Annotated in this window: 31 protein-coding genes (2 of these 31 running past the window's edge); 24 read left to right on the top strand and 7 right to left on the bottom strand. The window is 62.3% G+C overall.

Annotated elements, in window-relative coordinates; translation table 11 throughout:
- Both ACODTZ_RS01125 and ACODTZ_RS01120 read left to right on the top strand, forming a co-directional pair.
- Positions 1-909, top strand: partial view of a peptidase domain-containing ABC transporter gene (locus tag ACODTZ_RS01125; RefSeq protein ID WP_111560748.1) — the final stretch only. It extends 1,227 nt beyond the left edge of the window; the window shows 909 of its 2,136 coding nt (coding positions 1,228-2,136); its start codon lies beyond the left edge, outside the window; its stop codon occupies positions 907-909.
- Positions 906-2,309, top strand: coding sequence for an HlyD family type I secretion periplasmic adaptor subunit (locus ACODTZ_RS01120; protein ID WP_112981411.1), 1,404 nt, complete (start codon positions 906-908; stop codon positions 2,307-2,309). The genes ACODTZ_RS01125 and ACODTZ_RS01120 overlap by 4 nt, the downstream gene beginning before the upstream one ends.
- Before the next feature lie 164 nt (positions 2,310-2,473).
- Here ACODTZ_RS01120 and ACODTZ_RS01115 read toward each other — a convergent pair whose 3' ends face one another.
- Together ACODTZ_RS01115 and ACODTZ_RS01110 are read right to left on the bottom strand one after the other, a co-directional pair.
- Positions 2,474-3,385, bottom strand: a complete 912-nt coding sequence (locus ACODTZ_RS01115; protein WP_489023136.1) for a hypothetical protein — start codon at positions 3,383-3,385, stop codon at positions 2,474-2,476.
- 68 nt (positions 3,386-3,453) lie between these two features.
- Entirely contained in the window at positions 3,454-4,938 is a 1,485-nt protein-coding gene (locus ACODTZ_RS01110) for a hypothetical protein (RefSeq protein WP_489023134.1), read from the bottom strand.
- A gap of 261 nt (positions 4,939-5,199) precedes the next feature.
- Here ACODTZ_RS01110 and ACODTZ_RS01105 point away from each other — a divergent pair, with 261 nt between their 5' ends.
- Complete coding sequence (locus ACODTZ_RS01105) at positions 5,200-6,594, top strand: O-antigen ligase family protein (RefSeq protein ID WP_489023133.1); 1,395 nt, start codon at positions 5,200-5,202, stop codon at positions 6,592-6,594.
- A gap of 87 nt (positions 6,595-6,681) precedes the next feature.
- Here the strand turns inward: ACODTZ_RS01105 and ACODTZ_RS01100 are convergent, their stop codons facing one another.
- Positions 6,682-7,791 (bottom strand): glycosyltransferase family 2 protein, encoded by a 1,110-nt coding sequence (locus ACODTZ_RS01100; protein ID WP_489024752.1) that lies wholly within the window; start codon positions 7,789-7,791, stop codon positions 6,682-6,684.
- A 230-nt stretch (positions 7,792-8,021) separates the two neighbouring features.
- On the opposite strand from ACODTZ_RS01100, the gene ACODTZ_RS01095 reads away from it, so the two are divergent.
- From ACODTZ_RS01095 to kdpC, 5 genes are all read left to right on the top strand, one after another.
- The gene (locus ACODTZ_RS01095) at positions 8,022-9,089 is read left to right on the top strand and encodes a glycosyltransferase (RefSeq protein WP_489023132.1); all 1,068 of its coding nucleotides are present in this window, start codon (positions 8,022-8,024) and stop codon (positions 9,087-9,089) included.
- 380 nt (positions 9,090-9,469) lie between these two features.
- A complete protein-coding gene (locus ACODTZ_RS01090; RefSeq protein ID WP_047504674.1) occupies positions 9,470-9,559 on the top strand; it encodes a K(+)-transporting ATPase subunit F in 90 nt (29 codons plus the stop codon).
- A 31-nt stretch (positions 9,560-9,590) separates the two neighbouring features.
- A complete protein-coding gene (gene kdpA, locus ACODTZ_RS01085; protein WP_489023130.1) occupies positions 9,591-11,294 on the top strand; it encodes a potassium-transporting ATPase subunit KdpA in 1,704 nt (567 codons plus the stop codon).
- A 213-nt stretch (positions 11,295-11,507) separates the two neighbouring features.
- A complete protein-coding gene (kdpB, locus tag ACODTZ_RS01080; RefSeq protein WP_047504679.1) occupies positions 11,508-13,595 on the top strand; it encodes a potassium-transporting ATPase subunit KdpB in 2,088 nt (695 codons plus the stop codon).
- Between the two features lie 55 nt (positions 13,596-13,650).
- Positions 13,651-14,220, top strand: coding sequence for a potassium-transporting ATPase subunit KdpC (gene kdpC, locus ACODTZ_RS01075; RefSeq protein ID WP_047504682.1), 570 nt, complete (start codon positions 13,651-13,653; stop codon positions 14,218-14,220).
- A 145-nt stretch (positions 14,221-14,365) separates the two neighbouring features.
- Here kdpC and ACODTZ_RS01070 read toward each other — a convergent pair whose 3' ends face one another.
- Positions 14,366-15,661, bottom strand: a complete 1,296-nt coding sequence (locus ACODTZ_RS01070) for a rhamnosyltransferase WsaF family glycosyltransferase (RefSeq protein ID WP_489023128.1) — start codon at positions 15,659-15,661, stop codon at positions 14,366-14,368.
- A gap of 303 nt (positions 15,662-15,964) precedes the next feature.
- Here ACODTZ_RS01070 and ACODTZ_RS01065 point away from each other — a divergent pair, with 303 nt between their 5' ends.
- From ACODTZ_RS01065 to ACODTZ_RS01030, 8 genes are all read left to right on the top strand, one after another.
- On the top strand, positions 15,965-16,471 hold the full coding sequence (locus tag ACODTZ_RS01065) for an acyltransferase (protein WP_209235813.1): 507 nt from the start codon (positions 15,965-15,967) through the stop codon (positions 16,469-16,471).
- Positions 16,468-17,505: a Gfo/Idh/MocA family protein gene (locus ACODTZ_RS01060; RefSeq protein WP_047504687.1), complete on the top strand. Its 1,038-nt coding sequence runs from the start codon at positions 16,468-16,470 to the stop codon at positions 17,503-17,505. Before ACODTZ_RS01065 ends, ACODTZ_RS01060 begins: the two co-directional genes overlap by 4 nt.
- The gene (locus ACODTZ_RS01055; protein ID WP_489023125.1) at positions 17,502-18,608 is read left to right on the top strand and encodes a DegT/DnrJ/EryC1/StrS family aminotransferase; all 1,107 of its coding nucleotides are present in this window, start codon (positions 17,502-17,504) and stop codon (positions 18,606-18,608) included. The genes ACODTZ_RS01060 and ACODTZ_RS01055 overlap by 4 nt, the downstream gene beginning before the upstream one ends.
- Positions 18,598-19,308: a DapH/DapD/GlmU-related protein gene (locus tag ACODTZ_RS01050; protein ID WP_047504692.1), complete on the top strand. Its 711-nt coding sequence runs from the start codon at positions 18,598-18,600 to the stop codon at positions 19,306-19,308. Before ACODTZ_RS01055 ends, ACODTZ_RS01050 begins: the two co-directional genes overlap by 11 nt.
- A gap of 2 nt (positions 19,309-19,310) precedes the next feature.
- Entirely contained in the window at positions 19,311-20,285 is a 975-nt protein-coding gene (locus tag ACODTZ_RS01045; RefSeq protein ID WP_112436620.1) for an NAD-dependent epimerase/dehydratase family protein, read from the top strand.
- The gene (locus tag ACODTZ_RS01040) at positions 20,282-21,463 is read left to right on the top strand and encodes a DegT/DnrJ/EryC1/StrS family aminotransferase (protein WP_489023122.1); all 1,182 of its coding nucleotides are present in this window, start codon (positions 20,282-20,284) and stop codon (positions 21,461-21,463) included. The genes ACODTZ_RS01045 and ACODTZ_RS01040 overlap by 4 nt, the downstream gene beginning before the upstream one ends.
- Before the next feature lie 321 nt (positions 21,464-21,784).
- Complete coding sequence (locus ACODTZ_RS01035; protein ID WP_489023120.1) at positions 21,785-22,684, top strand: Hint domain-containing protein; 900 nt, start codon at positions 21,785-21,787, stop codon at positions 22,682-22,684.
- 287 nt (positions 22,685-22,971) lie between these two features.
- Complete coding sequence (locus ACODTZ_RS01030; protein ID WP_489023119.1) at positions 22,972-25,266, top strand: FdhF/YdeP family oxidoreductase; 2,295 nt, start codon at positions 22,972-22,974, stop codon at positions 25,264-25,266.
- Between the two features lie 53 nt (positions 25,267-25,319).
- Here the strand turns inward: ACODTZ_RS01030 and aptA are convergent, their stop codons facing one another.
- Positions 25,320-26,654: an omega-aminotransferase AptA gene (gene aptA / locus ACODTZ_RS01025; RefSeq protein ID WP_489023117.1), complete on the bottom strand. Its 1,335-nt coding sequence runs from the start codon at positions 26,652-26,654 to the stop codon at positions 25,320-25,322.
- A 149-nt stretch (positions 26,655-26,803) separates the two neighbouring features.
- On the opposite strand from aptA, the gene ACODTZ_RS01020 reads away from it, so the two are divergent.
- The 8 genes from ACODTZ_RS01020 (at position 26,804) to ACODTZ_RS00985 (ending at position 33,054) form a co-directional block, all read left to right on the top strand.
- Positions 26,804-27,352, top strand: a complete 549-nt coding sequence (locus ACODTZ_RS01020; protein ID WP_489023115.1) for a cupin domain-containing protein — start codon at positions 26,804-26,806, stop codon at positions 27,350-27,352.
- A gap of 186 nt (positions 27,353-27,538) precedes the next feature.
- Positions 27,539-28,186: a response regulator transcription factor gene (locus ACODTZ_RS01015; protein WP_489023113.1), complete on the top strand. Its 648-nt coding sequence runs from the start codon at positions 27,539-27,541 to the stop codon at positions 28,184-28,186.
- 142 nt (positions 28,187-28,328) lie between these two features.
- On the top strand, positions 28,329-29,471 hold the full coding sequence (locus ACODTZ_RS01010) for a M24 family metallopeptidase (RefSeq protein WP_489023111.1): 1,143 nt from the start codon (positions 28,329-28,331) through the stop codon (positions 29,469-29,471).
- Between the two features lie 168 nt (positions 29,472-29,639).
- Positions 29,640-30,665, top strand: coding sequence for a hydroxyacid dehydrogenase (locus ACODTZ_RS01005; protein ID WP_489023110.1), 1,026 nt, complete (start codon positions 29,640-29,642; stop codon positions 30,663-30,665).
- A gap of 367 nt (positions 30,666-31,032) precedes the next feature.
- Positions 31,033-32,019 carry a Gfo/Idh/MocA family protein gene (locus ACODTZ_RS01000; RefSeq protein ID WP_489023109.1) on the top strand — a complete coding sequence of 329 codons (987 nt, stop codon included), beginning with the start codon at positions 31,033-31,035 and terminating at the stop codon, positions 32,017-32,019.
- Between the two features lie 49 nt (positions 32,020-32,068).
- Positions 32,069-32,392: a helix-turn-helix domain-containing protein gene (locus ACODTZ_RS00995; RefSeq protein WP_209235804.1), complete on the top strand. Its 324-nt coding sequence runs from the start codon at positions 32,069-32,071 to the stop codon at positions 32,390-32,392.
- A gap of 16 nt (positions 32,393-32,408) precedes the next feature.
- Positions 32,409-32,756 carry a CAP-Gly domain-containing protein gene (locus ACODTZ_RS00990; RefSeq protein WP_112436629.1) on the top strand — a complete coding sequence of 116 codons (348 nt, stop codon included), beginning with the start codon at positions 32,409-32,411 and terminating at the stop codon, positions 32,754-32,756.
- Positions 32,757-32,814: 58 nt separating this feature from the next.
- Complete coding sequence (locus ACODTZ_RS00985) at positions 32,815-33,054, top strand: hypothetical protein (protein WP_113177349.1); 240 nt, start codon at positions 32,815-32,817, stop codon at positions 33,052-33,054.
- A gap of 229 nt (positions 33,055-33,283) precedes the next feature.
- Here ACODTZ_RS00985 and ACODTZ_RS00980 read toward each other — a convergent pair whose 3' ends face one another.
- Together ACODTZ_RS00980 and ACODTZ_RS00975 are read right to left on the bottom strand one after the other, a co-directional pair.
- Positions 33,284-35,176 (bottom strand): diguanylate cyclase, encoded by a 1,893-nt coding sequence (locus ACODTZ_RS00980; RefSeq protein WP_489023107.1) that lies wholly within the window; start codon positions 35,174-35,176, stop codon positions 33,284-33,286.
- Positions 35,177-35,336: 160 nt separating this feature from the next.
- Positions 35,337-57,671: the 3' portion of an Ig-like domain-containing protein gene (locus ACODTZ_RS00975; protein ID WP_489023105.1), read on the bottom strand. Its footprint extends 2,853 nt past the window's final position; 22,335 of the gene's 25,188 nt are visible here — the last part of the coding sequence; the start codon falls outside the window, past its right edge — the gene reads right to left on this strand; it ends in the stop codon at positions 35,337-35,339.

Below are 57,671 nucleotides of genomic sequence, written 5' to 3'. Positions count from 1 at the left end.
GCACTCGTCGCCTTCAACATGCTGGCCGGCCGCGTCTCCGGACCGCTGGTGCAGATCGTCACCATGGTGCATGAGTACCAGGAAGTCGCGCTCTCCGTTCGCATGCTCGGAGAGATCATGAACCAGCGTCCGGAACAGTTCGGCCGCGGCCGCGGCATCCGTCCGCAGCTTCGCGGTCGCATCGATTTCGACAAGGTCACCTTCCGCTATGCGCCGGATGGCGCGCCGGCGCTCGACGACGTCACCTTCAGCATTCCGGAGGGGTCCGTTTTCGGCGTCGTCGGCAAGAGCGGTTCCGGCAAGACGACGATCACCCGGCTGATCCAGGGGCTGTATCAAAGCCAGCAAGGCCTGGTGCGCGTCGATGGCTATGACAGCCGCGAGATCGACCTCGTGCATCTGAGAACCAGCATCGGCGTCGTGCTGCAGGATAACTTCTTGTTCAAAGGCACCGTTCGCGAAAACATCGCGGCCGCAAAGCCGGATGCCAGCATCGAGGAGATCGTCGAAGTCGCGCGCATCGCCGGCGCCGAGGAGTTCATCGAGCGCCTGCCGCGCGGCTTCGAGACGATACTCGAGGAGAATGCATCCAACCTCTCCGGCGGACAAAAGCAGCGGTTGGCCATCGCGCGCGCCCTGATCACCGATCCCAAGCTGCTGATCTTCGATGAGGCGACCAGCGCCCTCGACCCCGACAGCGAAGCGATCATCCGGCAGAATCTCAGCCAGATCGCGGCCGGACGGACGGTGATCATCGTCTCGCATCGGCTCTCCACGCTTGTCGACGCCGACGCCATTCTCGTGGTCGAACGCGGCAAGATCGCCGATATCGGCCGCCACGATCAGCTGGTCACGCGCTGCATGACCTATCGTCACCTTTGGTCGCAGCAGATGAGGCAGGTAGCATGAACGCGCACGCTGGAAAGCCAAACCTTCCCGTTCCCGTCGGACCACACGACAATCAGCTAGCCTCGCGCGGCGGGTTCTCGCCCGTCATCTCCGAGTTCCAATCGGATGCCGTCGAACTCGAGGAGCGAGCTCCGCCACGTGTCGCACGCATGACGCTCTACTGCGTCACCGCGTTGATCCTCTCGGCGATCGTATGGGCCTCGGTCTCGTCGATCGACGAAGTGGTGATTGCACCCGGCAAGCTCGTGACCACGCAGCCGACGATCGTCGTCCAGCCGCTCGAAACCTCGATCGTTAGAACGATCAACGTGAAGGCCGGCGATCTCGTGCATACCGGCCAGACGCTCGCAACGCTGGACGCGACCTTCAGCCAGGCGGACGTGGATCAATTGACCGCGAAATTCGCCGCGCTCGACGCTCAGGTGAAGCGCATCGAAGCGGAACTCTCCGGCGTCGATTACTCGTCCATCGCCGGCGCCACGCAAAACGAAATCTTGCAGGCACAGCTCTTCGGGCAGCGCCGCGCGTTCTACACGGCGCAGCTCCAGAACTTCCAGCAGCAGCTCGCAGGCCAGGCCTCGACGATTGCCGCAAGCAAGGCGCAACAGGCCGTTCTGGTCGACCGCCGCGAAAACCTTTCGCGGATCGAGGCCACCCGCGAGCGTCTCTATGACCGCGAAAGCGGATCGCTGATCACGCTGCTCGCCTCCCGCGACGCCCGGCTCGATGTCGAGGCAAGCCTGTCGATGGTCAAGGGTCGCGCCGATGAAGCCGAGCACGCCTATGCGAAGCTCGAAGCCGACCGCCAAGCCTTCATCGAGGACTTCCGTCGCGCCTCGATGGAGCAGCTCGTCGATCTCAGAAGCCAGCGCGACACCGCTGGCGAAGAGCTGAAGAAGATGGAACTGCGCCGCAACATGGTCGTCTTGACCGCGCCGGCGGATGCCGTGGTGCTCGATCTCGCCCAGCGCTCCGTTGGCTCCGTCGTCAAGGAAGCCGAGCCGATCGTGACGCTGGTTCCCCTGAACGTCCCGCTCGAAGCCGAGGTCTCCGTCAATTCGCGCGACATCGGCCGGATCGAAACGGACACGAAGGCACGCATCAAGTTCGACGCCTATCCGTTCCAGAAGTACGGCACGGCATCAGGCACCGTCCGAACGATCAGCCGCGACACCTTCACCCCAACCCAACAAGACGCCGCCGCCACCCAATCCAACCAGCCCTTCTTCAAAGCCCGCGTCCTGCTCGCCGACAAGAGCCTTGGAACAGACAAGGACCCTGTGCGGCTTCTTCCGGGCATGGCGGTCTCGGCCGAGATCATGGTCGGACAGCGGACGGTGATCTCGTATTTCCTGTATCCGCTGCTGAAGGGCTTGGACACCGCGATCCGGGAGCCTTGATTGAGCATGGGCTCCTTGCTCCGGGGGGACCGCTACGGGCAGACACTCACCTAAGCATAAAAATGCGACCCCATTCGCTTCGAAGGCGAGATGGGGTCGCATTGCAATGAAATTCGTCGAAAGCTGATTTGGAGGGCTGGCTTGGTAAGCGGCGCCCAAGGCGTCTAGCGGGCCTCTAGCACCTTACCATCATCCCATACATTGCCGCTCCAGACATTTCCTTCGCCACCCGCGCTGAAAGAGGTTGTGGGGCCGTAGGCCGCGCACTTTCCATTCTTCCCGCGCTGCCAAACGTTATCCGTCACAACGATGAAGGTCGGGTTGGTGCCGAACGGTTTTCCCGGATTGTATCCGAATGACGTACAAAAGCCTCCAGGCGTCTCGAGGAAGAGGTTTCGTTCGAAGGTGAAGCGGCTTAGCTCTGAAAAATCGCCATAAATCTGAGCGTCGCCAGAACATCCCCCACCATCGACATCTTCGACGTCGCAGCCAATGGTGTTGTGTCGAAGCGTCACGTCGCCGCCGCCATTGGACAGAAACCCTCCAAGGTGCTGTGGCTGCCCCGGCTGGAGATACTGGCCGTGCAGCCAGGAGTCCTCGACCAGGCAGTTGGGTGTACACTGAATACTCGATTGGCCACCCCTGACCTCGGAACGACGGACCGTTACATACGAGAAGCCAATCGCCGGTCCCATCCATTTGCCGCCGTCAACCAGACTGTCTTCGATCGTCAGCGATGCGCCCGTCATATCGACATCGACATGCATGGTTTTGCTGCGCGTGATCCGAACTGCCGCGGCTTTGATGATCAAAGGGCATTCGACGATCTTTGCATCGATCACGGTATTGGGCTCGGTAATCTCGCATGGACCATCGTATGGGGTAAGCACCGTACCTTTTGGTACGCCGGTGTTATCGGGGCCTGGAAACGTGCTCAGATCGACAGGCACCGGCTCGGCCGCTCGCGCGGGCTCCACACCTATCGACAGACCAACCATAAGCGGAACAATGGTGGCTAAGATCGTCGCCCCTCGCACACTCGCGCACGCCGGCCTGCCATGTTTTTCCATTGTCATGTGACACCGCTCCATCGCGAAAATAGTCTGACTTTACGGGAATTGCTATCTCGGCGTCAGCGCACGCGTCATGTGTGCGCCATCCTTGATTTCCAGGTGCCGACAATCTGCATGATCTTCCGCGACGCGCGTTTCGGGTTCCTGATCGCTTCTTTCGCGGGGCGCAATATGTCCCGGTAGTTTCCGTACTTGTTGACGGGAATTTCCGATATTTCCTGCCAGAGAGATGCGATCGCCTTCGAATATATAGTGCCCTTGCGTCGCACTTCGGGCGGCAGGGACAGCATATCCGTGTAGTTCTCCCTCGAGATCATCGGGTGGATCTCGCAATGCCTTGGCTTGACATAGGAATCGCAGAAGCCCCATGCGCTCATCCGAAGTTCGAGGTAGGCGAGATCCAGAATAAAGAAGCTGTCGAAGTGCGATATGGGCGCAAGCCATTCCTCCACCGCGCTCACGACATCAGCGCTTGGCGGTAGCTTGAGCCGGTTGACCAATCCCTTGGCGTCTATGACCGTGTTGTGCTCCGCATTGAGCCACAGAAAGCCGCGCCCGACCTCTCCGCCCAACCCGCCGATGAAATATTGCCCCTCAAGCGGCTTCACGCTCGGATGCATCTTCACATTGTTTCCACCTACGCAATGGCCGGCCCTCAGACGCCATAGGTCAGCCTCGGCCGAAGTCGCCTCCCGATAAGGGAGAACCTTGTGCTGGAGGCCGACCAGCCGCGCCAGTCGCGTCGCGCAGGCGACATCGATGTCTGCGGTCGGCGCGGCAACGGTTACGAAGGACAGGTCACGAATCATGTCGCGCGAGCATGCCAGCAGGAGACGGGAATCATTGCCAGCGGTAAGCGCAACACTCGTTTTTCCGGCCTTTGCCAGGATCGCCGTCGTTTCGCTGATCCGCTTGCAGATCCGCAGGCAGGCGGCCGTCGGGTCTTTCGCGGTCTCGATCGCGGCCAGCGGCCAATGCCGATTTACGGTCCAGTTCTCCAAATCAAGATAATGATTGCAGAGCAGACGCGAGATTCCCTCATGCGCGGTCAGCCCGGCGGTAAACCAGCCGGCATTGTCGACATCGAGCGTTTTGTAGAGTTTGCCGCGGAACCGCGCTTCATATGAAGCAGGATCGAGGAGAGCCGCGGCCGTGGCACCTGCAAGCTTTCGTTCCCGGTCGTAGACAACCGAGAGCGTGCCGTTTGCATCCAGATAGATGCGGTGCGCGTCGCAGGCGCTCACTACGAACAGGAAGCTGCCCGCCAAACGATAGATGTCGCGCTCGATCACGGCATCGAGATGCTGGCGGTTCTCCAGGGCGCTGCCAAGCGAATACCGATCGTCGATGATCATACCGCGCTCAAGATCGATGGCGGTTCCGAGCAGCAAACCGACCTCTCGACCTGTCGCATCCGCGACCCGAACTACCCGGGTCTGCTTGGCAATGTTGAGGAAGACGCCGTCCAGTTGCCACTGCCGCCAGCCCTGCGGGCACGGCTGAAAGGCGGTCGAGATGATAAACTGTCCATCAAGCTTGTCATATCCGGGCGGCATCGGCGATTTCCTTGCTCAGGATTGCACGGCCGGCTAGGCCAGCGGCTTCAAACCTACAATCGGAAGATTATCCGATATATTTAAAGTCTGTAAGCAGGTCATTATTCGTCTATTTGGACGAGGCAAAAGTATATCGTAAGGATTAGTCGCGATCGGGCGTCACTTTGGTTATTGTTGCCGTCGGCCACATCACTCAAATCGATCTGGCGCCGAACAACGATGGACCAGCGTTAATCTCGCGGGCCCGATCCGGATAGAGCGATGTCTAGGTACAGATCAGCCAGTATGCGGCAACCTCACGGTTTCGAAGCGGGAAATGACGTCGCAACGGATCAGCCGCCGGTTGCGGAGCGACGTGAACGCGGCAATGAGCGACAAGGCCTGAGCGCAACAAGCCATCTGCCCGTCGCCGTCAAGCTGTTTCTAATCGGGCTGCTTATCCCCTGGATCATACCGCTGGGGCCGCTGAATCTCTCTGTCTATCGCATCGTGCTGCTGTTCACACTGCTGCCAAGCGTTGCAATGCTGGCGCAGGGCAAAGTCGGTCCAGTCAGGCCGGCGGATGTTGGCCTCCTGCTGTACAGCGTCTGGCTGACAATAGCGCTCGGCGTGGCACACGGATTGGGTGTGGCAGCCCAATCGGGCGGGATGATGCTTGTCGATGGAATGGGCGCCTATCTGCTGGCGCGTTGCTACATCCGCAACATCGACGAATTTCGCGGCATGATCGTCTTCGTCGTAAAGCTACTCGCATGCTTGGCGCCGTTCGCCCTGTACGAGTGGTTGACGGGCCAGAAGCCTCTGCTCGTTTCATTCGGCATGATATTTCCAACTGTCGAGATAACGAAAATGGTTCCGCGCATGGGCCTCTGGCGTGTGCAGGGGCCTTTCAGCCATTCCATCCTGTTTGGCGTGTTTTGCGGCAGCATGTTTGCGCTTACCGCTCTTGCGTCAAGTGACAAGCCGTCCACACGCCGGCTCCTGGCGTGCCTTGTTTGCGGAACCGCGATCATGTCGATGTCGTCGGCTCCGATCGCCGGTATTTTCTGCCAGTTGGCCCTGCTCGCCTGGGACAAGGTGCTCGGCACCTTTCAAGCGAGATGGAAGCTGCTGTGGGGGTTTGCTCTCGCCGGCTACCTCGTGATCGAGTTCGGATCCAACCAGACACCGATTCAGTTCTACATCTCACACTTCACCTTTGATCAGCAGACGGGCTGGTACCGCATCTGGATCTGGAATTATGGCTCCGCTTCCGTAGACAACAATCCGATATTTGGCATTGGCATGGGCGACTGGGTGCGGCCAAGCTGGATGGGCAGCGAGAGCGTCGACAATTTCTGGCTTCTTACGGCCATGCGATATGGGCTTCCGGCCTTCATATTGCTCTCATTGTCTTTGCTATCCTTGTGGGGGGTGATCGCGCTGCGAAAAGGCCTCGACCAACGCCACAATGCATGCCGCACAGCCTATCTTATCTGCATGGCCACCTTTGTGTTCGTCGGCTCGACAGTTCACTTCTGGGGTGCCACCTATGCCTGGCTTTTCTTCCTCGCCGGTGCAGGCGTGTGGCTGCTGGATACCAAGTCCACCGCCAGCAGCAACGAGCCAAAAGCGCGGTCGCCACGCGGCCGTATCGTTCGCCAGCCACGACTATAGGCCGGCCGCACAGCCTTCGTTGAGAGCGGGCACCCGCGAACTTAAGCCAAAGGATGAGACTTCATCCGAGAGACCGGGCTCGGCCTCTTACCATTCGCCCGTCCGGCGCCATTTCCAACGGGAGTATCGGCTCTTCAAACCGCGAACGAGGCGCTCGAGGATGAATCGCGGGTGCCGTCTGACTTTGTCGGCGCCCATCTCCATGCGCCGTTCCAGGCCATCCCAACCGGAAATGTCTTTCGTATCTCCGACCAAAGAACGCGCCAAATCCCGGAAGTTTGACACCTTACTCGCGCTCGGATGACCGCGATCATAAAGGCGCGTTGCCAGCTCAACCGCCTGGGCGGCCATCGCGGCCTTGGCGTGTCGGTGAAATTGCACGGACTGATCCATCTCGCCAACGCTCCCGCCAAAAAGCGCCTCGAATGCGTCGCGTCGCTCGGTCAGGTCGCGGAGATCGTCAACCTTCGTCGCTGAAAGGCTGTTGGGATGCTCCCGATGCCACGCCTGATCCGCGCCTCGGATATAGGCAACATCACAGAAGGCAGCCACTCGAAACCACATCTCCATGTCATGCGTGTGCGGCAAGGGCAGTTGGCCGCCCACGAGGTCCACAACCGACTTGCGCATGAGAACCTCAGGCGAGGTGATCACATTGAACGCTGATTTGCAGCGGGCCTCGAGCCATTCCTTTCCGGGCCATATCGTCCATGCTCGCGCTCGGGCCCGATGTTTAGGAGTGGCGGCGCTGAAATGAACTGGCCGCCCATAGACAAGCCCAACGCTGGGAAATCGCTGCATGACGGCAATCGCGCGTCGAAGCGATCCCGGCGTCAGCAGATCGTCGGCATCGAGGCGGACAAGGAACTCCCCGCGTGCAAGTGCAAGCCCGTCGTTGAAGGTTTTCACAGGCCCGGCATTGTCACGATGGGCGAGGACAGTAATCCGGGAATCGGATGCCGCGAGCTCATTCGCAACCGATAGGCTGGCGTCGGTCGACTTGTCGTCCACGATGATGACATCGACGATCGCGCCCTCTTGCGACAAAGCACTGCGGACGGCGTCGGGAAGAAAGCGCGCATAATTATAGCAGGGAATGACGACACTCACCGTCGCTTCCTTGACCTCGCTTTGGGGCCTGACTGTCAGTTTGTGGGCCACAGTCGTTGCCTCAGCCCGTTTCACGGCCTTTGTCATGCGATCCGAAATGTCATTCCCGAGTGCAAGGCAGATGGATCTCGTCACGTCGATTTCGCTTCCGTTTAAACGCATAGCCGAAAATAAATAAAGTTGAGTTGAAAATAAACGAGATCGTTTTGATAGCCGATAAGGCGCTCCTATACCTCAAAAGACCACTGCATTACCTATTGATTCCAACAGAACATTAGATAATTTTTCCAGTAACTATCAGATCGACGAGTAAAGACATGGTCACGGTACAAGTAACAATCCCATGTTACAATTACGGAAAATACCTGGAAGAATGCGTGGAAAGCGTTCTCAGCCAGGCGGATGTCAATGTCGAGGTATTGATTATCGATGATTGCTCGCCCGACAACACGCCCGAGGTCTGCCGGAAGCTGAGCCAGGACAGCCGTGTGAGGGTCATTCGCCACGAGGTGAACAAGGGGCATATCGCAACCTACAACGAGGGCATATCCCAGATCACTGGCGATTACTTTGTCTTGCTGTCGGCCGATGATCTTTTGACGCCTGGCGCCTTGTCACGCGCTACAGCATTGATGGAAGCAAACCCGAACATTGGAATGACGTACGGTCAGGCGATCTCGTTCAACTCCCAGCAACGCCCCGATGCCCGGACACTTCAGACAGGGACATCGATCTGGCCGGGGGCAAAATGGATACGGCAGGTCTGTGAGTCGGGTAAGAACTTTCTCGTCTGTCCGGAGGCGGTTGTTCGCGCGAGCATCCAGAAGAGAATCGGCGGCTACGATCCGACACTTCCGCATTCTGGCGACATGGAAATGTGGATGCGCATCGCTTCGATCTCCGATATCGGGCGTGTGAACGGTACCGACCAGGCCTACTACCGGACACATGCGCAAAGCATGCAGCGGACGATCCACGCGGGATTCCTGTTCGATCTGATCGGCCGGCGCGAGGCCATGCGATCGACCTTCGAAAAAGAAGGGGCGGACTTGGCGGAGCGCGATGAGCTGCATACTCTTGGCAAACGTGCGCTTGCATTCACCGCAATCCAGCACGCACGCAACCTGTGTGAATTCCCGGTCGCCGATGACGCCAGCCCGACGGAGTACCGCGAGTTCGCCGTAGCACTCTATCCGAATGTGGTTCGAACGCGTCGATACCGCGCGCTCATGGCCGCTCAGGCACCGCATCGCGGTCCCTTGCAAAAGTCATTGTCCCACTACGAGGGCCGGTTGCGCAGGTTCGCGGAAACCGAGATCTTCAACCGCGTTGAATACCATTGGTCCCGCAGGACAGGCGTATATTTCCCGCGTTGTTACCTTTGACGCGCTGTCCGCTGCGCCGCGGACAGACTTGATGACGAGCCACCGCTGTCTTTTTCCAATTCATACGCTCCAGCCGGCAGGCCCGTTCCGGTCGCGGATCATCGCGCCGGCGTCTTGGAGACGGGAATCTTTATAGCTTTTTTATTTATGGCGTCGGGCTTCAATCTCGATCGTTTATGCGGATCGGCCGCATAACAGTACCGCGGAACATCGTCTTCCGTCGGCACGAGGTCCCATGTGGCTCTCGCCGTTTCAAAACAGCTGGAAGGAAATGTGACCGATGATGGACATCGTTCTGATCGGCACCGCCGTGATCTTTTTCGCGCTCTGCTTCGCCTACGTCAAGGCATGCGACACGCTCTGAACCGAGGATCTTCGCCATGATTGTCGACTACATCCTAAGCGGTGCGGTGACGGTATTTCTGACCGTTTATCTCACCTACGCCCTCATTCGCCCGGAGCGCTTCTGACGAAAGCCGCCCGCACTGAAAGTTTCGTCTCATGACCCTCATTGGATGGTTACAAATCCTGCTGTATTGCGGGATCATCATTGCGCTCGTCAAACCACTCGGTGGCTACATGACCCGTGTCTTCACAGGCGAGCGCACGTTCCTTTCTCCAGTCCTCGCCCCCGTTGAGCGGGGACTTTATCGCATCGCGGGCACCAGCGAGCGCGAAGAGCAACATTGGACGTCCTACGCATTTGCCCTGCTGATGTTCAATCTGCTTGGGACGTTCGTTCTCTACCTTCTGCTGCGTTTCCAAGGTATTTTGCCCCTTAATCCGGCGGGCATGCCAGCCGTTGGGTCGGAACTCTCCTTCAACACCGCCACAAGCTTTGTCTCAAACACCAATTGGCAGAATTACGGCGGCGAGAGCACCATGTCCTACCTGACCCAGATGATGGGTCTTACCGTGCAGAACTTCGTTTCGGCGGCCACAGGCATGGCGATTGCCGTCGCGCTGATCCGCGCCTTTGCGCGTGCTTCGGGCAGGGCGATCGGCAATTTCTGGGTCGATATGACCCGCGCCACGCTCTACGTCCTGCTGCCGGTCTGCATCGTTCTGACGCTAGTGTATGTCTATCTCGGTGTCCCGCAGACGCTTGGCGCCTATGTCAACGCAACCACTCTCGAAGGTGCCTCACAGACGATCGCGGTGGGGCCTGTCGCTTCACAGCTGGCTATCAAGATGCTCGGCACCAACGGCGGCGGATTCTTCAACGCCAACTCAGCCCACCCGTTCGAGAATCCGGATAATTTTTCGAACATGCTGCAGATGGTTTCGATCTTCGCAATCGGCGCCGCGTTTACGAATGTCTTCGGCCGCATGGTTGGCAATCAGCGCCAGGGTTGGGCCATTCTCGCCGCCATGGGGCTCCTCTTCCTCGTCGGCGTCGGCGTGACCTATTGGGCGGAAACCGCGGGAAATCCGCTCATGCACGCCTTCGGCCTGGGTGGCGGCAACATGGAAGGCAAAGAGGTGCGTTTCGGCATCGCCATGTCCTCGCTTTTCGCGGTTATCACAACGGCAGCGTCCTGTGGCGCGGTCAACGCCATGCACGGCAGCTTCACGGCTCTTGGTGGTCTCATCCCGCTGATCAACATGCAGCTTGGTGAGGTGATTGTCGGCGGCGTCGGTGCCGGCTTCTATGGCATCGTCCTGTTCATCATCGTCGCCGTCTTTGTTGCGGGCCTCATGGTTGGCCGCACGCCGGAATATCTCGGCAAGAAGATCGAGGCGAAGGAAATGAAAATGGCCGTGCTCGCCATCCTATGCCTGCCGCTGGCCATGCTCGTATTCACCGCGATCTCCAGCGTGCTGCCGTCCGCGGTCGCATCAGTCGGAACCGCCGGGCCGCATGGCTTCTCCGAGATCCTCTATGCCTATACGTCGGCTGCGGCAAACAACGGCTCGGCATTTGGCGGGCTCACCGGAAACACGCCCTGGTACAATATCACGCTCGGCCTGGGCATGCTGATGGGCCGCTTCCTGGTCATCATCCCGGCTCTGGCAATCGCGGGGTCGCTGATCTCCAAGAAAACCGTGCCGGCATCGGCGGGAACATTCCCGACAGACGGCCCCCTCTTCGTCGGCATGCTCGTCGGTACGATCATCATCGTTGGTGGCCTGACCTTCCTCCCTGCCCTGGCGCTTGGGCCAGTCGTCGAGCACCTGACAATGATTTCCGGGAAAACCTTCTAGGGCCACCCCATGATCCTGCGTCACGAGCGACGAAAATCAGCATCACGCCACGGAAGCCCGGGGCGTGAGCGACCGCCGGAGACAAGAGGAACCGACATCATCCTCATCATGATGGCGTCCGTTCTGGTGCTCGCCTGCACGCTCAAAATTCTCGTTGGCTGATCGGCAGCGTCCGATCCCATTGTTCTCCTATCGAAAGCTGGAGTCTCTCTTATGAGCCAGTCAAAATCCGCGAGTATTCTGGATACTCGCATCCTCGTTCCAGCCGTGGGCGCCTCCTTCAGGAAGCTCGATCCACGCACGCTTGCGCGCAATCCGGTGATGTTCGTCGTCGCCACGGTCTCCGTTTTGACGACCACACTCTTTCTCCGCGACCTGGTTCTGGGGCGCGGCAATCTCGGCTTTTCGTTCCAGATCAACCTGTGGCTCTGGTTCACCGTGCTCTTTGCCAACTTCGCCGAGGCGGTCGCGGAAGGCCGCGGCAAGGCGCAGGCGGATTCCCTGAGACGGTCCCGAACGGAAACGCAGGCCAAGCTCTTGGCCGACGGCAGCCGTACCAGCTACAAGATGGTTCCGGGCACCAGCCTGAAGGTCGGCGATATCGTCCTGGTTGAGGCCGGCGACATCATACCGTCCGATGGCGAAGTGATCGAAGGCGTGGCCTCCGTGAACGAGGCAGCAATTACGGGCGAGTCCGCTCCCGTTATCCGCGAATCCGGCGGCGACCGATCGGCCGTTACCGGCGGCACGCAGGTTCTCTCCGACGAAATTCGCGTGCGTATCACGGCAGCATCCGGCTCGACCTTCATCGACCGTATGATCGCGCTGGTCGAAGGCGCGCAGCGACAGAAGACACCGAACGAGATCGCGCTCAACATCCTGCTCGCCGGCATGACGCTGATCTTCGTGCTTGCTACGGCAACGATCCCGAGCTTTGCCGCCTACGCCGGCGGCTCGATACCAATCATTGTACTCGTCGCGCTGTTCGTGACGCTGATCCCGACGACCATAGGCGCGCTGCTTTCTGCGATCGGAATTGCGGGCATGGACCGTCTGGTGCGCTTCAACGTGCTTGCCATGTCCGGCCGCGCCGTGGAGGCGGCGGGAGATATCGACACGCTCCTTCTCGACAAGACGGGCACGATCACGCTTGGCAACCGACAGGCAACCGCCTTCCATCCCGTACGTGGCATCAGCGAACAGGAACTTGCCGATGCCGCACAGCTTGCCTCGCTTGCCGATGAGACACCGGAAGGTCGCTCGATCGTGGTACTCGCCAAGGAGAAATATGCGATCCGTGGCCGCGACATGAGCAGCTTGAAGGCAACGTTCGTGCCGTTCACCGCGCAGACCCGTATGAGTGGCGTCGATCTCGACGGATCGTCCATCCGCAAGGGTGCGGTCGATTCCATGCTCGCCTATGTCAGCAGCTACCCTGCTTCCGCCGCAGGCAGTGCCGCCGTTGCGCTGCACATCGACGATGCCGCCGCGCGCGAACTCAAGACGATCGCCGACGAAGTGGCAAAAAGCGGTGGAACACCGCTCGCCGTTGCCCGTGACGGCCGGCTGCTGGGCATTGTTCAGCTGAAGGACATCGTCAAGGGCGGCATCCGCGAGCGTTTCGCCGAATTGCGCCGTATGGGTATCCGTACGGTGATGATAACTGGTGACAACCCGCTGACCGCTGCGGCTATTGCCGCGGAAGCCGGCGTCGACGACTTTCTGGCTCAGGCCACCCCAGAGATGAAGCTGGCGCTGATGCGCGAGGAACAGGCGAAGGGCAAACTGGTCGCCATGTGCGGCGACGGCACCAATGACGCGCCCGCGCTTGCCCAGGCTGACGTCGGGGTCGCGATGAATACCGGCACAGTCGCCGCTCGAGAGGCCGGCAACATGGTCGATCTCGATAGCGACCCGACGAAACTCATCGAGATCGTGGAAATCGGCAAGCAGCTGCTGATGACACGCGGCGCGCTGACGACCTTCTCGATCGCCAACGACATTGCGAAATACTTTGCGATCATTCCCGCGATGTTCCTGACATTCTACCCGCAGCTCGGCGTCTTGAACATCATGGGGTTGTCGACCCCGCAAAGCGCGATCCTGTCGGCGATCATCTTCAACGCCCTGATCATCATCGCGTTGATTCCATTGTCGCTGAAAGGCGTGCGCTATCGCCCGATCGGCGCCGGCGCGCTGCTCTCGCGCAATCTTCTCATCTACGGTCTCGGCGGCATCATCGTACCGTTCATCGGCATCAAGGCAATCGACGTGATCGTCGCGGCGCTCGGCCTGGCGTAGCGCCCGGACCGAACGTCGACCTTCCCAACCATTGACCTACCAGGAGTTCACGACAATGTTGAACCAACTTCGCCCCGCAATCGTCCTGATCGTCGCGACCACCGCGATTACCGGCCTTGTCTACCCGCTTGCGATGACCGGCGCGGCTCAAGCCCTCTTCCCGGCGCAGGCCAACGGCAGTCTGCTTGAAAAGAACGGCACGGTCGTGGGCTCTAGGCTGATCGGGCAAGCCTTCACCAGCGACCGGTATTTTCATGGGCGCCCCTCGGCGGCTGGCGATGGCTATAATGCCTCCGCCTCCAGCGGCTCCAACCTTGGACCGACCAGCCAGAAGCTTATCGATCGCGTGAAAGCCGACTACGATGCCGCGAAAGCGACCAATCCCGACGCACAGGTTCCCGTCGATCTCGTCACCGCATCCGGCAGCGGGCTCGACCCGCATATCTCGCCGGAGGCCGCCTATTTCCAGGTAGGGCGCGTAGCCAAGGCTCGAGGCCTCGACGAGCCGAGGGTGAAGCGCATCGTCGATGCCGCCATCCAGACGCGCGAGATCGGCCTTCTGGGCGAACCCACCGTAAACGTGCTGGAACTCAACATGGCTCTGGACGCAACAACAGTTCAGTAAAGCACGTGTACTTCTACCGTATCATGGTCGAATTCTCGGCATCGACCAGCAACAACAGCGCCGGCACAATTGCAAAACATGGGATTGGGCGGATTGCCCAATCCATCATCACAGGCTCAATGGTGCCGTATGCCGATCTTCAAGATCACCGCGTCTCGACATTAAGTGCTCGACGAAATGCCTCGTCTACGGCCTCGCCTGCCACATCCCAGGACGTCGAATGAACGCTCTCCGCCGCCTGCCGCGACGCTGACCCGAAATCCGGCATCGTCACGACCGCATGCAATGCATCCGCAAGAGCATGCGGCGAAAGCGGCGCATAGCGAACATGGGCGTTATCGAGTACGATCCGGTTGTGATCGGCATCATTGACAACGGGAATGCACCCGCAGGCGAGCATTTCGTGCGGAACAAGCGAAACGTTTGTAAGCGACAACGTCAGGCCCGCGAAGCAACTGTTATAGATATCGCCGAGTTTGTCAGGAGAGACGAGCCCGTGATTGGTGTACTTGAAGGGGAGTACGCCAAGATCCTCACCGAAGAGGTGAAGCTCAATATTGGGGCAACGTCTGGCGAAGAGTTCGAGCGCGAGCAGGCCCAGTTCGACAGCGCGACGCGGCGTACCGGCGCGCGCGTAAAAAGCCACTCCGTTCCGCTTCGAAGATGGGTTGAAGCGGTAGCGACTGGTGTCGCAGCCAAAGGGAAACCAGTCCGAAGCCATGCCAAAGTCGTCAGCCAGCTTCTCGGTTAGCCAGCGACCCGCCGTAATCCCGTGAAAGCCCATCCGATAGGTGCTTTCCGCAAGCACGCTATTGGTCCCCACGGGATAGAATGAGGGCTCGTAATCCTGGACGAAATAGAAGCGCTTTCCGGCTGTCTTCATGTTGAACATGGCATATGCAGACGGCCAATGGGTCGCCACGACGGCATGCGCGTCTTTTACATCAGGGCCAAACTTGTCAATCTCGCACGTAACGCCGTAACTCGAACGCGCAATACTTTCATAGTATTTCTGGTCCCCACCATAGGGATCGTAGAAATAGACGCGATTGTCATACCCTATGCGTTGAAGATAGTTCACCATGCGAAATATTGTCGTATGACCGCCCGACCCAGGCCCGGCGGGCCCGACGATCCAATTGATTGTGATCGGCGCGCCATCTTCAACCGCCGGAACGGCGAATGTCGCCGGTCGGGTGAAGTCAGCGTTCAACACATCCTCGGGGAAGACATGCCAGGTAAAGCCTTTAGGCTTTATCCAGTCGGACAGCTTTGATCTCGCGCGCATGGCCAAGGTGCTCCAGCCGTCGCGCAACATGATGTGACCGATTTGCCGTCCTCGGCGATCAAGCTGGAGGCCAATGCCTTTCAACGTTGCAACCGTGCGCGTCGACAGGCCATTGGACCTGCTGTTTGCCCCTACCAGAATTTTCGTCAGCAAAAGCTCCACCCTCTCGTATGCGGGCGCTGCGCATGGCTGCCCATTCATCGCGAAACACGGCAACCGTATTTGCAGAGGCGCCATATTGTTCGCAAATATAGCTGCCGAAATTACTTTCGCAACTCAGTATGACGAGGCAATATTTCTAAAATAAATACGCCTTTCGATTAGCCGTATACCGCATTTTGATTCCTTTACTCTCCCGGTGAAAAGCTTTCTCTTGAGTAACGAAAGTCATCGGCCCGCGCTGTTTGTCGTGAGTTAAAGCCGGCGTTGTATTGAGTGGAGTGAGGACATCAGAGCATGATTGCTTCGAGTGTAAAGCTGGGTGACGACGTCGTCATTCATCACCCGGATCTTGTAAATCTCTATGGCTGCTCGATTGGCACCGGTACCCGTGTCGGCACCTTCGTCGAGATCCAGAAAAACGCCGTCATCGGTGAAAACTGCAAGATCTCCAGCCACTCTTTCGTTTGCGAGGGCGTGACGATCGAGGATGGGGTGTTCATCGGCCATGGCGTCATGTTCACCAATGATCTTCAGCCGAGGGCTGTCAATCTCGATGGTTCCCTTCAGTCGGACGCCGATTGGGCGGTCGTCCCCACGCTTGTGAAACGTTACGCCTCGATCGGCAGCAACGCGACCATCGTCGCCGGCATCACGATCGGCGAAGGCGCGCAGATCGGCGCCGGCGCGGTCGTGACCAAGGATGTTCCGGCATACGCAATTGCAGCAGGCGTTCCCGCGCGGGTCATTGGCCGCGCCAAGGACGCTCCAGTCGAAATTCTGTCATCTGGGAGGGCACGATGATCGGTATTGCCGTCGTCGGTTATGGCTATTGGGGACCCAATCTGGTCCGAAATTTCGCGGAAACGCCAGGCGCACAGCTCTTGTGGGTCTGCGATCTTAAAAAGGACCGGTTGGGCGCCGTGCAGATGCGCTATCCGACCGTCCAGATCACCGATGATTTCGACGAGGTCCTGCGCGATCCCCGCGTCGACGCGATCGCGATCGCCACACCCGTGTTCGCCCATTACAAGCTCGCCATGCAGGCTATGATGGCCGGCAAACATGTGTTCGTTGAAAAGCCGATGGCTTCGACCTCGGAAGAGGCGCGGCGCATGGTGGAAGAAGCCAACCGCCGGGGTCTGATCCTCGCGGTCGATCACACCTTCATCCACACCGGCGCCGTGCGCAAGATGCGGGAGATTATCGAGACCGGTCTCGGCGACGTCTATTATTACGACTCCGTGCGCGTCAATCTCGGCCTCTTCCAGCACGACGTGAGCGTTGTCTGGGATCTGGCGGTTCACGACCTCTCGATCATGGACTATGTGCTGCCGGAAAAGCCGGTCGCGGTGTCGGCCACCGGCATGGGACATGTGGCCGGCGAGCCCGAGAATATCGCGTATCTGACGCTGTTTTTCGAAAGTAAGCTGATCGCCCATATTCACGTAAACTGGCTGGCGCCGGTGAAGGTTCGCCGCACGCTGATCGGCGGCAGCAACAAGATGATCGTCTATGACGATCTCGAGCCCAGCGAAAAGATCAAGGTCTACGACAAGGGCATCACGCTGAACGGCAATGCCGAGCAGAACGGCGACAAGGTGTACGAGATGCGCGTCGGCTACCGCACCGGCGACATGTATGCACCGCAGCTCGACATGACGGAAGCCCTCGGCCGCGAACTGAAGCAGTTCGTCGACTGCGTCGCCAACAACACGCAGCCGCTCGCCGATGGCCACGCCGGCCTGCGCGTGGTGCGCATCCTCGAAGCCGCGACGCAATCGCTCGCCCAGCGCGGCCGTGTGATCGAACTCGAACAGGCAAGGCTGATAGCATGATCCCGTTGCTCGACCTGAAGGCTCAATACGCGTCGATCAAGGACGATGTCGATGCCGCGGTTCTCCGCGTGCTTGCCTCCGGCCACTATGTGCTCGGCGAGGAAGTCGCGCGCTTCGAAGAGGAATTCGCCCGCTATTGCGACACGAAGCACGCGATCGCCGTCAACACCGGCACCAGCGCCCTGCACCTGTCTCTGCTCGCAGCCGGCGTCGGGCCTGAGGACGAGGTCGTCACGGTATCCCTGACCTTCGTCGCGACGACGGCGGCCATCTGCTACACGGGCGCCCGGCCGGTTTTCGTCGATGTGGAGCCTGTAACGCTCACCATGGACCCTGCGAAGCTGGAAGCGGCGATCACCCGGAAGACGAAGGCGATCGTTCCGGTTCATCTCTACGGCCAGATGGCCGATATGGACGCCATTCAGGCGATCGCCGACAAATACGGCCTGCCCGTCATCGAGGATGCATGCCAGGCGCATGGCGCAGAATACAAGGGCAGACGCGCCGGCAGCATCGGCCTTTCCGGCAGCTTCAGCTTCTATCCGGGCAAGAACCTCGGCGCCTGCGGCGAAGGCGGCATCATCGTCACCAATGACGACGAGCAGGCCAAGGCGATGCGCATGCTGCGCGATTGGGGCCAGGAGAAGCGCTATCACCACGTGATGAAGGGCTACAACTACCGTATGGACGAGATTCAGGGCGCGATCCTCAGGATCAAGCTTAGGCATCTCGAAGACTGGACCGAAGCCCGCCGCACGCGCGCCGCGCGATATTCGGCGCTGCTCGCCGGATCGAGAAGCGTCCAAGCGCCGGTTGCCGCAAGCGACCGCCGCCATGTCTATCACGTCTACGCGGTGCGCACCCCTGATCGCGATCACCTGCAGCAGGCGTTGCGCGACGAAGGTATCCATACAGGTTTGCACTATCCCGTGCCGGTTCACCTACAGGAAGCGCATGCCGATCTCGGCTATCAGGTCGGCGATTTCCCGGTTTCGGAGGCGGCGGCGCGCGAAGTGCTTTCGCTGCCGATCTATCCGGAGCTGACGATGCGCCAGGTCGAAGAGGTCGTTGCCGCGGTGGAGCAGGACGCCTATGTCAGCTGACCCAGCCCCCCTCGTCAGGCTTGTCCAATCGGTACACGGCCTGAAGGAAAACGCTACTGATCCGCTCTATCAGAGCGAGCTTGCCAAAGAACTGCGCCAGACCTATGGGCTGGCGGGGCTCGTGGAACTCTACGCGCGCTTCGCCAATGGTGATGGCTTCGTCGACGCGTTCATGCGCAAGGTGATCTGGAACAGCTTCACGCGCTCCTGCGGCTCGGGCCTGCAGGTCGGCAGCGGCGTCGGATTCAAGCATCCGGAAACCTTCGAAATCGGCAACGGTGTCTTTATCGGCGCCCAGGCCTATATCCAGGGCCGTTTCGATGGAACTTGCAAGATCGGCGACAATACGTGGATCGGCCCGCAGGCCTATTTCGACGCCCGCAATCTCATTCTTGAGGAATGCGTCGGCTGGGGGCCGGGCGCCAAGGTTCTTGGCTCCAGCCATACGGCACTTCCGGTCGATGTGCCGATCATCCGCACCGATCTTGAAATCAAGCCGGTGCGCATCGGCGCCTGGGCCGATATCGGCACCAACGCCACCATCCTGCCGGGCGTTACCGTCGGCAAGGGCGCGATTGTAGGCGCCGGCGCGGTGGTCGTGGCGGATGTGGAGCCGTTCTCGGTCGTTGCTGGCGTGCCGGCGAAATTCATCCGGTGGCGCGAAGACTCCGATCCCTCAACTGTAAAAAGCGTGGAGTAGTCATGAAGAACCAGCGAATTCTGATCACCGGCGGCGCGGGCCTCATTGGCTCGCATATCGCGGACCTCGTTGCGCTGGAAGAGCCCCGCGAGATCGTCATCATCGACAACTTCGGGCGTGGCCGCCGGGAAAATCTGGCCGAGGCGATCAAGGCAGCACCCGTCACGATCATCGAGGGCGATATCCGCGACCGCAAGCTGCTGAAGGAAACATTCGCCGGTATCGACACCGTGTTCCATCAGGCGGCCATCCGCATCACGCAATGCGCCGAAGAGCCGCGTCTGGCCTTCGATGTTCTGGCCGGCGGCACCTTCGATGTGCTCGAGGCGGCCGTGGAGGCAAAGGTTTCCAAGGTTGTCGCGGCATCGTCCGCCTCCGTGCTCGGCCTTGCCGAGAGCTTCCCGACCACCGAGGATCACCACCCCTATAACAACCGCACGATCTACGGTGCCGCCAAGGCCTTCAACGAGGGGCTGCTCAGAAGTTTCGCCGAGATGTACGGGCTGCGCTACGTCGCGCTTCGCTACTTCAACGTTTACGGGCCGCGCATGGATGTGCATGGCGTCTATACCGAGGTGCTGATCCGCTGGATGGAGCGCATCGCCAATGGCCTGCCGCCCATCATTCATGGTGATGGCCTGTCCACCATGGACTTCGTGCATGTCCACGATATCGCACGGGTGAACCTGCTTGCTGCGAAATCTGATGTGACCGACGAAGTGTTCAATGTGGCGAGCGGCGAAGAAACCAGCCTGCGCGATCTCGCGGAACTGCTGATGAAGGTCATGGGCGCGTCGATGGACGTGCAGTACGGGCCGGCGCGCAAGGTCAATGCCGTTCCCCGTCGCCTTGCTTCGACGGTGAAGGCCGAGAGCATGCTCGGCTTCAAATCCGAAATCAGCATGGAAGAAGGCCTGCGCGATCTCGTCGCCTGGTGGCGGCATGAGAAGATGCTGAGCACCGGAGAAGCGGCATGAGTCAAATTCCTGTCGCAAAACCTGTTCTCGACGGACAGGAAGTCGAGGCGGTTCGCCGCGTCATCCTGTCGGGCTGGGTCACGCAGGGCCCTGAGGTCGCCGCCTTCGAACGCGAGTTCGCAGATTTCGTCGGCGCCTCGCATGCCTGCGCGGTCTCCAACTGCACGACGGCGCTGCACCTGGCACTCCTTGCCGTCGGCGTCGAAGCCGGCGACGAGGTCATCACCGTCAGCCATTCCTTTATCGCGACCGCGAATGCGATCCGCTATTGCAACGCGACGCCTGTTTTCGTCGACATCGAGACCGATGGGTTCAATATCGACCCCGAGCTGATCGAGGCGGCGATCACGCCGCGCACGAAGGCGATCATCTGCGTGCACCAACTCGGCATGCCGTGCGATTTGAGCCGCATCGTCGCGATCGCGGAGCGGCATTCGATCCCCGTTATCGAGGACGCTGCCTGCGCAACGGGCAGCGAGATCCTGTGGAAGGGGCGCTGGGAGAAGATCGGCAAGCCGCATGGCGATATCGCCTGCTTCTCCTTCCACCCGCGCAAGGTGGTGACCACGGGCGACGGCGGCATGCTGACGACCGCGAACCCGGAGTATGACCGCAAGTTCCGCCTCTGGCGCCAGCACAGCATGAGCGTCACCGACAGCGTGCGCCATGGTTCCAAACAGGTTATCTACGAAAGCTACCCGGAAGTCGGTTTCAACTACCGGATGACGGACATGCAGGCCGCGGTCGGCCGAGAGCAGCTGAAACGGCTGCCTGACATCGTCGCCAAGCGGCGTGCGTTGGCGGCCGGCTACACGCAGGCGCTCGAAAAGCTGGACGGTATGCGCGCTCCCTTCGAGCCGGATTGGGCACGGAGCAACTGGCAGAGCTATTGCATGACACTGCCTGATCATCTTGACCAGCAGGAGTTCATGCAGGGGCTGCTCGATCAGGGCATTTCGACGCGACGTGGAATCATGAACAGCCATCTTGAGCCGGCCTACGCGGCAGAGACTTCGCACCGGGTCTCGGGCGATCTGCAGAACAGCGTCAACGCCCAGAACCGGACGGTCATTCTGCCGCTGTTCGTGCAGATGACCGACGCCGAACTCGGCGAGGTCGCGGACGCCATCGCGGGCAGCCTGGCGTCTTCCACACCCGCGATCGCCAAGGCCGGCTGACCGCCACCCTGGACATGGGAACGGCGAGGCAGCGGCGCAGCGCCATGCCTTACGCTCAAGGCGTTCCCGATGTGGCAGGAATCCCGAAACACAATCAATCGAGGCAGAAGAGCGCCCAACGGCAGGAACGGCCGCCAGCAAAATATCTCTTATAGGTTGTCCATATCGGGACATTCGCGCGACTTTCCGCACGCTATGTTACCTACCGCTATTTGAGTAGCTGTGAACCTATTCGGCTGAGTTTATCGCGGATGAAGTTGGTGTACGATGGTTAACAGCAATCAGGAATAGATAGGTGTAACCCAAAAGACGGAGAGCATTATGTCATCGATGGACCCGGAAGAAACACCCTCTAACCGCGCACGCCGACATTTTCTCGGTGTTGCGGCGGCTACCAGCGCAAGAGTTGCCGGAATCGCTGTTGCGACCATGGCAATCGCCTCTTCGCCCGCGAAAGCAATGGGACGTAATTGGGGCGGCGGTCGCGGCGGCGGACATGGCGGTGGAGGTTATTCCGGCGGCGGCGGTGGTGGTGGCCATTCCGGCGGCGGACACTCGGGTGGTGGTGACGGCGGGGCGAAGTGCCTGCTGCGCGGCACCTTGATTGCAACACCATCGGGCGAAGTCGCGATCGAGGATCTGCGCCTTGGCGATCTCGTCGAAACGATCTCGGGCGAAGCCAAGCCAATCCGCTGGATCGGCCGCCAAACGTTTCGTAAGAGCGTCGCGTCCTGGCACCCGACCGTCATGCCGGTGCGCATCTCGAAGGGCGCGCTTGATGACGGAATGCCGAGCCAGGATCTCTACATCTCTGCCGGCCACGCGCTTTATGTCGATGGCGCTCTCGTCCGCGTCAAGGATCTGATCAACGGCAGCTCGATTGTCTTGGCCCTGCCGGATGGCAGGGAAACGGTCGAATACTATAACGTGCTGCTCGACAGCCATGACGTAGTGATCGCCGATGGCACGCCGGTAGAGACATTCCAGCTTCGCGGCAGCGACTACGAGAGCTTCGATAATTTTGTCGAACTCGAAAAGCTCTATCCGGTCGAGCGCCGGCCCCGCATGGCGCCTTACGCGCCTGTGGTCGGCGAAGAAAGCGGACGGCAGCATCTGAAAGCTCTGCTGTTGCTCAGCGTTTCGCCTATCGTTCCGCTGCGTGATCCGTTCAAGACCGTTTCGCGGCGCATTTCGAGCCGCGCTGGCGAACTGGTGGGCTGATAGCAGCCGGCTGACAACTCATGCTCTTCATTGCGGATTGGCGCGGTCCTGCGCCAATCCGTTTTTATGTGATCACACATTATTAGCGGCTTGGCGCTCGCTCGGCTGGGACCAACAGGTACCGGCCGCTTTTGTATGGCATTCTCATGCCTCAGCGATCAGCGAGGAGCATCTTGCGGCGTCGGACACCGCTTATAGCGCTATGGCAACATCCTATGCTTGGGTATAGTGCAGTGCGGCATCGACAGGTGTTATGCTGGCTGGACCGAGTGTGGAGAAACAGGAATATGGCGAAGAAGCGCCCCGAGGGAATTGAGAAATACGACGCACCGGCCGGCGGATGGGGCGCCTTGCGCGCGGTCGCCAAGACGCTTGCCCACCAACAGGTCGTCGCTCAAGGAACGGCAACGCTCCTGAAGGCCAACAAGCCCGAGGGCTTCGATTGTCCCGGTTGCGCGTGGCCGGATCCCAAGCACACCTCGTCCTTCGAGTTCTGCGAAAACGGCGCCAAGGCCATCACATGGGAATCCACCGCAAAGCGTGTCGACCCGAGCTTTTTCGCAGAGCATACGGTGTCTGAATTGTGGGAATGGACCGACCACGAGCTCGAGGACGAAGGCCGCCTGACGCATCCTATGATCTACAACGCCGAGACCGATCGCTACGAGGTGATCGAATGGGACGATGCCTTCGCGCGCATCGGCGCCGAGCTCAACCGGCTGGACGACCCGCATCACGCGGAGTTTTATACATCCGGGCGCGCGTCCAACGAGGCCGCTTTTCTCTATCAGCTACTGGTGCGCGCTTATGGCACCAACAATTTTCCCGACTGCTCGAACATGTGCCACGAGGCAACCAGCGTCGGCCTGCCGAAGTCGATCGGCGTCGGCAAGGGCACGGTTCTCCTTGAGGATTTCGACCACACGGATGCGATCTTCAGCTTCGGCCACAATCCGGGCACCAACCATCCGCGCATGATGGCGACGCTGCATGAGGCGTCGCGGCGCGGCGTGCCGATCATCGTCTTCAATCCGCTGAAGGAGCGCGCGCTCGAGAAATTCGCCTCGCCGCAGGACCCCGTCGAAATGGCGACGCTGTCGTCGACGCGGATTGCCTCGGCCTATCATCAGGTCCGCACCGGCGGTGATCTCGCGGCACTCAAGGGCTTGATGAAGTGCGTATTCGAGATCGATGATGCCGATCTCGCCGCCGGCGGCCCCGGTGTCCTCGACCGCGCCTTCATCGCCGAGCACACGACCGGCCTCGAGGCGCTGCGCGAGGATATCGACTACACCAGCTGGGACAGCATCGTCACCGTATCCGGCTTGACGCGGGAGGCGCTGAAGAGTGCTGCCGAGGTCTACGTGAAGGCCAAGAGCGTCATCCTTTGCTACGGCATGGGCATCACCCAGCACAGCAACGGCACGGGTAATGTGCAGCAACTCGCCAATCTGTTGATGCTGCGCGGCAATATCGGCCGCCCCGGCGCCGGCATCTGCCCGCTGCGCGGTCATTCCAACGTTCAGGGCGACCGGACGGTCGGCATCACCGAGATCCCGAACAAGGCGCTGATCGACGGAATGGAGCGGGCCTTTGGCTTCCGCCCGACCGACCTGAAGGGACACAACGCGATCGAATCCGTCGAAGCGATCATGGAGGGCACCTCGAAGGCGCTGATCTGCCTCGGCGGCAATCTGGCGGTCGCCATGTCCGACACCGAGGTCACCTTCGAAGCCATGCGCAAGCTGGACCTCGCGGTACACATCACCACCAAGCTCAACCGCTCGCATCTGCTGATCGCCAAGACCTCGATCATTCTTCCGTGTCTTGGCCGCACCGATCTCGACACCCAGGCGACGGGTCCGCAATCGGTGACCGTCGAGGATTCCATGTCGATGGTGCATGCGTCGCGCGGCTTCCTGAACCCGCCGAGCGAGATGCTGAAATCCGAACCCGCCATCGTCGCCGGCATTGCGAAAACGACGCTTGGGGATCGCTATGGCATCGATTGGGATGGCATGGTCGCCGATTACGACAGGATCCGCGACAAGATCGAAATCGTCTTTCCCGATTTCTTCGACTTCAACAAGCGTGTGCGGGTTCGCGGCGGCTTCCGGCTGGACGTGCCGGCCTCCGAGCGTCGCTGGAAGACGGAGAGCGGCAAGGCGAATTTCCTCATCGGCCGTGGCCTGCATGAGGACCCGCTGGTGAAGAACCCTGACGCACTCGTGCTGACAACGCTGCGCAGCCACGACCAGTACAACACCACGATCTACGGCATGGACGATCGCTACCGCGGCGTTTTCGGCCGCCGCGACGTCATTTTCATGAACAAGGATGATCTGGCGAAACGCGGATTGGCGGATGGCGACATCATCAATGTCGTCTCCCTGCCGTCGGCGGACGGAAAGTCGCGCAGCGCGCACGGCCTGACCGCGATCGAGTACAATATCCCGAAAGGATCGATCGCCGGCTATTACCCTGAGATGAACGCGCTGATCGCGCTCTCGGCCTACGACCGTACTTCGGGCACACCAGCCTACAAGGGCGTCCCGGTGACGGTCATTGGCGCGACCGCGTAGCAGTCACGATGTGTGTTTCGGGCCTCGTCAAAACGAGGCCCGAAACGAATTGATCAGGCTGCGCGCTTCAGCGCGTCGCCGATAATCGAGACGATCGTCTCGATCTGATCCTTTTCGATGATCAACGGCGGCGAGAGCGCGATGGTGTCGCCGGTGACGCGGATTAGCAGCCCCTTCTTGAAGCAATCAACGAAGACGTCATAGGCGCGGGCGCCGATCGCACCCTCGCGCGACGAGAGCTCGATGGCGCCGACCAGGCCGAGGTTGCGGATGTCGACGACGTTCGGCAGGCCCTTCAGCGAGTGAAGCGCTTCCTGCCAGGTTTCCGTGAGACCGGCGCCGCGCGTCAGCAGGCCTTCTTCTTCGTAGACCTCAAGCGTGGCGATGCCGGCGGCGCTGGCAACCGGGTGACCGGAATAGGTGTAGCCATGGAAGAGCTCGATGGCATTCTCAGGGCCGGTCATCATCGCGTCATAGACCTTGCGGCTTGCAAACACCGCGCCCATCGGGATCGCGCCGTTGGTCAGACCCTTGGCCGTGGTGACGAGATCGGGCACGACGCCGAAGTAATCGGTCGCGAATGGCGTACCGAGACGGCCAAAGCCGGTGATGACTTCGTCGAAGATCAGCAGGATGCCGTATTTGTCGGCGATCGCACGCAGGCGGTCGAGATAGCCCTTGGGCGGCAGGATAACGCCGGCGGAGCCGGACATCGGCTCGACGATGACAGCCGCGATGGTTTCGGCGCCATGCAGCGCGACCAGACGTTCCAGATCTTCGGCAAGCTCGATGCCATGGGCCGGGAGGCCCTTGCTGAAGGCATTGCGCTCGACGTCCAGCGTATGGCGCATGTGATCGGCCGGGATCTGCGGGAAGACGCGGCGGTTGTTGACGAGACCGCCAACGGAGATGCCGCCGAAGCCGACGCCGTGATAGCCCTTCTCACGACCGATGATGCGGGTGCGGGTGCCCTGCCCGATGGCGCGCTGATAGGCGATGGCAATCTTCAGCGCGGTATCGACGGATTCAGAACCGGAACCGGTGAAGAATACGCGATCAAGCTGCGCGCTCGGACCACCGGGGGCGATCTTGACAAGGCGCTCGGCGAAATCGAAAGCAATCTGATGGCCCATCTGGAAGGTGGGGGCGAAATCCATGGTCATCAGCTGACGCTCGACCGCCTCGGCGATCCGCTTGCGGCCGTGGCCGGCATTCACGCACCAAAGACCGGCGGTACCATCCAGCACCTTATTACCGTCGACATCGGTATAATACATGCCTTCTGCCGAGGCGAGCAGACGCGGGGCCGCCTTGAACTGGCGGTTGGCCGTGAACGGCATCCAGAAGTTATCGAGCGACGGGCTGTTTGCTTTGCTGATCTGGTCCATGAGGTCTCTCCGGAATGGTGATGATGAAGTGATCGGCCAATTCAGATTCTCGAACAAGCCCTTTTCTCGCTGTTTTCAACCCCTTGAAAATCATGGCTTCCCAAATCGAATGTTGTTATATTTCGAACACTCGAAACCTTGGAAACACCATGTCCGTCGATATCGGCCAGCGCCTGCGCCATTTGCGCACGCTTTATAATCTTTCGCAACGCGAACTGGCGAAGCGGGCGGGCGTCACCAACTCCACCATTTCGCTGATCGAATCCAATTCATCCAACCCATCGGTGGGCGCCTTGAAGCGCATTCTCGATGGAATCCCGATTGGCCTGGCCGAGTTCTTCGCCTTCGAACCGCAGAAATCGCGCAAGGCGTTTTACGCTGCCGAGGAGCTGGTCGAGATCGGCAAGGGGCCGATTTCCTATCGGCAGATCGGCGAGAGCCTGTTCGGTCGACAGCTGCAGATCCTCAAGGAATGCTACCAGCCGGGCGCCGACACCGGCAAGGTCATGCTGGTTCATGAAGGCGAGGAAGGCGGCATCGTGCTTTCGGGCCGCATGGAGGTGACTGTCGAAGACGAGCGCCGCATCCTGGGCCCCGGCGACGCCTATTATTTCGAGAGCCGGCGCCCGCATCGCTTTCGCTGCGTCGGACCGGTCCCATGCGAGGTGATCAGCGCCTGCACGCCACCGACATTCTGAGGGCGCGCCACCCCAGGGCCACGCCCCGAGCCCCCAAACCTAAGTATAGTGTGGCCGATCTTCATGTCTGGCTATGGTTGCTTCGCTGCAAAGATGCGGGCACAACGTGCAGGGACGAGCACGCCCGCATTTTAAGCGACAGGATGAGGGAGGCTCCGCGAAATGACCCAGCTCTGGAGACATACCGTGAGTGACACGCGACGAGCGACCGTGGTGCAGCCTGTATCCCCCATGGTGCTGATCGTCGACGACGACATTTCCGTGCGCGAGGCGCTTGTCGATCTCTTTCAGTCGGTCCGGATCGATGTGTCCGCTTTCGACAGCCCCGCAGCGCTTCTTGCCGGCGCGGATCTGAAGCGACCCGGATGCATCTTGCTCGACGTTCGTCTCCCGGGGCTAAGCGGCCTCGATTTCCAGGGGCAGCTGGAGCGCATGGGAAGCAAGCTCCCGATCGTGTTCATGAGCGGTTTCGGCGACATTCCAATGAGCGTGCGGGCGATGAAGGCCGGCGCGGTGGATTTTCTCGTCAAGCCGTTTCGCGATCAGGATCTGCTCGATGCCGTCTCCACGGCGATCGAGCGCGACGCGGTGCAACGCCGCGACAATGCCGAGGGCGATGCCGTGGTCACCCTGGCCGAGACGCTGACCCCACGCGAGCGCGAGGTGATGATGGCGGTCAGCAAGGGGCTGATGAACAAGCAGATCGCCTATGATCTCGGGATCAGCGAGATCACCGTCAAGCTCCATCGCGGCAACGTCATGCGCAAGATGGAGGTTCGCTCGGTCGCCGACCTCGTGCGCAAGGTCGAGCTTCTGGCCACGCGCCAGCCGTAACAACTGACATCGACAGCCCGCTTCCGGTTGACTTGACGGCTGGAGCAGGACTAGCTGCGCGCGATCAAGCCGCGACTTGATTGCTGACATGGCGGTGCAGGTGCGCCGGCAAGCCAGCAGATCGATATCAAGAGGAATAGCCATGTCGGCCACCGCCCGCCCCGCCCCGATTTCCGAAACCGAACGCCGCGAGCGGCTTTCGACGCTGCGCAACCGCATGGGTGCCGCCGGCGTGGACGCCGTGCTCCTCGGCTCGACGGAGAGCCTGCGCTATTTCACCGGCCTTGTCTGGCACCAGAGCGAGCGGCTGGTCGGCGCGCTGATCACTCAGGCGGACCTCTTCTACATCGTGCCTGGCTTCGAGCGCAGCCGCGTGGACAGCCTGCCGAAACTCGACGGCGCGATCGTGACCTGGGAGGAAGACGAAAACAGCGCCGAGACCGTGGCCGGCCTGCTCACGGCGAAGGCCCGCGTTGCGCTCGACGACGCCTTGCCACTGTTCGTCTACCACGCGCTTGCCAAAGCACTCGGCGCGGAACGTCTTGTCGATGGCGCCCGCCTGATCCGCGATATCCGCCTGCGCAAGTCCGTGGCCGAAATCGGCATCATCCAGTACGCGATGAACCTGACGCTGGAAGTTCACCGCCGCGCGCATGCCTTTATCAAGCCCGGCGTCCTGGCTTCGGATGTCGTGCGCTATATCGACGAACAGCACCGCGCGCTTGGTGCTGCGGGCGGATCGAGCTTCTGCATCGTCTCCTTCGGCGAAGCGACCTCGCTGCCGCATGGCGCTGACGGCGAGCAGACCTATGCGGCCGGCGATGTCATTCTGGTCGACACCGGATGCCGTATCGACGGCTATCATTCCGATCTGACGCGCACCTATGTTCTGGACGAGCCGGATGCGGATTTTGCCCGCGCCTGGGCGATCGAGCGCGAGGCGCAGCAGGCCGTTTTCGACGCGGCCAAGCTCGGCGCCGCCTGCTCGAGCCTGGATGACGCGGCCCGCGCGGTTATGGTTCGCCATGGCCTTGGGCCTGATTACGCGCTGCCCGGTCTGCCGCACAGGGCCGGCCACGGTCTCGGCCTGGAAATCCACGAGGAGCCCTATATCGTGCGCGGCAACCAGATGGCGCTTGAGACTGGCATGTGCTTCTCGAACGAACCGATGATCGTTTTCCCCGGCCGTTACGGAATCCGTCTCGAAGATCATATCCACATGACCGAGACAGGCGCGGCATGGTTCACGCAGCCGGGCAAGAGCCCGACCGAACCGTTTGCGTGAGATGCACGACATCGCCTGACTGAGCTGTCGGGCGCCGGACAGAATGGAAACGAGAGGCCGCTGCCCGCACAGCGGCCTCTCGTCGTTTTACGATGACCGGCCGGCAGCCCCCTGTTCCAAGCGGCATTTGCTGATAAGTCTTGCTCCCAGGGAATGGAGGAGGACGTGATGAGCCGCAATATTGTTCTAGTGGACCCTTTGCCACGAACGCTCGATCTGATCATGAAGCCGGATGTTCGCCGCCGGCTGGAAAATCTCGGTGAGCTGGTGATTTCCGAAGATCGGCAGATGCCGGCTGAGCAGGTCGACGCATTGCTTCCCGAGACGGTGCTGATCTTCGGGCAGACGGACATGCCGCGCGAGCGGTTGGACCGGGCGCCGAAGCTGAAGGCGATCGTCAACGTCGAATCCAATTTCATGCCGAATATCGACTACCAAGCCTGCGTGGAACGCGGCATCTGGGTGATCACCCCGGCATCGGCCTTCGCATCGCCCGTGGCTGAGGCAGCGCTCGGCATGGCGCTCGATCTTGCCCGCGGCATTACCCGGGCCGACCGCGACTTCCGTGCGGGAACCGAACAATATGGGCTGGCCGGCAACGACGGCGTCTTCCGCTTCGCGGGCGCGCCGGTCGGGATCATCGGCTTCGGCGATCTCGGCAGGCAGTTGCGTGATCTGATCCGCCCGTTCAAGAACATGGTGCGCGTGTTCGACCCATGGCTACCCAAAGAGATCATCGAGCGGCTGGATTGCATGCCATCGAGCCTGGACGAGACATTGAGCGAGAGCCAGGTGGTTTTCGTCTTCGCCAGCGTGACCAGCGAGAACGAGGGCTTCATCGGCCGTCGCGAGTTTCAGCTGATGAAGCCGGGCGCCGCCTTTCTGCTGATGAGCCGCGCGGCGGTGGTCGATTTTCCCGCGATGCTGGAAGCGGTGAAATCCGGCCACATCATCGCCGCGACCGACGTCTTTCCGGAAGAGCCCGCCGCGGCTGACGACCCCGTGCGCGAGTTGCCGGGCTTGCTGCTCTCGGCGCACCGTACCGGCGGCACGCGCGATGCCTTCTACGAACTCGGCACGATGGCCGTCGCCGATGCCGAACTCATCATGAAAGGCCTGCCGCCGCAGCTTTGCCGGCGCGCTGATCCGGCAACGGCGAGCCGCTTGCGCTCGAAGCCTGTGTCGGTGTCCTGAGATAGTCTTGGGATAGAGCAGAAAATAAAAAAGCCTGTCGCGGGAGGAGGTGCGACAGGCTTTTTAAAACAAATGAACAGCAGCTGGGAGGAGGAGTGCTACTGTTCGCGCAAGTCCCTCTGGGAGGAGGAGTGAGGCACTTGCAAGGTCGAAGCTCTGCGGGAGGAGGATGCATCGCTTCGATGGATATGTATATACACACCCCCGCGCCTAAACGGTAGGCAAGTTTGCGCAGGGCAGCCATGCGCCATGCGCTTGGCGCGGAGCTCTCAAGATGGCAGTCGGAGCACGAAGCCCCTGTACTGATCGACCGATCCGGCTATAGAACCAGCTGTCACGCGGAAATGCTGGTGAAAGGCGACACGGAATGCTGCGCTGGGGAATTCTCGGAACGAGCTTCATCTCAAACACGGTGGCAGAGGCCATCAATGGCAGCGACGGATCGGTGATCGGTGCGGTCTTCGGTCGCGATCCCGAGCGCCTCGCAGCCTTTGCCGGCCGCTACGGTATCTCGGTCAGGCATTCGAACATTGATGCGATCGTCGACGATCCCGATATCGACGTGATCTACGTTGGTCTACCCAACAACGTGCACCACGACGCCGTCATCAAGGCGGCGGCGCGCGGCAAGCCGGTGCTGTCGGAGAAATCGCTGACCACGACGATGGAAGAGGCGCATGCGCTTGCCGCCGCTGTCGAGCAGGCCGATATCTTCTTTCTCGAAGGGCTGATGTATCTCAGCCATCCCGTGATCGCCGAGCTCGGCAATATCATCCGGTCCGGCCGTCTCGGCACCATACGCTCGATCTCGGGCGCCTATGCCGCGGATATCTGGCGGGTCGTCAATCCCGCGGGCGGCGGAACGCTCTATAATCTCGGCTGCTACCCGGCCTCGCTGATGCACTACGTCATTCAGACGGCCTTCGGCGCCGACGCCTTCGCGGATCGCGTGATCTCGGGACATGGCAACCGGTCGAGCCACGACGGCAACATCTGTGACGCGGCGCTCACCGCCCGCTTCGGCTCGGGCGTTTTGGCGACGCTGCAATCGACGGACAGCTACGGCATGGCGTTCGATTTCACGGTGCGCGGCGACCGCGCCTCGGTCCGCTTCCTCACCAATCCGTGGCTGCCCGTTGCCGGCGACAATCTGCTGGAGATTGAGGAATACGGCCTGCCGATAGAGCGCATCGTCGTCCCGTCGGACCACGACGCCTTCGGCCATCAGGTTCGCCTCGTGGAAGACTGCCTGCGGAAGGGGCTGAAGCAGGCGCCGCGCCCCTCGCCGCGCCTTTCCGATTCGATCGAGATCATGCAGCTATTGACGGAGTGGGAGCGATGCTGCCAGGCCTAAGCGGTGGGCCGGCTTGAGAAAGAGATCGATCCGGTTATATAAAATCATCATGATAACGTCAGCACAGATACGTGGCGCCCGCGCGATGCTCGGCCTCCAGCAAGCCGAATTGGCCGACGCCGCCGGCATCTCCGTAGCGGATCTCGACCATATCGAGCGCGGGGCCGAAAGCGCTGACAGCACGCGTCTCGCCGTCAGGCAGGCGCTCGAAGCCTCAGGCATCATCTTCGAATCGGACGGAGAATTGATATCAGGCGGGCCGGGCGTGCGGCTGGCGCAATCGGCGGGCAAGTCGTTCGACACCGTCGAGACGGAAGTTGTTCAATATCCGGAATTCATGAAGAACGACGCACCTCCCGGTGCCGGCGGGTGAAGTTGAGGTTGGTGAAATGAGCTACGACTTTCATGTCGGCCAGAAGGTCGTGTGCATCGATGACACGTTCAAGCATGTCAGCATCGACCAGGGCATTCGCAAGGGCGAAATCTACACGCTGCGCTGGGTCGGCGAATACACGCACTATATCGACGGTACCTTCTTCGGCGTGAAGCTTGAGGAACTGCATCGCGGCAACGATGACGGTCCGGAGGGCTACGGAGCCGCCGACATGCCATTTCGCGCCACGCGCTTCCGCCCGCTGGTCAAGGACAAGATCTCATCTCTGCGCAAGCTGCTTGCGCCAACACCCGATGCGCCGGTGGAGCCGAAGGTGAAGGTCAAGAAGAAGGAAGAGGTCTGAGCTTGAGATGCGCAACGGCGCGACTCATCGGACTTAACCATCAATTTGAGGACAATTCTTGAACAGCGTTTCCGATCTCATCGCCTCCGCAAAGACCGTTCATGCGCGCTATTTGGCGGGCCGCATGGAACGTGAAACGGTCCGGGAGTGGGTCATCCGGCTTGGCTCCTATCCACAGCCGCACGGCGACCGGGTGCGTGAGGCAGCCGAGTGGTTTCGCGCCGCACAGGCCGATCCGGTTCCGCTTGAGGTCAAGCTTGTCGACCTCGATCGGCTTTCCGCAATCGTTTCAGGCTGACCGAAATAGGTAGTCTTCGCGCAAAACGAACCCATAAATGGCGCTTGAACTTCCCAGAAGTTGCGTTACACTCAACTTACATAATTCGTCTCTGACGGCTGACCACGGAGGTACTGGCAGTCGTTGTCGAGACGGGTCGAGGAAGGTCGGTGCGGTTTCGCCCCGGCCTTTTTCTTTGCGGAATGGCTGAAAACGTGTGCAGTGGAGGCCGGCGAGGCGGCCGCAATAGCTATCGCGCCGCTCTGCTCGTCCTTGGCGGGTTCCAGGCGACAGCCTGATTGCGACCGTCGCGCTTGGCCTGGTAAAGGCCCTGATCGGCCTCAAGAATAAGCTCGGCGGCGCTTATCTGCTGCTTCCAGTTGGATTTGGCCGAAATGCCGATGCTGGCCGTCACCACGCCATATTCGCTGCCGGTGTGAGCGATCGCCCGCGCAAGCAGGGTGCTGCGGAATTGCTCCGCCAAGGCCAGCGCCTTGGTCTCATCGGTATCGGGCAATAGAACCACGAATTCCTCGCCGCCGAACCGCGCCAGCACGTCCTGGGGACGGTTCATTGTTCGGCGCAGGCAATCGGCGATTGCCTTCAGGCACGCGTCGCCCTCGGGATGGCCGTAGGTGTCGTTATAGGCCTTGAAGCGGTCCACATCGATCATCAGCACCGCCATTGGCGTTCGTTCAAGGCGGCTTCGCTCGACCGCAACCGACATCGCGTGGTCGAAGGCCCGGCGGTTGAGCAGCCCGGTCAGTGCGTCGGTCTCTGCGAGGCTCTTCATCTGCTCGGCGACTGTCCTGAGCGCGAATTCGGCCTGCTTCATCGTCGTGATGTCTGAGACCGCAACAAGCGCCATGCCATTGTCGGCGACGCGGGTGCGAAGGCTCAGCCAACGTCCGTCATAGAGTTCGAGCTGCTCGTCCTTGTCGAAGAACAGCGCGGCCGAGGCTTCCGATAACCATTCATCGGTGATCTCCTGCCGGAAGTCCCGCCGCTCGTTCGATTCAACGACCTTTTTCAGGATCTCGCGAATATTCGCTCCGGGCACCCGCACCTCACCCGAAAGCGGAAACAGCGCGGCATATTGCGTGTTGCTGAACACAAGCGTGCCGGTTCGATCGAACATCGCGAAACCATCCGACATGCCGGCCATGGCGAGCGACAGCAGATCCTTGCTCTCGCGCAGTTCCTGCTCGATCTTCCGTTCCTCAGTCACATCGCGCGTCGCGCCCGCAAGCCCGATGACAGTGCCGGTCCGATCCCTTAGCGGCACTTTCGATGTCGAATAGCAACGATCGCGGCCGCCTTCGCTCAGATACTCGATCTTGTCCAACTGCGACTGCCCGCTCTCCATCAGGGCCTGCTCTTCGGCATAGAGCATCTCCGCGCGGCGTTGCGTCGCCAGTTGGAAATCGGACGCGCCGACCATGGCCGCCGGTGACGGGTAGTGGTGGTGCTCGGCAACGTTCTTGTTGACGATGACGAACTTGCCTTCGCGGTTCTTCACGTAATGAAAGTCGGGCGTCTGTGTCAGCGCCGCCGACAGGATATCGCGGTCATGCGCCATTCTTTCGAACTGGATCAGAACGAAGGCGGCGATCATGATGCTGAGGAAATTGAGAACCGTGATCGGGAACCCGACGAGCTCAACGGCGCGTGCATTGGCCTGCGATGTCAGCACCGACATGACCACCAGCAGCGTGGCCGATACCGCGATACCAAGCACGGCCGCATCGGCCAGCCTGACCTTGCGCCTTCTCACGATCAGGTAGCCGCAGAGCCCGACCATGCCCACGACGCATATGCTGATCACGCCGTCGACCGCACCCGCTCCGCCCTCAGAAAGGCGAAACACCGAGGCGATCACGATCGTCAGGAGCACGGAGAAGGGGCCACCAAACAGGGCCGAAACCGCCACCAGCGTATAGCGGAGATCGACGAAAACGCCTTGATCCAGCGGCACCGCCAGCATCATCGAACAAATCGCACCAAGACCCATGGCGATGCCGAACGCCTGGTTGCGCCGGCGCTCGGACAGGGCACGCGTATGATAATAGGCGTGCGACCACAGCGATATTGCTAGCGCGGTGATGGCGAGGTTTCCGAGCAGTATCTGCCAAGTTGCGTTCATCGATGGTCGGGTCTGGAACTCAGGACAATAGAGAACCCAACTACATCAATTTTCTTTCCGTCCCTTTAATCCGCAACGGCAGCTTCTCGCCTCGGCGGCAAGCTCATCCGGCTGCCGCTAGAGGGCTCAAGGACACGGCGCAGCGTCGCCGCAGTCGGTATCATTGCCCGCGCAGGGCACTCCAGAGCCGGTCGCTTTGCGATCCATGAATGTTCGCCTCGGCCAACATTTGGCTGGAGAACAGCGCCCCCGGCCCAAGATCGGCGCGCCGGTCCCTGACATGATCGAGCACGGTTCCCGTCTGCAGGTCGATCCTCAGCGTGTCGCTCACCGTACCGTCGCGCGAGGTGCCCCACACGCGGATGTCGATCGAGACGGCACCGACAGGCGGACGGCCGATTATCATGCCGCCATGCGTCACCGTCATCCAGTCCGGCAGAGCGCGACCGTCGGACAGCGTCACGCTGAAGCTCGTCTTGTCCGTCTGGCTGCCATAGGCGGGCAGGATATAGAGGAAGTTCTCGTTGAAGATCGTATCGACTGTGAACCAGGTGCTATCGTCACCCGATCCGGCGATGTGGATATTCGATCCGCCCTTGAAGAAGCCGATGTGGATGTCGTCGAGACGGCGCCCGCTTTCGATCCATTCGGAGATCTGACGCACGGCATGCAGCACCGCGCCATGGCGCGGCAGCGAGCCGATGCCGTTCAGAGGCTGCGCGGCGTTGACGACTGCGTCGATCGGGCCATCCACCGTGATGTCATCCGATATGGCGCCTAGATCGTCCATGATCTCCTTCGATGCGCCACCAATCTCCTCGGTCTCGTCACCGAAATCAGGCGCGCCCGGATCGTTCGCATCGACGGGGAACACGACCGGCGGATCCCTTTCGAGCGGCGGACGTTCGCCGGGCGGTGTTTCCGGTGTTGTCGGCGGCACGGCAGCGCCAACGGCAATGGTCACCGTGTAGGTCGATGTCGCGTCGCCGTCGGAGACCGTGAAGGTGAAGCTGTCGCCACCTTCATAGCCGGCTGCCGGCGTGTAGCTGTAGCTGCCATCCGGATTGACGGTGACAACGCCGTGGGCTGCGGCCGATCCCAACTGGTAGGTGATCGGCGATCCCTCGACATCGAAGGCCGGCGGCAAGGTGCCCGTAACGGTCTGGTCGCGTCCGACCGCGATCGCGGTGCCGGACCCGACAGGCGCGTCGTTGACGGGGGTGACCGTGACGAACACGCGGTAGACGACTGTCGCCCGGCCATCGCTCACCGAATAGCTGAACTGGTCCGTGCCGTTGAAATTGCCGTTCGGCGTGAAGACATAGCGGCCGTCCGCCGTGATCGTGACGACGCCGTGGGCAGGTCCGGCGGCAACCGCGTAGCTCAGCGGATCGCCATCGGGATCGGTGGCGACGGGAAGCGTGCCGGTAAACGTCGTATCCTCGGCAATCGTCAGCGTCGTGTCGCTGCCGACGGGTGCGCCATTCGCCGCGCCGACGGAGACCGTGACGGTATAGACCGAGGTCGCCGTGCCGTCGGACACCGTATAGGTGAACTGGTCGGCACCGCTGAATCCAGCGTCCGGCTGGTAGCTGTAGTTGCCGTTCGGATCGATCGTGACCGTGCCGTGGACCGGATTGGCGCCGAGACCATAGGTGACCGGCGCGCCCTCGACATCGAAGGCCGGTGGCAGGGTGCCGGTCGTGACCGTTCCCTCCTGCACCGAGATCGACGTATCCGACCCGACAGGCGCATCATTGACGGCGGTGACTGTCACGGTCACGCGATAGATGTTGGTGACCGTACCATCGCTCACCGAGTAACTGAAGCTGTCGGTGCCGTTGAAGTTGCCGTTGGGTGTGTAGCTATAGGTCCCGTCGGCATTGATGCTGACCGTGCCGTGACCGGCAGCGGCCGCCAGGCCATAGGTGATAGCATCGCCATCGGCGTCGGATGCCGTCGGCAACCGCCCGGTGAAGCTCGTGTCCTCTGCGAGCGAAATAGCGGTATCCGATCCGACGGGGGCGTCATTGACGGGCGTGACCGTAACGAACACGCGGTAGACCACCGTCGCCCGGCCATCGCTGACCGAGTAGCTGAACTGATCGCTGCCGTTGAAATTGCGGTCGGGCGTGAAGGAATATTGCCCGTTTGCCGAAACCGTCACGACACCATGCGCCGGTCCGGCGGCAAGGCCGTAGGTCAGCGCGTCGCCATCCGCGTCGGTCGCGACCGGCAGCTGGCCGGTAAACGGCGTATCCTCGGAAACGGTGAGCGTCGTGTCCTGGCCGGAAGGCGCGCTGTTGACGGCACCAACCGATACGGTGACGGTGTAGATCGATACCGCCGTGCCGTCGGAGACGGTGTAAGTGAACTGATCGCTGCCGCTGAAGCCGCTATTGGGCTGATAGGAATAGCTGCCGTTCGCTCCGATCACCACGGTGCCGTGCGCGGCCTGCGCGCCCAGTCCATAGGTGACCGGGCTTCCCTCGATATCGTAAGCCGGCGGCAGATTGCCGGTCGCGACCGTGCCCTGCTGCGCCGAAATCGACGTATCGGACCCGATGGGCGCATCGTTGACGGCGCTGACGGTGACCGAGACGCGGTAGACGTTGGTCGCCGTTCCGTCGCTGACGGAATAGCTGAAGCTGTCGGTGCCGTTGAAATTGCTGTCCGGGATATAGCTGTATGTCCCGTTGGCATTGATGCTGACGGTCCCGTGGCTTGCCGCGCCGGCGAGAGCGTAGGTGACCGCATCGCCATCGGGATCGACGGCCGGCGGAAGCTGGCCCGAGAAGGGCGTATCCTCGGCAAGCGAGATGGCCGTGTCGGCGCCGACCGGCGCGTCGTTCACACCCTGGACGTCGATGGTGACGGTATAGGTCACCGTCACGGTTCCATCGAACAAGGTGTAGGTGAACTGGTCAGGCCCGGCATAGTTTGCCTGCGGCACATAGCTGAAGGTGCCGTCGGGATTGACGGTAACGGCCCCATGGGCCGCCGGCGTGCCAAGGCCATAGACGACCGTGTCGCCATCCGCATCGGAGGCTGAGGGAAGCGAGCCGGTAAAGCTTGTATCCTCGGAGATGCTGATTGCCAGATCCGAGCCCGTCGGCGCATCGTTTTCGGCACCGACATTCACCGTCACCGTGTAGACGGACAGCACAGTGCCATCGGAAACGGCGTAGGTGAACGTGTCCGTCCCCGAGAAATTGGCGGCGGGGATATAGGTGTAGCTGCCATCTGTTGCCACGGTGGCCACGCCGTGGCTCGGCCCGTTCTGCAGCAGATAGGTCAGCGGATCGCCATCGACATCGACGGCGCGGGGCAGCGTTCCCGACGCAGAGCCGTCTTCATCGACGGAGATCGAGACGTTGCTGCCAACCGGCGCGTCGTTGACCGCGGTCACCGTGATCGCGACCGTGTAGGTCGAGACCGCCTGGCCATCGGTCACCTGATAGGTGAAGCTGTCGGCGCCGTTATAGTCGGCTGCCGGCACGTATCGGTAGGTTCCGTCGGGATTGACGGTCACCGAACCATGCATCGGCTGCGTGCCGACGGCATAGCGAACCGGATCGCCATCCACATCGCTGGCGGCCGGCAGCACGCCGTCGAAGGGCACGTCCTCCGAGACGGTGATCGCGGTGTTCGATCCGACCGGGGCGTCATTGACAGGCGTCACTGTGATCGAGACCGTATAGGTCGACTGATCGATGCCGTCGGAAACCGTGTAGGTGAAGCTGTCGGTGCCGTTGTAGTTGGCATTCGGCCGATAGGTGTAGGTGCCGTCGGTGTTGACGGTGACCGTGCCGTGCGCGGCAGGCGCGCCCAGCCCATAGGTCAGTGGATCGCCATCCGGATCGGTCGCAAGCGGCAGCGTTCCGCTGGCAAGGCCGTCTTCGGCAACGGTGATCGCGGCATTGGAGCCGCTCGGCGGATCATTGACCGCGCCTACGGTGACATTGACCACGTAGGTCGTGGAATCCCTGCCATCCGAGACGCTGAAGCTGAAACTGTCGGAGCCGTTGTAGCCGGGCGCCGGCGTGTAGCTGTAGCTGCCGTCGGAGTTGATGACCACGGTACCGTTGGATGCCTGCGTGGCGAGCCCGTAAGTGATCGGGTCGCCATCGGCGTCGGTAGCCGGTGGCAGCTGGCCGGTGACGGTTTCGTCCTCCTCGGTGGAGATCGAGGTTCCCGAGCTCACAGGCGCATCGTTGACCGCGATCACGGTAATCGAGATCGTGTAGGTTGATGTCGCCTGGCCGTCGGAGACGGTGTAGGTGAAGCTGTCGGAACCGTTGTAGTTCGCGGCCGGCACGTAGCTGTAGGTGCCGTCGGAGTTGACCGTCACCGTGCCGTGCGCCGCCTGCCCGCCAAGCCCGTAGGTCAGGCTGGGGCTGTCCACGTCGGTCGCCACCGGCAGCTGGCCGTTCAGCGTCTGGTCCTCTGCCACCGTCGCCGTCGCATCCGCACCAACGGGCGCGTCGTTAACAGGCGTTACCGTCACCGCGATCGTGACGGTGGTGACACCGCCCTGCCCGTCGCTGACGCTGATGTCGAAGCTATCGGTGCCGTTGAAATCGGTGTTGGGCGAGTAGAGGTAGCGCCCGGCGGCATCGATGACGACGGTGCCGTTGCGTGGGCCTGTTGCGACCGCATAAGTCAGCGGGTCTCCATCCGGATCGGTGGCGGCCACCACGCCGGAAACCGGCACGTCTTCGCGCGTCTGGATCATCGAGCCGGTCGCGACAGGCGCATCATTGACTGGAGCGAGAATGATCGTCGCCCGGTCGGTATCGGTCTGAACGCCGCCGGCGCCGCTATTGCCGCCGTCGCTGGTGACCATGGTCAGCGTCACGGGCGCATTCGAATTCAAGAGCGGATGATAGACCGGGGCCGATGCACCAGCGAGGTAGGCGTTGATATCGCCGAGCGTGCCGGTGAGCGTAATCGCGCCCGAACCGTTGCCGGTCACGGCCACATTGCCGCCGGCGGCAGCCGTCAGCGTGCCGGCATCGACCGAGAGCGTCACGGTCATCGTGCCCGATCCGGCATCGACATCCGAGATCGACAGGCCGGCAAGCGGCAGCGCCGTATCCTCGGTGCCGTTGAAGGTCGCCGGCAGGCCGTTGACAGGTGCGTCGTTGACACCCGTCACCGTGCCGGTGACCGTGCCTTGCACGCTCAGGGTTCCGTCGGAGACCGTGTAGGTGAAGCTGGCATTGCCAGCGAAATCGGGCGCCGCCGCAAATGTCAGCGTACCATCGGAATTCAGCGTCACCGTTCCGGACACGAGCGCAACGCTGCCGCCGACGCTGATCGGCTGACCGTTGATCTCCGTTATCGTCAGCGTATCGCCATCGGGATCGCTGTCGTTCGCCAAAACCGGAATGACCACCTGGCCATCCTCGGCGACGGTGAAGTTGTCGTTGACGACAACAGGCGCGTCGTTGACCGGATTAATGGTGATCGTGACGGTTGCCGTATCGGTGCCGCCATTTCCGTCGTCGATGCGGTAGACGAAGCTGTCGGTGCCGTTGAACCCTGCGGTCGGCGTGTAGGTGAAGGTGCCATCGGGATTGAGCACGAGAGCGCCATGCGCGGTATTCGTCACCAGGGAAACGGTGAGCGGATCATTATCGGGATCGGTGTCGGGGCCATTGCCGTTGGCGTCGAGAACCGAGCCGCTCAGCTGGCCACCTTCGTCCATCGTGAAGGCATCGTTGACCGCATCCGGTATCGGATTGGTCACCGTCCAAGCGAAGCTGCGAACCGCTTCGCCGCCGAGGCTGTCTCTCGCCGTAATCGTGACGTTATAAACCGCGCTACCAGTCGTGCCGGAGGCGTTCGGGAGGATGTTGCCGGTGATTTCGCCGGTCTGGGTGTTGTAGCCGAGACCCGGCGGTAGGCCGGTGATATCGAAGGTCAGAGGATCGCCATCGACATCGGTGAATTGGGCACCAACCGGCAGCACGATCGCCGCACCATCGAGACTTGCCTGCGGCGGCAAGGCCGGCGCATTCGGCGCGTCGTTGAGGCCGGTGACGGTGACCGTCAGCGTCGCGGTAGCGACGCCGCCATGGCCATCGGAGATCGTGTAGCTCACGGATGTCGTCGCGGTCGCACCGGCGGCAAGCCCGTCGAAGTCGGTGCCGGGGTCGAACGTATAGGAGCCGTCGGCGGCGATCAGGAAGCTACCGCCGCCCTGGCCGGTAATTGCGACCCCGACATTGCCGGTGGCCGCACCGACGCCGACAACGGTCAGCGTGTCGCCATCCGGATCGCTGTCGGCACCCGGTCCGCCGACGATCACATTGCCTGAGATCGCGGTATTCTCGGTGGTCGCGGCGGCATCGTCGACGGCGACAGGTGGATCGTTGACCGCGCCGACCGTGATCGTGATCGTTGCCGTAGCGGTGGCGCCGCTGGGATCCCTGACGACCACGACAAAGCTGTCGGTGCCGTTGAAATTGGGATTGGGGATGTAGCTGTAGGTGCCGTCGGGGTTGACGACGGCGGTCCCGCTCGCGGCTGCGGTCTGAAGACCATAGACCAGCGTGGCCGGCGCGTCGTCGATGTCGGTTGCAACGATCTGGCCCGTCGCCGTACCGTCTTCGTTCATCGACACCGCGACATCCTGCAGAACCGGCGCATCGTTGACCGGGTTGACGGTCACGGTCACCGTATGCGTCACGACAGCAGTGCCATCAGAAATCGTATAGGTGAAGCTGTCGCTGCCGTTGAAGTTCGCGGTCGGCGTATAGACGTAGGCGCCGGTCGGGTCGATCGTGACGCTGCCATGCGCCGGCTGGCTGCCGACGCCATAGGTCAGCGGATCGCCATCGACATCGGTCGCCGCCGGCAGCCGGCCGCTGAGGGCCGTGTCCTCGGACGTTGTGACCGCGACGTCGGAGCCCACAGGGAGATCGTTGGCGCCCGATACCGTCACCGTGAAGGTCGCGGTCGATGTGCCGCCCTGGCCGTCGGATATGGTGTAGTTGACGCTGGTGGTGCGCTGTTCGCCGGCCTTTAGATTGTCGAAATCGGTGCCCGGCACGAATGTGTAGCTGCCATCGGTGCCGATCACGAACCGCCCGCCCGCCGAGCCTGCGATCGACGCACCGACATTGCCGGCAACACCGTTGACGGCGCTGACCACGATCGTGTCGCCATCCGGATCGCTATCCGCGCCATTGCCATTGTCGGCGAAGACCGAGCCGGCGATATCAGCGTTCTCGCCGGTGCTGGCGGCGTCGTCGCGGGCGATGGGCGCCGGGTTGGTGACTGTAATGACAAAGGTCTGGTTCGCCGAGCTCGTGCCATCGCTGGCGGACACCGTGACCGAGTAAGCGCCGCCGTTGAGCTGCGATGCGTCGCGGTCGACCGTCCCGGTGATGACGCCCTGCGACGAGATCGAGAGACCTGTCGGCAGGCCCGTCGCGGTGAAGCTCAGGCTGGGCGTATCGATATCGCTGAAGTTGCCCGAGACATCGAAGCTGATGGTCTGCGCATCCTGATAGGCCTGATTGGCGATCGGCGTACCCACAGGTGCGTCGTCGACCGGCGTGACGGTGACGGCCATGGTGTAGGTGACCGTCGAGCGACCATCGGAAACGCTATAGGTGAAGCTGTCGCTGCCGTTGAAATTGGCTGGTGGCGTGTAGCGATAGCTGCCGTCGGCGCTGATGGTGACCACGCCATTGGCGGGCGGCGTGGCGATGGCATAAGTCAGCGCGTCGCCATCGGGATCTGTCGCGATGGGCAAGGAGCCGGTCGCAACCGTATCCTCGCCGGTCTGGAAGCTCCCATCACTTCCGATCGGCGCGTCGTTGACGCCGACGACGGTGACCGACAGCGTGGCGTTCGCCGTGCCGCCGTGGCCGTCCGATACCGCGTAGGTGACCGAGGTAAGCCGTGTTTCGCCGGCCTTGAGGCTCTGGAAATCGGCGCCGGGATCGAAGCGATAGCTGCCGTCGGCGTTGATCACGAAGCTGCCGCCCGTCGAGCCGGCAACCGCAGCACCGGGCGCGCCGGCACCCACCGCCGTGACGACGAGCGCGTCGCCGTCAGCGTCTGTATCGTTGCCCAGCACGCCGGGCACGGCGCCGACAATGGCGGTGTCCTCATCCGTGGTCGCCGTATCATCGACGGCAACGGGCGCGTCGTTGACGGCACCGATCGAGATCGTCGCGACCGCCGCGGCCGAGGTCGCGCCGCCATCGTCGGTCACCGTGATCGAGACGGTGCGATCCCCCGTGGTCGGGTTGTCGCTTCTGTTTTCATATTGAATGGCGCGCAGCAGGGCGCTGGTCGCCGCGTTGCCCATCGTACCACCGGCCGCATTGGTGATGGCAAGCGCATTGGCACCGTCATAGCTGAAGCGGAAGGTCGTGCCGCCGAAGATGATCGTGCCGGTGTTGGCCGTACCGTAGACGATATCGACGGAGCCGTTCAGGTGGATGATCTCGGAGCCGGCATTGGCAAAGCCGCCAAGCGCGACGTTCAGCGACGTGATGCCGTTCTCGACATCGAACACGGTTGCATCGCCGCTGGCGATCGCGACCGGTGCATCGCCCTCGTTGAACGAGACGGTGAGATCGACGCCGGCGCCGGCGCCGTTGAGATCGACGACGCCGACATCGTTGACCGCCGCGACGGTAATGACGATCGATGCTTCCGCAAATCCGCCATTGCCGTCACTGATGCGGTAGGTCAGAGGGACCGTGCCGTTGAAATCGGCCGTTGGCGTGAAGGTCAGCGATCCATCGCCGTTGAGACGGATGATGCCGCCCGCAACGGCAACCGTGCCATTGGTGGCAATCGGCTGGCCGTCGATCGCAACGATCGTCAGCGGATCACCGTCGGGATCGACATCCACACCACCGCCGGCCGTGCCGACGCCGGTAATCGGGTTGAAGGTAACGGCTGTATCTTCATTGGTCGCGACCGCGTCATTGGCGGCGATCGGCGCCGGGTTGCTGACGGAGAAGACGAACTGCGTCGAGACCTGGCCGCCATGGCCATCGTCGGCGGATACCACGACAGTGTATGGGCTGCCGGCCGATGCATTGGCATCCAGCGTGCCGCTGATGAGACCGGTCGCGGGGTCGAAGCCGAGGCCGGGCGGCAGGCCGTTGACAGAGATCGCCAGCGTGTCGCCATCGACATCGCTGAAGAAGCCTCTGACATCGAAGCTGACGGCAGAGCCATCGGCCTGCGCGCGATCGGGGATCGGGGTCGCCACGGGCGCATCGTTGACGGGATCGACCGTGACCGTCACCGTCGCCGTGTCGCTGCCGCCATTGCCATCGTTGATCGTGTAGGTGAAGGAAGCGGTTCCGGCGTAGTTGGCGGCAGGCGTGAAGCGCAGCACCTGCGCGCCGTTAACAAGCACGAGCTGCACCGAGCCGTTGGAGATCGGCACGGCCGCGCCATCGACACTCAGGTTGACGCCGTTGACGAGAACGATGCTCTTGGCATCGCCGTCGGTATCGACATCGTTGGCGAGCACATCGATATCGACAGGCTGGTCCTCCTGCGTCCTTGCCGTGTCGTTCATCGCGTCGGGCGCGATGTTGCGGATGACATAGGTGAAATCGGATTCGGCAGTGAGACCACCGTCGTCGGTTGCGATGACCTTGACCAGGTAATTGGACAGGCCCATCGGGCCGGATGCGCCCGCGCTGATCCGACCGCTGATGATGCCGGTCGCAGGATCGAAGGTCAGGCCCGGTGGCAGGCCTTGAACGTCGTACGTCAGTACGCCGCCCTCGGGATCGGCGAAATAGCTCGAAATGTCGAAGCTGATCGTGTCGCCGTCATTGCGTTCCATGTCGGCGATCGGGGTTTCGATCGGCGCGTCATTCTGGGCGCCCACCGTGATCGTCAGCACGCCGGTGCTGAGGCCTCCCTGGCCGTCGGTCACGCGGTAGACCACCGTGTCGATGCCGTTGAAGTCTTTTGCAGGCGTATAGTTCAGCGTTCCGTCGATGTTGACCGTCACCGTGCCGTGGCCGGCCTGCGGCGGGAAATCGGGATCGATCGTCAGCACGTCGCCATCAGGGTCGGTATCGTTTCCAAGCACGTTGATGTTGAGAAGCGGCACGTCCTCGGTGGTGGTCGCGGTATCGTTGACGGCGGTCGGAGCCGGATTGGTGACGGTAAGATCAAAGGTTGTCCTGAACGTGCCGCCCTGGCCGTCGCTTGCCAGCACTTCCACCGTATAGGTCGGGCCACCCGACGACGCGTCGGCCGCGATCTTGCCGGTGATAACCCCATTCGCGTCCATCGACAGGCCTGCCGGCAGGCCGGATGCCGTAAAGGTCAGCGTATCGCCGTCGACGTCGCTGAAGAAATCGCTGACGTCGATCGGCTTTCCATCGAGCGACTGGCCATCGGCGAGTGTCACCGCGGGAATGGGCGTTGCCGTCGGATTGTCGTTCACGCCGGTGACCGTGACGGTGATCGTCGCCGTATCGCTTTCGCCATCGGCATCCGTCACGCGGTAGGTGACCGACGTCGTGCGGGTCTCGCCGGCGCCAAGATCGGCGAAATCCGTGCCCGGATTGAAGGTATAGACCCCCGTGGCGCTGACGGTGAAGGTACCGCCGTTCGAACCGGCGACCGCCTGGCCGACGCTTGCCGCCTGGCCGTTGATCCGGTCGATGGTCAGGGCGTCGCCATCGGGGTCGGTATCATTGGTCAGCGCATTGCCGCCACCGCTGGCGTTTTGCCCGACCGACAGAGAATCGCTGAACGCCTTGGGCGGGAAGTTGCTGATGATCCAGGTGATCGTGCGCGAGATCGTGCCGCCCTGCCCGTCCGATACGTTGATCGTTGCGACATAGGGCTCGGGGCGAGACGCGTTGTTGGGAAGCGAACCCGAGATCACGCCGGTCGCGGCATCGATCTGCAGGCCGGGCGGGAGATCGGTCGCGGCATAGCTCAACGTATCGCCATCGCGATCGGAGAAATAGATACCGGCGTCGAAGGAGACGGTCTGGCCGTCGCTGTCCATCTGGGCCGGAAGCGGGCCGCTGACATCGGGCGCATCGTTGACGGCATTAATCGTGATCGTAACCGTCGCCGTCGAGACGCCGCCCTGCCCGTCGGAGATGGTGTAGATGATCGTGTCGGTGCCGTTGAAATCGGCGGCCGGGACATAGGTGATCGAACCGTTCGCCGCGAAGGTCAGCGAGCCGTGGCCGGCCGAGGCGGCGATCAGGCTCAGCGTATCGCCATCCGGATCGATGTCCGCGCCGGCGTTGCCGCTCGCCGTCCCCGCGCCGGTGATGACGTTGAACGTCGCGGATTGATCCTCGTTGATCGCGAGATTGTCGTTAACGGCGGTCGGGCCCGGATTGGTCACCTGGAGCTCGAAGGTCTGGGATACGGACGCGCCAGTGCCATTCGGCCCGTCATGCGCCGTGACCGTGATCTGGTAGAAACCGCCGGCGCCGCCCTGGCTGGCGTTGTGATCGATCGTGCCGAAGATGAGGCCGGTTGCCTGGTCGAAGCTCAAACCGGCAGGCAGGCCCGTGATCGTGTAGTTCAGCGTATCGCCGTCGGGATCGTCGAAGAAATCCGAGACGCGATAGATCAGCTGCTGGCCATCGGCACGAACGCGATCCGGTATCGGGTTGGTCCCCTCGGGCGCGTCGTTCTGCGGGATGATCGTGATCGTCACCGTCGCGGTATCAACGCCGCCATTGCCGTCGTCGATCGAGTAGCTGAAGCTTTCCTGGCCGTTATAGTTCGCGTTCGGCGTGAAGCGCAGCACCGGCCGGTCGGTCGGGCCGGCGACCAGTTGAACCGTGCCGTTCGTCGTCGCGACTGCCGGGCCGTTCAACTGCAGCACCACATTGTTGACGCGGATGACTTCGTCATTGTCGCCATCCGGATCGCCGTCATTGGCGAGCACGTCGATATCGACCGGCGTGTCCTCGTTGGTCGTCGCGAAATCGTCGCGCGCGATCGGCGGCAGGTTGAGGACGGTGTAGTGGAAGGTGACCGAGGTCGTGCCGCCCTTCCCGTCCGATGCCGTGACCGTCACCGTATAGACGGCTTCGCCGGTCGGGCCCGAAGCTTCCGGCGCAATGCGACCGGAGACCAGGCCGGTGGCCGGATCGATGGTGAGCCCTGCGGGCAGGCCGCTTGCGGCATAGGTGAGCGGATCGCCATCGGCATCCGAGAAGAAGGAGGAGATATCGAGGCTGTCGGTATCGCCGTCGTTTCTCGTGCGGTCGGCGATGGGCTGGCCGACCGGCGCGTCGTTGACCGCGAGCACGGTGACGGTAACTGTCGCGGTCGCCGTTCCGCCGTTTCCGTCGGAGATCGTATAGGTGATCGTATCGGTGCCATTGAAGTTGGCGTTCGGCTGATAGGTGATCTGGCCACCGGAGCCGAGCGTCACCGTGCCGTTGGCGGCGCTGGCCGCCGTGACCGTCAGCGGATCTCCATCGGGATCACTATCAGGTACGCCGCCGCTCGCCGAACCGTCGAGCACGTTGAAGGTGAGCGGCGTATCCTCGGTCGCGGTGACCGCATCGTTGACGGCGACCGGCGGCGGGTTGCTGACCGAGAAGGAGAAGCTCTGGCTGGCCGTGCCGCCATGGCCGTCATTGACGCTGATGGTCACCGTGTAGACGCCATTGCCCGTTGGTCCGCCGACGCTCGCCTGGCGATCGATCGTTCCGGTCACCACACCGGCGGCGTTGATCGACAGACCGACCGGCAGGCCGCTTGCGGAATAGGTCAGCGTGTCGTTGTCGGCATCCGTAAAGAAGCCGGCGACATCGAAGGTAACGGCGGCGCCATCTGCGCCCGATCGGGCCGGAAGTGGAGAACCGACCGGCACATCGTTGACGCTCGCGACATTGACCGTGACTGTATACTCGTTGCTGCCGCCCTTGCCGTCGCTGACGACATAGGTGAACCGGTCGGTCCCGTTGAAATTAGCCGATGGCGTATAGCTGTAGGTGCCGTTTGGATTGACGACAACGGTGCCATGCGCCGGCGTGGTGCTGCCGGCGGCATAGGTGATCGCATCGCCGTCCGCATCGGTCGCGGTGGGCAGGGTGCTCGAGATAACGCCATCTTCATCTACGGAGACGGTGGTGTCGGAGGCGACGGGCGCGTCGTTGACCGGCGTGACCGTACCATTGACCGTGGCCGTCGCGGTACCGCCGTTGCCGTCTGAAATAGTGTAGGTGAAGGATGGGGTGCCGTTGTAGTTGGCAGCCGGCGTAAAGGTCAGCGTGCCATTCGCATTGAGCCTGACGCTGCCGCCGGTGATCGCCACGGACCCGCCGGACGCAATCGCGGTGCCGTTGATCTCGGTCACATTGAGCGCATCGCCATCCACGTCGCTGTCGTTGCCGCGGACATCGAAGGTCACGGCCGTATCTTCAGGCGTCGTGAAGCTGTCGTTGACGGCAACCGGCGCGTCGTTCACCGGCGTCACGCTGCCGCTGACGGTGGCGGTCGCGGTGCCGCCATTGCCGTCGGAGATGGTGTAGGTGAAGCTCGGGCTGCCGTTGAAATTCGCTGTCGGCGTGAAGGTCAGCGTGCCGTTGGCGTTCAGCCGCACTGTGCCACCGGTAACGTTTACCACCCCGCCGGCCGCGATATTGGCGCCGTTGATTGCGGTCACGGTGAGCGTGTCGCCGTCGATATCGCTGTCATTGCCAAGCACATCGAAGGTGACGGCCGTATCCTCTGCCGTCGTGAAGCTATCGGCCACAGCGACGGGGATGTCGTTGACCGGCGTTACCGTGCCGCTGACGGTTGCCGTCGCTGTACCGCCGTTGCCGTCGGAGACGGTGTAGGTGAAGCTGGGGCTGCCGTTGAAATTCGCCGTGGGCGTGAAGGTCAGCGTGCCGTTGGCGTTCAGCGTGATGCTGCCGCCGGTGATGGCCACGGCATTGCCGACGGTGATGCCGGTGCCGTTGATCTCCGTGATCGTCAGCGCGTCGCCATCCGGATCGCTGTCATTGGTAAGAACGGCGATGGTGACGGGCTGGTCTTCCGGTGTCGTGAAGCTGTCGTTCTGGGCGACCGGCGGATCCTGGACGGGGTTGACCGTACCGTTGACGGTTGCCGTCGCTGTGCCGCCATGGCCGTCGGAGATGGTGTAGCTGAAGCTCGGATTGCCGTTGTAGTTGGCCAATGGCGTAAAGGTCAGCGTGCCATCCGCGTTGAGCCGGACGCTGCCGCCGGTGACGGCGACCGAGCCGCCGGAGGCGATGTTCGAACCGTTGATCTGGATCACGGCAAGCGCATCGCCATCAACGTCGCTGTCGTTGGCGCGCACATCGAAGGTGACCGCCGTATCCTCGTTGGTCGTGAAGCTGTCGTTGGCGGCGACCGGTGGGTCCTGAACCGGGTTGACGGTGCCGGTGACAGTTGCCGTCGCCGTGCCGCCCTGGCCGTCGGAGATCGTGTAGGTGAAAGTCGGCCTGCCGTTGTAATCGGCCGTTGGCGTGAAGGTCAGCCGGCCATCGGCATTGAGCGTGACCACCCCGCCGGTGACGGCCACCGAGCCGCCGGTGACGATCGCCGTGCCATTGATCGCAGTAACACTCAGCGTGCCGCCATCGACATCGCTGTCGTTGGCGCGGACGTCGAAGGTAACGGACGTATCCTCGTTGGTGGTGAAGCTGTCGGCCACTGCGACCGGCGCATCGTTCAGGCCGGTGACCGTGACGGTCACGGTTGCCGTCGAGAAGCCGCCCTGGCCGTCGGTGATTGTATAGGTGACGGTCGTAACCCGCGTTGCGCCGGCGGCGAGATCGTCGAAGGCGGTGCCGGGATTGAAGGCGTAGGTGCCATCGGCGTTGATCGTGAAGGTACCGCCGTTCGAGCCGGCCACGGCCTGGCCGACACCGGCGCCGCTACCGCCGACCGCGGAGACGGAAATCGGGTCGCCATCGGGATCTGAATCGACACCGTTGCCATTGTTGGCGAAGACGGAGCCCGTGAGCGGGGAGTTCTCGGTGGTAGCCAGATTGTCGGCGGCGGCCACTGGCGGCGGGTTGAGAACGGCCCAGGTGAAGCTGCGGCTCGCCGTAGCACCACTGCCGTCGGTCGCCGTCACCGTGACGGCATAGGGACCGTTGACGCTGGCGCTGCGGTTGATGGTGCCGGAGATGACACCGGTGGTGGCGTTGATCGTCAGGCCCGGAGGAAGGCCGGTCGCGGCGAAGGTCAGCGTGTCGCCGGTATCGGGATCGCTGAAGTTGCCGCCGACATTGAGCGTCACCGCCTGGGCATCGTTGCCGGTCTGATTGGCGATCGGCGTCGAGATCGGCGCATCGTTGACACCTGTGACCGTCACCGTGACCGTCGCGGTCGAGAAGCCGCCATGGCCGTCGGACAGCTGATAGGTAACGCTGGAGGTGCGGCTCTGGCCGGCCGGAAGGTCGGCAAAGGCCGTGCCCGGATTGAACACCGCCGCGCCGTTGGCGCCGATCGTGAACGTGCCGCCGTTCGAACCTGTAATGGCAAGCCCGACATTGCCGGCGACGCCGTTAATGGCCGAGACCTGCAGCACGTCGCCGTCGACGTCGGTGTCGTTGGCGAGCACGTTGAGGCTCGTGCTGACGCCGGCATTGGTCTGCGCGGTATCGTTGACACCGACAGGCGCGTCGTTGACCGAGTTGACGGTGACGCTGACCAGATATTGGACCGTGGCGGTGCCGTCGGTGACGCTGTAGGTGAAGCTGTCGGTGCCGTTGAAATTGGCTGACGGTGTGTAGGTATAGGTGCCGTTGGGGTTGACCACTACGGTGCCGTGCGACGGCGCGATCGACCCGGCGCCGTAGGTCAGGCTGTCGCCGTCGACATCGGTCGCGACAGGCAGCGTGCCGGAGAAAGCCGTATCCTCGTTGGTGGTGATCGCGGTATCGGAACCGACAGGCGCGTCGTTGACCGGCGCCACTGATATCGTCGCCGTATCGGTGTCAGACAAGGCGCCGCCGCTGCCTGTGTTGCCATTGTCGTTGGTCACCATCGTCAGCGTCACCGCGCCATTGGCGTTGGCGGCGGGGTTGAACACCGGGCGGGTGCCAGCTGCGGCGAGGAAGCCGTTGATGTTGGAGAGTGTGCCGGTCAGCACCAAGGTGCCCGATCCGGAGCCGCTGACGGTGACGCCGGAGCCGCCGGTGGCGGCGAGCGTGCCGGAATTGACGCTCAGTGCGACCCGGATCGAACCCGAGCCGGCATCGACATCGGCGACCTGCAGGCCGGCCAGCGACAGCGCCGTGTCCTCGTTAGTCCCAAAGCTCGCCGGCAGCGTGTTGACCGGCGCGTCGTTGACGGCCGTGACGTTGAAGGTGAAGCTGTTCGGGCTCTGGTCGGTATCCTGGCCGCCATTCGCCGTGCCGCCATTGTCGCGGACTTGGAAGGTGAAGGAGGCGAGTGCCGTGCCGTTGGCATTGGCTGCCGGCGTGAAGGTGAGGTTGCCGAGATTGGCGGCGGAGATGACCTGGCCGGCGGTGACGGCGGTGCCGCCGAGCGAAAGAACGCCGTTTGTCGGCAGCGTGGTAATGACGACGGCGGCGAGGCTGTTGGCCGGGCTGTCGTTGGGATCGGTGAAGCCGAAGCTCGCAGCCGAGAAGGTGTAGACGCTGTCCTCGTTGATGGTGACGGTATTGTCGGTGCCGGCAGGCGCATCGTTGACTGCCGTGATCGCGATCGTCGCCGTATCGATATCGACGAGCGAGGGGCCGCCGGTGTTGCCGTTGTCGTTGGTGGTCATCGTCAGCGTGACGCTGGCGGTGGAATTGACAGCAGGCGTAAAGCTCGGACGTGTCGCGCCGGCGAGATAGGCGTTGATGTCGGTCAGGGTGCCGGACAGCGTCAGAGCCGATGATCCGGAACCGCTCACCGAGACACCGCCGGCGCCGAGCGCCGAAAGCACGCCGGAATTGACCGACAGCGTCACCGTCATCGTGCCGGAGCCGGCGTCCTGGTCACTGATCTGCAGGCCGGCGAGGCCGAGGGACGTGTCCTCGATTGCGGTGAAGGAGGGCGGCAGCGTGTTGACAGGTGGCGTATTCACCGAGGCGACGGCGACGGTGACCTGCGCGGTCTCAGTCACCCCGCCGGACGTGACGGTGTAGGTGAAGGTCGTCACGCCGTTATAATCAAGCGTCGGGGTGAAGATCAGCTGGCTGGAGGCATTCAGCCGCACCGTGCCGTTGGCGACAGTGACAGCCGCACCGCCTGCGGTGATCGCGGTGCCGTTGACGGCGGTGATCGCCCGACCCGGGTTCTCGAAGCTGTCGTTTGCGAGCACGGAGATGACGGCGGGCACGTCTTCATCGGTCGACACGGAATCGTTGGCGATGTCGGCGACCGGGGTGATGGTCACCGGGATGTTGCTGGTGGCGCTGAGCGAACCGTCGGAGGTCTGCACCGAGATCTGCGCCGAGCCGTTATAATCGGCAACCGGCGCATAGCTTGCGCCCGCGAGCGCCGTATTGATTGCCGCCGTGGTGCCGGTGAAGATCATCGTCTGGTCGGCCGTGCCATCGCCCGCGCTGACCGACAGGCCCGAAGTACCAGACAGCGAGAAGGAGCCGTTGCTGACGGTGACCGTCACCGTCAGCGTCCCATTGTCGACATCGGAGACGACGATCGCATTGCCGGCGGAGGACGAGAAGACGATGGAGGTGTCTTCCGCCGTCGTCTGTGCCGTCGGCACGGTGTTGACCGGCGCATCGTTGACCGGATTGACCACGATGGTCACCGTCGCGGTTTCCGTTACGCCGCCGGAAGTGACCGTATAGGTGAAGCTCGTCGTGCCGTTGAAATTGGCGGCCGGCGTGTACGTGATCGTGCCATCGGCGGCGAAGGTGACGGTGCCCTGGCCGGCCGGAGGCTGCGTGACCGATGTGATCGCCCTGCCCGCATTCTCGAAATTGTCGGCCGAGGCGCCGTTCGTACCCGTGATGGCGTTGAAGGTGATGGCGGTGTCTTCGTTGGTCGTCAGGTTGTCGGCGACGATATCGGCGACCGGGGTGATTGTTATCGCCACCGTATCGGTGTCGGTCAAAGAGCCATCCGTCGTGACGACAGTCAGCTGCGCCGTGCCGTTGTAGTCGGCGGTGGCGGTATAGGTGAGGCCGGCCAACGCAGCATTGATCTGCGCGGCCGTGCCGGACAGCCGGACCGATGATGTGCCGTTGTTGGCGATCGTCGCGCCGGTTCCCGTCGTCACGTTGGCAATGCCGTTGGTGACCGTCACCGTCGTGGTCAGCACGTCGCCATCGACATCGGCAACCGACACGCCCGATACTGAAAGCGGCGTATCCTCGGCAACGGTCTGCGCGCCCGGAACGGTATTCACCGGCGCATCGTTGACCGGCACGATGGTCACGTTGACCGTCGCGGTCTCGGTTACGCCGCCCGAGGTGACCGTATAGGTGAAGCTGGTGCTGCCGTTGACGTTGGCCGAGGGCGTGAAGGTCAGCGTGCCATCGGCATTGAGGCGGACCGTGCCGCTGGTGACGTTGACGACGCCGTTCGCAACGATGGCAGAGCCGTTGATCGCCGTGATCGTGTGGCCGGCGTTTTCGAAGCTGTCATTGGCATCAACGGCGATGACGACCGCCGTGTCCTCGTTGGTCGTGGCCGTATCGTTGGCGATATCAGCGACGGCAGTTATCGCGATTGTCTGCGTATCGGTGTCTGTGAGCTGGCCGTCGCTGCTGGTCATCGTCAGCGTCACGCTGCCGTTGAAATCAGCGACCGGCGCGTAACTCGGCCGCGCGGTGCTGGCCAGATAGGCGTTGATGCTCGTGAGCGTGCCCGACAGCGTGATGGTGGCGGTGCCGGAGCCGGTGATTGTCACACCCGAGCCGCTTGCAGCCGTCAGCACGCCAGAGCCGACGGACAGCGTCACCGTCGCCGTGCCCGAACCGATATCGGGATCGGCCACGGAGAGGCCGGTCAGCGATAGCGTACCATCCTCGTTCATCGTCCAGCCGCCCGATGGCAGCGTGTTGACGGGCGGATCGTTGACGGGCGTGACCGCGACCGTTGCCACGGCCGTGTTCGACGATGCGGCACCGTCGGATACGGTGACGTTGATCGAGCGGGTCACCGCACCCGGATCGTCGGAGGTCGAGGCATAGCGGATCTGGCCGAGCGCCATCTGGTAGGCTGCCTTTGTTGCCGAGCCGGTCAAGGTTAGCGTGTAGGTCGAGGCGTTGTAGCTCGCGGTGATGCCAGATGGCAGCGTGCCGGTAACCGACAGCACGTCGCCGGCCTGGCCATTGGAGATGACGATTGTCGCCGATGCCATGTTGGCGTTGTCGACGTCGGCGACGAGAACGCCGGTGTTGACGATGGCGACGCCTGCGGCGTTTTCCGTATAGCTGGTCGCGTAGCCGGTGCCGGCAGCGGATGTGTCGAGGTCGAGCGTCGGCGCGTCGTTGACGGCGATGACGGTGATCGTTGCCGTATCCACGTCGGTCAGCGCACCACCCGAGCCGGTGTTGCCGCCGTCGTTCGTCGCCATCGTCAGCGTGACCGCGCCGTTGAAATCGGCCACCGGCGTGTAGACCGGCCGCGCGGTGCTGGCGAGATAGGCGTTGATGCTGGCAAGCGTGCCTGACAGCGTCAGCGACGAGGTGCCGGAGCCGCTGATCGTCACACCCGATCCGGACACGGCGGTCAGCTGTCCGGAATTGACGCCGAGCACGACGGTCATCGTGCCGCTGCCGGCATCGACATCCGAGATCGCAAGCCCGGTTAGCGCAAGGGCCGTATCCTCGTTGACCGACCAGCCGCCGGCCGGCAGCGTGTTGACGGGTGCGTCGTTGACGGGATCGATGGTGATGGTGCGCGTGTCGATATCGGTAAGCGCGCCGCCGGAGCCGGTATTGCCGCCGTCGTTGGTCGTCATCGTCAGCGTCACCGAGCCGCTGGCATTGGCGGCCGGGTTGAACTGCGGAGCGGCGGCGGACGCCAGATAGGCGTTGATCGCCGAAAGCGTGCCCGACAGGGTCAGCGACGCCGATCCCGATCCGGAAATGGTGACGCCAGCACCCGAGATCGCAGAAACCGTGCCGCCGGAGACAGCGAGCGTCACCGTCATCGTGCCGGTGCCGGCGTCGACGTCGGAAATCGACAGCCCGGAGAGCGCGATCGCAGTGTCCTCGCTGGTGCTCCAGCCGGATGCCGGCAGGCTATTCACCGGCGCATCGTTGACAGCGCTGACATTGACCGTGACCGTCGCCGTCTCAGTGACCCCGCCCGCGGTGACCGTGTAGGTGAAGGTCGTTTGTCCGTTGAAGTTCGCGGACGGCGTATAGACCAGCGTTCCGTCGGCGGCGAAGGTGACGCTGCCCTGCCCGGGCGGCGGCTGCGTGACCGACGTGATGGCGCGACCGGGGTCCTTGAAGGTATCGGCGGTGGCGCCGTTGGTTCCGGTGATGACGTTGAAGGTGATCGCCGTGTCTTCAGCCGTCGCCACCGTATCCGGCGTGATATCGGCAACGGGCGTGACCGTGATCGCGACATTGTCCGTATCCGTCAGCGAACCGTCGGACGTGGAGACGACGAGCGTGTCCGAGCCGTTATAATCCGCGCGGCCGGTGTAGCGGAGCGAGGCGAGCACGCTGTTGACCTGCGCAAGCGTGCCCGAGACGGTGACAGAGGCCGTGCCGTTGCCGGTGACCGTTCCCGCAATCACCGAGGGCGACAGCGTGCCGTTCGCGACCGACAGGGTGACGGTCACCGAGCCGCTGTCGACATCGCTGACGGAAATGCCCGAGATCGCCGTCTGCACGTCCTCGTTCAGCGTGACTGACGTCGGCACCGTATTCACCGGCGCGTCGTTGACGGCGATGACGTTGACGGTGGCGACCGCGACGTTGGAATTGGCGGCACCGTCGTTGACGGTGACGTTGATGGTGCGCGGCGTGGTGGATGGATTCTCCGAGCTCGACAGGAAGCGGATTTGCTGCAGGGCCGTCTCGTAGCTGGCGCGCGAGGCCGAACCGCTGAGCGTCAGGGTGAAGGTCGTGGAATTGTAGCTCGCGGTGATGCCCGCGGGCAGCGTGCCGGCTACGGCCAGAAGGTCGCCCGCTTGGCCATTGGTGATGACCGCGGACAGCGAGGCCATGTTGGCGCTGTCGATGTCGGTGATCACGCCATCGGTATCGGCAATCGCAACGCCGGCGTCGTTTTCCGTGTAGGTCGTTGTGAAGCCGGTGCCGGCGCCCGATGCGTCGAGATCGAGGATCGGCGCATCGTTGACAGGCGTGATGTTGATGACGGCGGTATCGGTATCGGTGAGCGGGCCGCCGGTACCGAAATTGCCGAGGTCGCTTGTCGTCATCGTCACCGTGACGCTGCCATTCGCATCGGCCACCGGCACGTAGACGGGAGCTGCGCTCGATGCCAGATAGGCGTTGAGATTGGCGAGCGTGCCGGTCAGCACCAGCGTGCCGGTGCCCGAGCCGGAGACAGTGACGGAGCCGCCGGCCGTGGCGGTCAAGACGCCTGTCGGAACCTGCAGCCGGACGGTCATCGAGCCCGTGCCGGCATCCAGATCGGCGATCGACAGGCCAGTCAACGCGACGCTGGTATCCTCGTTGGTCGTCCAGCTCACAGGCAGCGTGTTGACCGGCGCATCGTTGACGGCGGTGATCGCAACGGCGGTGACGGCCGTGTTGGAATTGGCAGCGCCGTCATTGACGGTGACGCTGATATTGCGCGATGCGGCGGCGCCGTTCAGCGTCGGGTTGTCGGAGCTCGAGGTGTAGAGCACCTGGCGCAGGGCGGCCTCGTAATTGGCCTTGGTGGCCGAGCCCGTCAGCGTGAGGGTGAAGGTGGTGGCGTTGTAGCTGGCGGTGATCCCCGCTGGCAGGGTGCCGGTGACCGTAAGGAGGTCGCCGGCCTGGCCGTTGGTGATCACGATCGCGGCCGAGGCCATGTTCGTATTGTCGACGTCGATGACACTGCTGTTGGTGTTCGAGATCGCAACACCGGTGCCGTTTTCCGTGTAACCGACCGAATAGCCGGTTCCAGTGGTCGAGCCGTCGAGATCGAGCACGGGCGCGTCGTTGACTGGGTTGATGATGATGTTGCGCGTATCGACATCCGTGAGCGCGCCGCCCGTGCCGGTGTTGCCGTTGTCGTTGGTCGTCATGGTCAGCACGACGGTACCGTTGGCATCGGCGACCGGAACGTAAACGGGCGCGGAAGCCGAGGCGAGATAGGCGTTGATATTGGCGAGTGTGCCGGTCAGCACCACCGTGCCGGTTCCCGATCCCGACACGCCGACGCTGCCGCCGGCCGTTGCCGTGATCGTGCCGGAGGCGACGCTCAGCGTGACCGTCATCGAGCCCGTGCCGGCGTCAAGGTCGGTGACCGAAAGACCCGACAGCGCCAGGCTGGTGTCTTCGTTGGTCGTCCAGCTGGCAGGCAGGTTGTTGACCGGCGCATCGTTGACGGCGACGACCGCGATGGTGGAGGTGGCGACGGC

The sequence above is a fragment of the Rhizobium sp. FG113 genome (assembly GCF_057809895.1).
This window is presented reverse-complemented; position numbering and strand designations above follow the sequence as displayed.

Excerpts from the sequence above, each read along its gene's own strand:
- ACODTZ_RS01120 (WP_112981411.1), top strand. The coding sequence starts at position 906 with ATGAACGCGCACGCTGGAAAGCCAAACCTTCCCGTTCCCGTCGGACCA.
- ACODTZ_RS01115 (WP_489023136.1), bottom strand. The coding sequence starts at position 3,385 with ATGACAATGGAAAAACATGGCAGGCCGGCGTGCGCGAGTGTGCGAGGG.
- ACODTZ_RS01110 (WP_489023134.1), bottom strand. The coding sequence starts at position 4,938 with ATGCCGCCCGGATATGACAAGCTTGATGGACAGTTTATCATCTCGACC.
- ACODTZ_RS01105 (WP_489023133.1), top strand. The coding sequence starts at position 5,200 with ATGTCTAGGTACAGATCAGCCAGTATGCGGCAACCTCACGGTTTCGAA.
- ACODTZ_RS01100 (WP_489024752.1), bottom strand. The coding sequence starts at position 7,791 with ATGACAAAGGCCGTGAAACGGGCTGAGGCAACGACTGTGGCCCACAAA.
- ACODTZ_RS01095 (WP_489023132.1), top strand. The coding sequence starts at position 8,022 with ATGGTCACGGTACAAGTAACAATCCCATGTTACAATTACGGAAAATAC.
- ACODTZ_RS01090 (WP_047504674.1), top strand. The coding sequence starts at position 9,470 with ATGATTGTCGACTACATCCTAAGCGGTGCGGTGACGGTATTTCTGACC.
- kdpA (WP_489023130.1), top strand. The coding sequence starts at position 9,591 with ATGACCCTCATTGGATGGTTACAAATCCTGCTGTATTGCGGGATCATC.
- kdpB (WP_047504679.1), top strand. The coding sequence starts at position 11,508 with ATGAGCCAGTCAAAATCCGCGAGTATTCTGGATACTCGCATCCTCGTT.
- kdpC (WP_047504682.1), top strand. The coding sequence starts at position 13,651 with ATGTTGAACCAACTTCGCCCCGCAATCGTCCTGATCGTCGCGACCACC.
- ACODTZ_RS01065 (WP_209235813.1), top strand. The coding sequence starts at position 15,965 with ATGATTGCTTCGAGTGTAAAGCTGGGTGACGACGTCGTCATTCATCAC.
- ACODTZ_RS01060 (WP_047504687.1), top strand. The coding sequence starts at position 16,468 with ATGATCGGTATTGCCGTCGTCGGTTATGGCTATTGGGGACCCAATCTG.
- ACODTZ_RS01055 (WP_489023125.1), top strand. The coding sequence starts at position 17,502 with ATGATCCCGTTGCTCGACCTGAAGGCTCAATACGCGTCGATCAAGGAC.
- ACODTZ_RS01050 (WP_047504692.1), top strand. The coding sequence starts at position 18,598 with ATGTCAGCTGACCCAGCCCCCCTCGTCAGGCTTGTCCAATCGGTACAC.
- ACODTZ_RS01045 (WP_112436620.1), top strand. The coding sequence starts at position 19,311 with ATGAAGAACCAGCGAATTCTGATCACCGGCGGCGCGGGCCTCATTGGC.
- ACODTZ_RS01040 (WP_489023122.1), top strand. The coding sequence starts at position 20,282 with ATGAGTCAAATTCCTGTCGCAAAACCTGTTCTCGACGGACAGGAAGTC.
- ACODTZ_RS01035 (WP_489023120.1), top strand. The coding sequence starts at position 21,785 with ATGTCATCGATGGACCCGGAAGAAACACCCTCTAACCGCGCACGCCGA.
- ACODTZ_RS01030 (WP_489023119.1), top strand. The coding sequence starts at position 22,972 with ATGGCGAAGAAGCGCCCCGAGGGAATTGAGAAATACGACGCACCGGCC.
- aptA (WP_489023117.1), bottom strand. The coding sequence starts at position 26,654 with ATGGACCAGATCAGCAAAGCAAACAGCCCGTCGCTCGATAACTTCTGG.
- ACODTZ_RS01020 (WP_489023115.1), top strand. The coding sequence starts at position 26,804 with ATGTCCGTCGATATCGGCCAGCGCCTGCGCCATTTGCGCACGCTTTAT.
- ACODTZ_RS01010 (WP_489023111.1), top strand. The coding sequence starts at position 28,329 with ATGTCGGCCACCGCCCGCCCCGCCCCGATTTCCGAAACCGAACGCCGC.
- ACODTZ_RS01005 (WP_489023110.1), top strand. The coding sequence starts at position 29,640 with ATGAGCCGCAATATTGTTCTAGTGGACCCTTTGCCACGAACGCTCGAT.
- ACODTZ_RS01000 (WP_489023109.1), top strand. The coding sequence starts at position 31,033 with ATGCTGCGCTGGGGAATTCTCGGAACGAGCTTCATCTCAAACACGGTG.
- ACODTZ_RS00995 (WP_209235804.1), top strand. The coding sequence starts at position 32,069 with ATGATAACGTCAGCACAGATACGTGGCGCCCGCGCGATGCTCGGCCTC.
- ACODTZ_RS00990 (WP_112436629.1), top strand. The coding sequence starts at position 32,409 with ATGAGCTACGACTTTCATGTCGGCCAGAAGGTCGTGTGCATCGATGAC.
- ACODTZ_RS00980 (WP_489023107.1), bottom strand. The coding sequence starts at position 35,176 with ATGAACGCAACTTGGCAGATACTGCTCGGAAACCTCGCCATCACCGCG.